General features: G+C 42.4%; 41 protein-coding genes (2 of these 41 only partly in view). 28 read left to right on the top strand and 13 right to left on the bottom strand.

The features are described 5' to 3' along the window. Together QZT69_RS08935 and QZT69_RS08930 are read left to right on the top strand one after the other, a co-directional pair. A protein-coding gene (locus QZT69_RS08935; RefSeq protein WP_294673224.1) for a hypothetical protein crosses the window boundary here: on the top strand, positions 1-520 show its 3' portion. It extends 233 nt beyond the left edge of the window; only the last 520 of its 753 coding nucleotides appear in the window; the start codon falls outside the window, past its left edge; the stop codon is at positions 518-520. Between the two features lie 155 nt (positions 521-675). Beyond that, entirely contained in the window at positions 676-2,904 is a 2,229-nt protein-coding gene (locus QZT69_RS08930) for a cation:proton antiporter (protein WP_294673222.1), read from the top strand. A 26-nt stretch (positions 2,905-2,930) separates the two neighbouring features. On the opposite strand, the gene QZT69_RS08925 is transcribed toward QZT69_RS08930, so the two are convergent. The 3 genes from QZT69_RS08925 to QZT69_RS08915 form a co-directional block, all read right to left on the bottom strand. Continuing rightward, on the bottom strand, positions 2,931-3,974 hold the full coding sequence (locus tag QZT69_RS08925; protein WP_294673220.1) for an FAD-binding oxidoreductase: 1,044 nt from the start codon (positions 3,972-3,974) through the stop codon (positions 2,931-2,933). Between the two features lie 82 nt (positions 3,975-4,056). Next, on the bottom strand, positions 4,057-4,998 hold the full coding sequence (locus tag QZT69_RS08920; protein WP_294673218.1) for a DUF1295 domain-containing protein: 942 nt from the start codon (positions 4,996-4,998) through the stop codon (positions 4,057-4,059). 112 nt (positions 4,999-5,110) lie between these two features. Further along, positions 5,111-5,830: a ComF family protein gene (locus QZT69_RS08915; RefSeq protein WP_294673216.1), complete on the bottom strand. Its 720-nt coding sequence runs from the start codon at positions 5,828-5,830 to the stop codon at positions 5,111-5,113. A gap of 495 nt (positions 5,831-6,325) precedes the next feature. On the opposite strand from QZT69_RS08915, the gene QZT69_RS08910 reads away from it, so the two are divergent. The 4 genes from QZT69_RS08910 to QZT69_RS08895 all read left to right on the top strand — a co-directional run bounded on the left by QZT69_RS08910 (position 6,326) and on the right by QZT69_RS08895 (position 14,488). Continuing rightward, positions 6,326-7,300 (top strand): ribonucleotide-diphosphate reductase subunit beta, encoded by a 975-nt coding sequence (locus QZT69_RS08910; protein WP_294673214.1) that lies wholly within the window; start codon positions 6,326-6,328, stop codon positions 7,298-7,300. A 47-nt stretch (positions 7,301-7,347) separates the two neighbouring features. Next, entirely contained in the window at positions 7,348-9,717 is a 2,370-nt protein-coding gene (locus QZT69_RS08905; protein WP_294673212.1) for a ribonucleoside-diphosphate reductase subunit alpha, read from the top strand. Positions 9,718-9,961: 244 nt separating this feature from the next. Next, positions 9,962-13,411 (top strand): hypothetical protein, encoded by a 3,450-nt coding sequence (locus QZT69_RS08900; RefSeq protein WP_294673210.1) that lies wholly within the window; start codon positions 9,962-9,964, stop codon positions 13,409-13,411. A 99-nt stretch (positions 13,412-13,510) separates the two neighbouring features. Further along, a complete protein-coding gene (locus tag QZT69_RS08895) occupies positions 13,511-14,488 on the top strand; it encodes a YCF48-related protein (RefSeq protein ID WP_294673208.1) in 978 nt (325 codons plus the stop codon). Positions 14,489-14,564: 76 nt separating this feature from the next. Here QZT69_RS08895 and QZT69_RS08890 read toward each other — a convergent pair whose 3' ends face one another. Further along, a complete protein-coding gene (locus tag QZT69_RS08890) occupies positions 14,565-17,189 on the bottom strand; it encodes a M1 family metallopeptidase (RefSeq protein ID WP_294673206.1) in 2,625 nt (874 codons plus the stop codon). Between the two features lie 122 nt (positions 17,190-17,311). Here QZT69_RS08890 and QZT69_RS08885 point away from each other — a divergent pair, with 122 nt between their 5' ends. Beyond that, positions 17,312-17,782: a biotin/lipoyl-containing protein gene (locus tag QZT69_RS08885; protein WP_294673204.1), complete on the top strand. Its 471-nt coding sequence runs from the start codon at positions 17,312-17,314 to the stop codon at positions 17,780-17,782. Positions 17,783-17,913: 131 nt separating this feature from the next. Here QZT69_RS08885 and QZT69_RS08880 read toward each other — a convergent pair whose 3' ends face one another. The 4 genes from QZT69_RS08880 to QZT69_RS08865 all read right to left on the bottom strand — a co-directional run bounded on the left by QZT69_RS08880 (position 17,914) and on the right by QZT69_RS08865 (position 21,430). Continuing rightward, a complete protein-coding gene (locus QZT69_RS08880) occupies positions 17,914-18,108 on the bottom strand; it encodes a hypothetical protein (RefSeq protein WP_294673202.1) in 195 nt (64 codons plus the stop codon). 141 nt (positions 18,109-18,249) lie between these two features. After that, positions 18,250-19,185, bottom strand: coding sequence for an Omp28-related outer membrane protein (locus QZT69_RS08875; protein WP_294673200.1), 936 nt, complete (start codon positions 19,183-19,185; stop codon positions 18,250-18,252). Between the two features lie 16 nt (positions 19,186-19,201). Continuing rightward, positions 19,202-20,896 carry a DUF6029 family protein gene (locus QZT69_RS08870; RefSeq protein ID WP_294673198.1) on the bottom strand — a complete coding sequence of 565 codons (1,695 nt, stop codon included), beginning with the start codon at positions 20,894-20,896 and terminating at the stop codon, positions 19,202-19,204. Between the two features lie 24 nt (positions 20,897-20,920). Continuing rightward, on the bottom strand, positions 20,921-21,430 hold the full coding sequence (locus tag QZT69_RS08865; protein ID WP_294673196.1) for a TlpA disulfide reductase family protein: 510 nt from the start codon (positions 21,428-21,430) through the stop codon (positions 20,921-20,923). Between the two features lie 339 nt (positions 21,431-21,769). Between QZT69_RS08865 and QZT69_RS08860 the strand changes: the two genes are divergently transcribed. Next, positions 21,770-22,528: a T9SS type A sorting domain-containing protein gene (locus QZT69_RS08860; RefSeq protein ID WP_294673194.1), complete on the top strand. Its 759-nt coding sequence runs from the start codon at positions 21,770-21,772 to the stop codon at positions 22,526-22,528. A gap of 56 nt (positions 22,529-22,584) precedes the next feature. On the opposite strand, the gene QZT69_RS08855 is transcribed toward QZT69_RS08860, so the two are convergent. Continuing rightward, positions 22,585-23,271, bottom strand: coding sequence for an NAD-dependent deacylase (locus tag QZT69_RS08855; protein ID WP_294673192.1), 687 nt, complete (start codon positions 23,269-23,271; stop codon positions 22,585-22,587). Positions 23,272-23,384: 113 nt separating this feature from the next. On the opposite strand from QZT69_RS08855, the gene QZT69_RS08850 reads away from it, so the two are divergent. From QZT69_RS08850 to QZT69_RS08805, 10 genes are all read left to right on the top strand, one after another. Continuing rightward, the gene (locus QZT69_RS08850) at positions 23,385-25,274 is read left to right on the top strand and encodes a choice-of-anchor J domain-containing protein (protein ID WP_294673190.1); all 1,890 of its coding nucleotides are present in this window, start codon (positions 23,385-23,387) and stop codon (positions 25,272-25,274) included. 124 nt (positions 25,275-25,398) lie between these two features. Beyond that, a complete protein-coding gene (locus QZT69_RS08845; RefSeq protein ID WP_294673188.1) occupies positions 25,399-27,663 on the top strand; it encodes an NADP-dependent malic enzyme in 2,265 nt (754 codons plus the stop codon). A gap of 12 nt (positions 27,664-27,675) precedes the next feature. After that, on the top strand, positions 27,676-28,254 hold the full coding sequence (ruvA, locus tag QZT69_RS08840; protein ID WP_294673186.1) for a Holliday junction branch migration protein RuvA: 579 nt from the start codon (positions 27,676-27,678) through the stop codon (positions 28,252-28,254). Positions 28,255-28,294: 40 nt separating this feature from the next. Then, entirely contained in the window at positions 28,295-35,671 is a 7,377-nt protein-coding gene (sprA, locus tag QZT69_RS08835; RefSeq protein ID WP_294673240.1) for a cell surface protein SprA, read from the top strand. A 1-nt stretch (position 35,672) separates the two neighbouring features. Continuing rightward, positions 35,673-36,116: a GNAT family N-acetyltransferase gene (locus tag QZT69_RS08830; protein ID WP_294673184.1), complete on the top strand. Its 444-nt coding sequence runs from the start codon at positions 35,673-35,675 to the stop codon at positions 36,114-36,116. A 364-nt stretch (positions 36,117-36,480) separates the two neighbouring features. Next, complete coding sequence (locus QZT69_RS08825; RefSeq protein WP_294673182.1) at positions 36,481-37,455, top strand: hypothetical protein; 975 nt, start codon at positions 36,481-36,483, stop codon at positions 37,453-37,455. Positions 37,456-37,517: 62 nt separating this feature from the next. Next, positions 37,518-38,204: a phosphoribosylformylglycinamidine synthase I gene (gene purQ / locus QZT69_RS08820; protein WP_294673180.1), complete on the top strand. Its 687-nt coding sequence runs from the start codon at positions 37,518-37,520 to the stop codon at positions 38,202-38,204. Position 38,205: 1 nt separating this feature from the next. Beyond that, positions 38,206-39,480 (top strand): phosphoribosylamine--glycine ligase, encoded by a 1,275-nt coding sequence (purD, locus tag QZT69_RS08815; protein WP_294673178.1) that lies wholly within the window; start codon positions 38,206-38,208, stop codon positions 39,478-39,480. A gap of 97 nt (positions 39,481-39,577) precedes the next feature. After that, on the top strand, positions 39,578-40,831 hold the full coding sequence (locus tag QZT69_RS08810; protein WP_294673176.1) for a hemolysin family protein: 1,254 nt from the start codon (positions 39,578-39,580) through the stop codon (positions 40,829-40,831). A gap of 103 nt (positions 40,832-40,934) precedes the next feature. Next, positions 40,935-41,489 carry a hypothetical protein gene (locus QZT69_RS08805; protein WP_294673175.1) on the top strand — a complete coding sequence of 185 codons (555 nt, stop codon included), beginning with the start codon at positions 40,935-40,937 and terminating at the stop codon, positions 41,487-41,489. A gap of 36 nt (positions 41,490-41,525) precedes the next feature. On the opposite strand, the gene QZT69_RS08800 is transcribed toward QZT69_RS08805, so the two are convergent. Further along, positions 41,526-42,389 (bottom strand): aldose 1-epimerase family protein, encoded by an 864-nt coding sequence (locus QZT69_RS08800; RefSeq protein WP_294673174.1) that lies wholly within the window; start codon positions 42,387-42,389, stop codon positions 41,526-41,528. 155 nt (positions 42,390-42,544) lie between these two features. Here QZT69_RS08800 and rimP point away from each other — a divergent pair, with 155 nt between their 5' ends. From rimP to QZT69_RS08775, 5 genes are all read left to right on the top strand, one after another. Then, positions 42,545-43,021 carry a ribosome assembly cofactor RimP gene (rimP, locus tag QZT69_RS08795; RefSeq protein ID WP_294673173.1) on the top strand — a complete coding sequence of 159 codons (477 nt, stop codon included), beginning with the start codon at positions 42,545-42,547 and terminating at the stop codon, positions 43,019-43,021. 6 nt (positions 43,022-43,027) lie between these two features. Then, positions 43,028-44,263, top strand: coding sequence for a transcription termination factor NusA (gene nusA, locus QZT69_RS08790; protein WP_294673171.1), 1,236 nt, complete (start codon positions 43,028-43,030; stop codon positions 44,261-44,263). A 247-nt stretch (positions 44,264-44,510) separates the two neighbouring features. After that, positions 44,511-47,399: a translation initiation factor IF-2 gene (infB, locus tag QZT69_RS08785; RefSeq protein ID WP_294673169.1), complete on the top strand. Its 2,889-nt coding sequence runs from the start codon at positions 44,511-44,513 to the stop codon at positions 47,397-47,399. 145 nt (positions 47,400-47,544) lie between these two features. Continuing rightward, the gene (locus tag QZT69_RS08780; RefSeq protein ID WP_294673167.1) at positions 47,545-48,813 is read left to right on the top strand and encodes an LETM1-related biofilm-associated protein; all 1,269 of its coding nucleotides are present in this window, start codon (positions 47,545-47,547) and stop codon (positions 48,811-48,813) included. 52 nt (positions 48,814-48,865) lie between these two features. Next, the gene (locus tag QZT69_RS08775) at positions 48,866-50,047 is read left to right on the top strand and encodes an acyltransferase (protein ID WP_294673165.1); all 1,182 of its coding nucleotides are present in this window, start codon (positions 48,866-48,868) and stop codon (positions 50,045-50,047) included. A gap of 108 nt (positions 50,048-50,155) precedes the next feature. Here QZT69_RS08775 and QZT69_RS08770 read toward each other — a convergent pair whose 3' ends face one another. The 3 genes from QZT69_RS08770 to QZT69_RS08760 all read right to left on the bottom strand — a co-directional run bounded on the left by QZT69_RS08770 (position 50,156) and on the right by QZT69_RS08760 (position 53,156). After that, complete coding sequence (locus tag QZT69_RS08770; RefSeq protein WP_294673163.1) at positions 50,156-51,097, bottom strand: endo alpha-1,4 polygalactosaminidase; 942 nt, start codon at positions 51,095-51,097, stop codon at positions 50,156-50,158. Beyond that, the gene (locus tag QZT69_RS08765) at positions 51,094-52,218 is read right to left on the bottom strand and encodes a glycosyltransferase family 1 protein (protein ID WP_294673160.1); all 1,125 of its coding nucleotides are present in this window, start codon (positions 52,216-52,218) and stop codon (positions 51,094-51,096) included. Before QZT69_RS08765 ends, QZT69_RS08770 begins: the two co-directional genes overlap by 4 nt. Before the next feature lie 89 nt (positions 52,219-52,307). After that, a complete protein-coding gene (locus tag QZT69_RS08760) occupies positions 52,308-53,156 on the bottom strand; it encodes a hypothetical protein (protein ID WP_294673158.1) in 849 nt (282 codons plus the stop codon). A 187-nt stretch (positions 53,157-53,343) separates the two neighbouring features. On the opposite strand from QZT69_RS08760, the gene QZT69_RS08755 reads away from it, so the two are divergent. The 5 genes from QZT69_RS08755 to QZT69_RS08735 all read left to right on the top strand — a co-directional run. Then, complete coding sequence (locus tag QZT69_RS08755; protein WP_294673156.1) at positions 53,344-53,982, top strand: lipocalin family protein; 639 nt, start codon at positions 53,344-53,346, stop codon at positions 53,980-53,982. Between the two features lie 161 nt (positions 53,983-54,143). Further along, positions 54,144-54,872: an FkbM family methyltransferase gene (locus QZT69_RS08750; protein ID WP_294673154.1), complete on the top strand. Its 729-nt coding sequence runs from the start codon at positions 54,144-54,146 to the stop codon at positions 54,870-54,872. Positions 54,873-54,881: 9 nt separating this feature from the next. Then, positions 54,882-56,345 (top strand): oligosaccharide flippase family protein, encoded by a 1,464-nt coding sequence (locus QZT69_RS08745; RefSeq protein WP_294673152.1) that lies wholly within the window; start codon positions 54,882-54,884, stop codon positions 56,343-56,345. An 86-nt stretch (positions 56,346-56,431) separates the two neighbouring features. Further along, positions 56,432-57,457: a UDP-glucose 4-epimerase GalE gene (gene galE, locus QZT69_RS08740; RefSeq protein ID WP_294673238.1), complete on the top strand. Its 1,026-nt coding sequence runs from the start codon at positions 56,432-56,434 to the stop codon at positions 57,455-57,457. Continuing rightward, positions 57,444-57,671, top strand: the beginning of a protein-coding gene (locus QZT69_RS08735) for an outer membrane beta-barrel protein (protein WP_294673150.1). It continues 510 nt past the right edge of the window; the window shows 228 of its 738 coding nt (coding positions 1-228); the start codon lies at positions 57,444-57,446; the stop codon falls past the right edge of the window. Before galE ends, QZT69_RS08735 begins: the two co-directional genes overlap by 14 nt.

Genomic DNA, 57,671 nt, shown 5'->3' with positions numbered 1-57,671 from the left:
ACATGCTTCTGCACTGTTAAGCTGGTTTCCGAACGGACAGGTGAAAAGTATTGCTTACAGTGATGCCCCTGACGGCGGGATTCAGTATTACCATTCTACCCGGCAATTTGATGAGGTGGGCAACGAGACTTCCTTTACGGAAGATAGTTATGACGATAAATTGAAAATACCTCCTGTTACGGTCCGGGATACTGCTAAGCCCGGAAGACCGCTGGTTGAGATCAACCGGGTGCTGGAGAAACCGAAAACAAAACGTGTGGACTTTCTCATAGTCAATAAGACTAAATCTACCCAAAAAGTAACACTTGATTATTCGGCTATTGCGCCTGATACTATTTTGAGAATTGGTGGAAAACAGGAAGTTTCTCTGTGCAGTTTCCAGTCAGAAAAAGATCAGGAACTAACCGGTATTTCTGCGCTGAAATTAATGGGAAACACCAAGCGCTTTGAGATCATTCGGGGAAAAGAAGAAGAACTCGAAGATCGCAAAGTGATTGTTTGGTATATTATCAAAAATTAGAATCACAAAATCAGGTTCTTAAATCGTCGTTTTTTCCGGAAAGTTTGCATTTTTTGGCTGATTTAATCCGATTTTAATCAGAAACAGGGGCGTTTTTGTTAATTTTAGGCATTATCATAAATTGATTGGTTTAGTTAAACCTTAAAACCAGTTCCATGGGACATGTTCCGGAGTTAATTATCGATCTGGCACTCATTTTAGGCGCGGCTGCCGCTATGACGATCATTTTTAAGATGCTGCGCCAACCGGTTGTTCTCGGATATATCATTGCCGGAGTATTTGTGGGTCCGTATTTCAATGTTTTTCCTACAGTAGTTGAATCGGAAGGAATCAAGACCTGGGCAGAAATCGGGGTAATTTTCCTTTTGTTCGGACTTGGGCTCGAATTCAGCTTCAAAAAACTGCTCAAGGTGGGAAATGTCGCCGTAATTACTTCCCTGATGGGGGTTGGGATGACATTCCTGATCGGTTACAACGTAGGAGTTATGCTGGGTTGGGAAATGATGGATAGTTTATTCATGGGCGGAATCCTGAGTATTGCTTCTACGACTATTATCTTCAGAGCCTTTGATGAATCCGGAGTAAAAAGCCAGAAATTTGCCGGGATCGTATTGGGCGCATTGATTATTGAAGACCTGGTAGCCGTTGTGCTCATGGTGATCTTATCCACGGTTTCTATCAGCCGGTCCTTCCAGGGAACTGAGATGATCTTTTCGATTATCAAACTCGTTTTCTTCCTGGTTTTGTGGTTTGTTTCCGGGATCTTTTTTCTTCCGACCCTTTTCAAACAGCTCAAAAAGTACCTGAACGATGAAACATTATTGGTACTGTCATTGGCTTTGTGTTTTTTGATGGTCGTACTTTCTTCTGAAGCCGGATTTTCACCTGCTTTGGGAGCTTTCATTATGGGTTCTATCCTGGCTGAAACACCCAAAGTGGAGAAAATTGAACACCTGGTGCAATCAGTGAAAGATCTGTTCGGAGCAATCTTCTTTGTTTCCGTAGGAATGCTGCTGGATCCGAATATGCTGGTGGAATATGCACTTCCGATTGCTATTTCAACGGTAGTGTTGTTGATAGGGAAACCCATTTTTGCAACTATTGGAGCTCTGATAGCCGGACAGCCGATCAAAGTGGCAGTGCAAACCGGAATGAGCTTGTCGCAGATCGGTGAATTCTCTTTCATTATTGCAACGCTCGGTGTGACGCTCAAAGTAACCAGCGACTTCCTGTACCCGGTTGCGGTGGCAGTTTCGGTGATTACGACATTCACCACTCCCTACATGATCGGTTTTTCGGGAAGGGTATCGGATTGGGTGACTTTGAAAATGCCTGTAAAATGGAAAAACCGCTTGTATAAGTACAGCCAGGGGACCCAGCAGGTTACAGAAGCAAGCGACTGGAAGAAATTGATCCGTTTTTACCTGATCAATACGATTATTTTTTCGGTGGTTATCATCAGCATTATCTTATTGGCTGACCGTTTCCTTGCTCCGTATTTCGAAGAAAGTAACTGGAAGAAACTATTGATTGTTTCCCTGACTTTATTGATGATTGCCCCGTTCCTGTATGCGCTTGCTTTCAGACGAGGACCTTCGCAAACCTATGCAAGTATCTGGACCAGGCCGCTTTACCGCGGACCACTCCTGGCATTGATCATTTCTCGGATTGCACTGGCTATTTTCTTCGTCGGATTTGTCTTCGCCAAATATTACTCTCCGCTTGCGGCTCTGCTGGGAGTACTAGCAAGCACGGCATTCTTTATTACCCAAAGACACCGGATCAAAGGATTCTACGGCCGGATTGAAACGCGATTCCTGCTTAATTTGCATGAACGCGAGCGGTCTCAAAAAGAGAAGAACTATCTGGCCCCCTGGGATTCGCATTTAACGACTTTCACCCTCGACGGGCGTTCCCCGATAATCGGACAACCCTTAAGTGCTATGAAACTGCGCGAAACATTCGGGATCAACATTGTGATCATTGAACGCGGGGACCAAACGATTAATATTCCGCGGCAAGATCATGTTTTATACCCGAATGATGTTATTTCAGTGATTGGAACCGATGAGCAGTTAACGGCATTTAAAAACCACATTACGGTTGCAGAAACCAAGATCGAATCCAAATCAGATTCTTCGCAGGTTGGATTGCACTCGTTCTCCATTCCGGAAGATTCAAACCTGGTAGGTCAAACCATGCGCCATTCCCGTATGCGTGAAATATGCCAAGGAATCGTTGTTGGATTGGAACGGAGTGATGAGCGCATCGTTAATCCGGATCCGGACATGGCGTTTGAAGCTGACGATGTAATCTGGATTGTAGGATCAAACCGAAGAATTCAAATCTATTTGCGTGATATCCTGGAAGCGAAATCAGTGTAAAGGGAAAAAGGAAATGGGTAAAGTATCTATAAAGGGACATGAGGGAATCTGCTGATGTGCGATTCTGAGTTTAATTCCGTTCCTTTCAGTAAGTGATCTACCAATTCATGCATCAAAAGCGGTGCAATCATGTAGCCTTTTGTTCCCAACCCGTTTGCGATCACCATTTTTGGAAATACCGGATGCCTGCCTATCAGAGGTCTGCGGTCGGGAACTGTTGGACGAACCCCGGCTTTGTGTTCCGTAATGGTATACGCTTCCGAAGTGATCGATTTCAGATTTTCAGTGATGGTTTGTTTTCCTTCTTCCGTCGGGATTGTATTGTCCGTATCCCATGCGTATGTTGAACCGACTTTGAACCGCCCGTCACCCAGGGGAAGCAAAAAACACTTGCGGTTCAGGGATTCCTTCGCGTACATAGTTTCAGATGCTAAAGTCAGTACTTCGCCCTTAGTCTGCTGCAGCGGAAGGTAAGCGAAAAGTGGATTGGACTTGCCATCTTTTCCTTCGGCAAAGAGGATGAAGTCATAACTTACTCCTTTGTAAGCGGCTTCCTTCGGATCCAGTTCTCTTTGAGCGAAGGTTTCTTCGGAAAGAATTCCTTTTGATTGGAAATATGCGCGGTTCACATGCATGAATACATCAGTGTCAATATAAGCGGCTTGTTTTACACGACCCGTTCCGAAGGTGTTTTGTTCCAATGGAAAGTTTAGGTCTTCTTCGATCAGGGTTTCCATATACTCTGAAAATTCGGGAAGTTCCTGTTTTGTCTTCCAGAATCCGAGCTCCTGTTCGGATGCAAACAAACGCCGGATCACAAGCGGATGATAGAATGAACTCCCGGTTAATTGTTCCATCTCAGCATATTTTTTACGGGCAAAGGGAATCAATTCGGAAACACGCCAGCTTAGGGTCATACGCCGGAAAACAAGCGGATTGATAATTCCTGCTGCTACAGCAGAAGAAGCATTTCCGCCCTTATCGATCAACTGAACATCACAACCAGCCTGAATCAACTCATGAGTCAGGCAAATTCCGGCAACACCACTTCCTACAACCAAAACTTTCATAGCACAAAGATGTTCAAAGAGTTCATAAGGTTCAAAGAAAAGGGCTCAAAAATTTGAAATTAAACCTTTGAACCTTGAACCATTATTTGAACTGATTCTGCTTTCTGAACTTGGTAAACGGAATAAACCGCGGAACCTTTCGCTGGTAATTCGTATAATCCGGGTATTTTTCCGCAGAAAGACTTTCCGAAAAATCAGAACTTCCTTTGAACAAAACAACCAGGAGCAAACAACCTGCCATCGACCAGTTAATCCATTCCCCGGTTGCAACCACGCTGAATAAGTAGAATAACAACCAAACAGTTTGTTCCATGGCGTAATTCGGATGACGAACGATTGCCCAAAGACCGGTATCTACAAACCCCTTTGCATAAGGACCGAGACTTTCTCCGGCTTTAATGCGGCGGTGTTTTTCCGTTTGAAAATTATACTGCTGCTGGTCTGCAATGAACTCAATGATTACGGCAACAATGATAGCAAAAGCAATAACCCAATCCCAAAGCTGGATAGTAGTTGGAGCAGCATCTCCCAAACCAGTTAGTACAGGAAGCGTAAACAGGAAAATCAGGGTGTTTTGATAAGAACAGATGAAGAACAGGTTAAACAACATCCACACAAAACGATTGTTGAAACCCGGTCTTTGACGTAAGACCTCCCAGCGGTAATCTTCTTCTCCTGTCCAGAATTTCCACTGATAAGCACCTCTTCTGGCAAAATTGTAGGTTAAGCGCACCCCCCAGATTGTTACAACGACAGCCATTAAAACCAGCCGCGGAGCGAAATCACCGGCATAAGCCACGTGCCATACGTAATAGATCGGAATAATACTCCAAATCTTATCGATTTGAGAATTGTTACGCGTAATTTCTCCGAGCAAAAAGCAAACGCCGGTTACAACTGCCAGAACAATGCTCATATCAGTAAGCACTTCTGCTTGAAGCACGTTCAAAGGAGTTCCGAAATAGAAAGACATGATCGGTACAACGACCAGGGTCAGTATGAGAATAAGTATAGTAATTAACATGAGCGAAAGTTAATATTTAATTCAAAATGATGAATTCAAAATTCAAAAAAACAGAGTCAAGACATATCGAATCAATGATTCGTCTTGTCTCTTGACTCAATATGTCTTGACTCTATTCCGCTACTGCCAGCACCGCAATACTGATCTTAGCCTTCGGGAACTCTTCCTGTAAGATTCTTACACAGGTTTCCAAAGTGGAACCGGTTGTGACCACATCATCAACAATCAGCAGGTGTTTTAATGCTGTATTAGTTGTGCCCTGTATCTTGAAACGGTTTTGCATATTCTCCCAGCGGGAAGACTTTCCTTTCCTGGTTTGACTTTCCGTAAATGAGATCCGTTTTAACAGATCTTTCCGGAGCCTTGTACCGCTGCTTTCTGCAATGCCCTTACAAATGACTTCTGCCTGGTTATACCCGCGGATAAATTCTTTTTTCGGATGGAGCGGAACAGGGATGAGCGCGTCTACATCCGAGAATTTAGCAATACTCTTTAGTTTTGTTCCGATCTCTTTCCCGAAGTGTTTCCCGATTTCGGGGTTGTCTTTGTACTTGAGTTCGTGAAGGATCTGCTGGGTAGAACTTTGTTGCTTAAAACGCAGAAGGGCATAAGTACCTTCCAGGTTCACCCTTCCCCAAAACAATTTATCGAGGTTGGTAGCTTCCATATAATCTTCGAAATGGGTGTATGCTAATTCACTCGCACAAATCGGGCAGATTGCCAGTTTGGATTGATTGAATTCGTGTTTGCAGATTAAACAGTTTTGAGGGTAGATTACATGGAGCAGATCACGGGTCCATTTGTTAAAATTCGACGAAAAATTTAGTGACATAGTAGTGTGTATTTGGCTTTGCTCAACTATCAACAATAAGGTGTTAATAGCCTCTTAAAAATAATAAAAAAAGAAACTCAAAATCCACCTAACTTTATAGGAAAGCCGACTGAAAGTCTTCATACACTTGAAGTTGGATGAAACTGGCTAATTCTTCGATGAATTGCATATTCTGTACTGTGAATATCTTTAGGGGGGATGTTGATAAACTCGCTAAGTGTTCATGTTAAAGGATTTCAAAGTGGGGATGTTGAAAACCTTAAACAATTGTGGATTTCTTTAATTGTGAAAGGAAAGAATTTTGACAATTTTTGTAAGCCCCTTTGAGCACAAAACTTGTTGAACACACGCAACAATATCGGAGGGGAAACTAACTTAAATTTGAATACCAACACACTTTATCTATGGTTAAGAAATTAACCATGGCATAGGATTTATTGACTTTAAAAAACAACCCTGGCGATGAATGTCAGGATTTAAAAACAAATTAAAAAAATGGCACAGGCAGAACCAATCTTATCGGAAAACAAAAACAGATTCGTATTGTTTCCAATCCAGCATGAAGATATTTGGTCTTTTTACAAGAAGGCCGAGGCAAGTTTTTGGACTGCAGAAGAAATTGATTTATCGCCGGATTTAATTGATTGGGAAACTAAACTGAATGACGATGAACGTCATTTTATCAAACACGTTTTGGCATTTTTCGCAGCGTCCGACGGAATCGTGAACGAAAACCTGGCAGAGCACTTTTTGGCTGAAGTGCAGTATACCGAGGCAAAGTTCTTTTACGGTTTCCAGGTAGCCATGGAGAACATCCATTCAGAGACATACTCGCTGTTAATTGATACCTATATCAAAGATCAAAAAGAGAAGAACCATTTATTCAATGCATTGGATACGATCGATTGTGTTCGTAAGAAGGCAGATTGGGCATTGCGCTGGATCGATAACGGTTCTTTTGCAGAGCGATTAGTTGCATTCGCTGCTGTGGAAGGAATCTTCTTCTCCGGTTCATTCTGTTCGATTTTCTGGTTGAAAAAACGCGGCTTGATGCCAGGATTATCGTTCTCCAATGAGTTGATCTCCCGCGACGAAGGTCTGCACTGTGATTTCGCTTGTTTGTTGTACACCAAGCACCTGGTAAACCAGCTTTCAAAGGATCAGGTAGAGAAAATCATTCTGGATGCTGTTGAGATTGAGAAAGAGTTTGTAACGGATGCACTGCCTGTGAAGTTAATAGGTATGAACGCAGAATTAATGGCACAGTACATCGAATTCGTTGCAGACCGATTATTGACAGAGCTTGGGAATCCAAAGGTGTTCAATACGGCAAACCCATTCGACTTCATGGATATGATCTCCATCCAGGGAAAAACCAACTTCTTCGAAAAAAGAGTAGCTGAGTACCAAAAGTCAGGCGTTATGTCGAACAAGGAAGACCAAACATTTAGTTTGGACGAAGAATTTTAATTGATTATATTATACATTACCAATAACAACAACCCAAATAGAGCGCTATGTACGTAATTAAAAGAGACGGAAGAAAAGAGGCGGTGAAATTTGACAAGATCACTGCACGCATCATCAAGATGTGCTACGGGCTGGACCCGCTGGTTTCACCGGAGGCTGTTGCCATGAAGGTCATCGAAGGAATCTACGATGGAGTGACAACAACAGTTTTAGATAATTTGGCCGCTGAGGTTGCAGCTGCTAAGACCATTGACCACCCGGACTATGCTTTGTTGGCATCCAGAATCGCGGTGTCCAATTTACACAAGGAAACGAAAAAATCGTTCTCCGATGTGATGGAAGATCTATACAAATACATCGATCCGAAGACAGGACAACGTGCTTCCCTGATTGCTGATGATGTGTATGAAGTGATCTCGAACAACAGAGAATTGCTGGATTCAAGCATCATTTACGACCGTGATTTCCGTTACGATTACTTCGGATTCAAAACCTTGACAAGAAGCTACTTGTTGAGAACAAACGGTGAGATCGCAGAAAGACCGCAGCAAATGTTGATGCGTGTTGCTGTCGGGATTCACAAAAACGACCTTCAACAGGCAATCAAGACGTACAACCTGATGTCTGAAGGATGGTTTACACATGCTACACCAACCTTGTTCAATGCAGGTACACCAAAACCTCAAATGTCTTCTTGTTTCTTATTAACAATGAAAGAAGACAGTATCGAAGGTATTTACGAGACGTTGAAATCTTGCGCTCAGATTTCACAATCGGCTGGTGGTATCGGATTGGCTATCCACGATATTCGTGCTACAGGATCATACATCAAAGGGACAAACGGTACATCCAACGGAATCGTTCCGATGTTGCGCGTATTCAACGACACTGCCCGCTATGTAGATCAGGGTGGAGGAAAACGCAAAGGATCTTTCGCAATGTATATCGAGCCCTGGCATGCTGATGTATTCGATTTCTTAGATTTGAAAAAGAATACCGGAAAAGAAGAAATGCGTGCACGCGATTTGTTCTACGCGCTTTGGATTCCGGATTTATTCATGAAACGAGTAGAAGAGAACGGAGACTGGACGTTGATGTGTCCGCATGAGTGTCCGGGACTTTCCGAAACATACGGAGCTGATTTCGAAGCATTGTATACCCAATACGAAGCAGAAGGAAAAGGCCGCAAAACAATCAAAGCACAAGATTTGTGGTTTAAAGTATTGGAATCTCAAATTGAGACCGGTACTCCATACATGTTGTACAAGGATGCTGCAAACTCGAAATCAAACCAGCAAAACTTAGGAGTGATCAAATCTTCTAACTTGTGTACGGAGATCATCGAGTATACTGCACCGGATGAGATCGCAGTTTGTAACCTGGCTTCCCTGGCATTGCCGAAATTCGTAACAGAAGAAGGAACGTTCGATCACGATAAATTATTCGAAGTAACTTACCAGGCAACTGTGAACCTGAACCGTATCATCGACGGAAACTTCTACCCGGTAGAAGAAGCGCGCAACTCAAACATGCGCCACCGTCCGATTGGTTTGGGAGTTCAGGGATTGGCTGATGCATTTATCATGATGCGTTATCCATTCGAATCCGAAGAAGCAAAAGCATTGAACCGCGAGATCTTCGAAACGATTTATTACGCAGCAATGACTGCTTCCAAAGATTTGGCTATTGCTGAAGGACCATACGAAACAATCGCGGGATCTCCTGTATCAAAAGGAATTTTCCAGTTCGATATGTGGGGAGTAACTCCTACAAACCGTTGGGAATGGGATCTATTGAAAGAAGAAGTGAAAAAACACGGTGTACGCAACTCCCTGTTGTTAGCTCCGATGCCAACAGCTTCTACTGCACAGATCCTTGGAAACAACGAATGTTTTGAGCCTTACACATCCAACATTTACACACGTCGTGTATTGTCAGGTGAGTTCATTATCGTAAACAAGCACTTGCTGAAGGATTTGGTAAAAGAAGGTTTATGGACGAAAGATATGCGTCAGAAATTGATGGCAGCAAACGGTTCTGTTCAAAACATCAACGAGATCCCTCAATACATCAAAGACCTTTACAAAACTGCCTGGGAAATTTCTCAAAAAGCAATTATCGAGCAGGCAGCAGATCGTGGAGCATACATTTGTCAGTCACAATCCTTGAATATTTTCATGGAGAATGCAAACTTCGGTAAGTTGACATCTATGCACTTCTACGGTTGGAAAAAAGGATTGAAAACAGGTATGTACTACCTGAGAACGAAAGCTGCAACAGATGCGATCAAGTTCACAGTAGATAAAGCAGTAACCGAAGAACCTGCAAAAGTATCCGCAGCGGAATTGGAAGAACAACAAGCGGCAATCGCATGTTCTTTGGATAACCCGGATAACTGTGAAATGTGCTCAGGATAGAACTTGAAAAATAAATGAAAACTGTAGGGACGCGATGCTTCGCGTCCCTACATGTTTTTTTGAAAGATTTTGTGTGATGTTAATAATTGTGCCGTTTTTATGATATCACGCATTCAAATCCTGTCCTCTTCGGGCGGGATTTTTTGGTTTTTGGACATGCGATTAATCGTATCCCTGGAAACCGGTCTGATATAAAAATCGACTTTGTATACTAGTATAGCACTTAAAACGTTAGTACTTTAGCATGATGCGCGCTGTACGGGTCGGACTTCTATTGCTAGGCAGTATTTTTTGTTGGGTTCATAGCTGGACACAAGATAACGCGTACCGTCAAAAAACGATTGCAGCAACAAGCAATCTCATCCAGCTGGATTCTTTAAGTATTGCGCCAAATTCGTTGATAGTACGCTGTGGCGGAGAAATTATCCTTCCCTACCAATACATTGTGGATTACGCAAAAGGAACGATTCAAATGTCCCGGCTTTGCTCGGATGAACTGACGGTTTCTTACCGCGTGTTACCGTTTTCTTTCGCAAAAAGTTATCAATTACGGGATACAAACATTATTTACACCCAAAATAAAGGCGATCGGGAAAAATACCTGATTACACCAACGGTAGAACCATTGGACCTCATGGGAGCAAATGGCCTTCGAAAATCGGGAAGCATCTCCAGGGGAATTACTTTCGGGAACCGGCAGGATCTTTCTGTAAACTCTTCCCTGAACCTGGAACTGTCGGGTTATATTGCTCCGAACTTACAGGTTTTGGCTTCGGTAACAGACGATAATTTGCCCATCCAGCCGGAAGGAAATACCAATAAACTGCAGGAATTCGACCAGGTATTCATCCAATTATTCAACGACCAGTTTAAGCTTACTGCAGGGGATTTCTGGATCAGTAAACCTGACGGTTATTTCCTAACCTACAAGAAGCGCGGACAAGGATTGACCGGTGAATACTTCTGGAAAAAAGACAAGACCGGAACAATCAAAACACAGGTCAGCGGAGCATTGTCCAAAGGAAAATTCAACCGGCAGATTATCCAGGGAGTAGAAGGGAACCAGGGACCGTACCGCCTGAGAGGAAATGAGAACGAGCCATATATTATCATTCTTTCCGGAACGGAGCGCGTGTTTATTGACGGGAGGCAGCTGAGCCGAGGGCAGGAATACGATTATGTGATCGATTATAACACTTCGGAATTGACATTTACTGCAAAAAACCTGATCACGAAAGACATCCGGATTGTTGTAGAATTCCAGTATTCGGACCAGAATTATGCCCGTTCACTCTTTCAATTTTCAACAGCTGCCCAAAGCAAAAAACTGGACTGGTGGATCAATGCCTATTCCGAACAAGATGCAAAGAATCAACCGTTGCAGCAAAACCTGACCAATGATCAAAAAATGCTCTTATCGGAGATTGGGGATAGTTTGGAACTGGCCCGTTATTCGGTCATTGATTCCGTTGGCTTCTCCGAAAACCTGGTGATGTACCAAATGGTCGATTCTTTGGGATACGACAGCGTTTTAGTGGCTTCTGCAGATCAGAACGTTGCTTTTTACAAAGTTCAGTTTTCATACGTCGGTCCGGGAAAGGGCGATTATGTATTTGAAAAGTTCAATGCGATTGGCCGGGTCTACAAATGGGTGCAGCCGGTTGGAGGTGTTCCGGTAGGAGATTACGCACCGGTTTCATTATTGATCACACCGAAAAGACAGCAACTATTTACAGCAGGAACGACTTACCGCTTCAATGAAAAATTGAAGATCACCACCGAATTAGGAATGAGCGGTTATGATCTGAATACCTTTTCTTCTCTGGATCGCTTTGATGACCGGGGATATTCCATGCGAACCAGGATCGAACATACGAATCCGTTCGGAAAAGACTCTGTTCCTGCCTGGAGCTGGAAAAAACAAGCCGAGATAGAAATGCTGGACCCTTATTTCAAACCCATCGAACAATACCGGACCGTGGAATTTGACCGCGACTGGAATACAAGAAGCATGGGGTATACCGGAAACCAGGTTTTGACAACATTAGGGACGAGCATTGAGAATACCAGGTACGGTAAAATTGGGATTAATGCACAGCAATATAAGATCGGTTCGGATTTCTCAGGATTACGGACCCAATTACTTACTTCCTGGAAGCAGCAGGGGTTCAATGTCACTATTGATGCGAGTTTCCTAAGCTCTAAAAACGAGAATACCAACCAGTTTTTACGCCATAAAGCAGATATCTCCAAGCAAATCAAAAAAGTGCGCGTCGGATTTAAAGATGACCAGGAATTAAACCGTTTCGTCCAGGGGGATTCGCTGCTGGGACTGCAGTCTTACAGTTTTTTTGATTACCAGGGCTATGTTGCTTTGGGAGATACTTCATCCGGCGAATTATTGCTGAGTTACCGGGAGCGTGTAGACGGAAGATCGGATAGCACCCGTTTGAGAAATGCCGCAAAAGCAAGGACGCTTCGTGCCGAGTGGACGAAAAACAACTGGAAGAACCAACGCTTATACATTGTGGCGAACTACCGTGAATTGAAGATCCTCGATACAACACTCATTACACAGGCACCGGAAAACACTACCAATGGCCGGATCGACCATGATATTAAATTCTGGAAAGGAGCTGTCAATCTCACCACCTTTTATGAAGTGGGTGCCGGACTGGAACAAAAGAAGGAGTTTATCTACATCAAAGTCAATGACGGACAGGGAGTTTATACCTGGAACGATTACAACAATGACGGGGTCAAAGATCTGAATGAGTTTGAAATTGCCGCATATGCAGATCAGGCAAGCTACATCCGTGTATTTACACCTTCCAATGATTATATCAAGACTTATTCGAATGAGTATAACCAATCCTTGACACTTCGGCCGGAACGCGTATGGGCAAATGCTACCGGTTTCCGGAAAGTACTGGCGCGGTTCTCCACGCAAACCCGTTTCAGATTGCAGCGAAAGACCAATATATTTGACGGTGCAAGAGCTTACAATCCCTTTGTCGGAAGTATAGATGATAATTCGTTGATCAGTACTGCTAACGTGATCAAAAACACCGTGTATTTTAATCGTACAAACAATGTCGGTGGCGGAGATTATAGTTATGAAAGCTCGAAGACCAAAACATTATTGGCTACCGGATTCGATGGAAGAACCAAAGAATCCCATGAATTTAACGCGCGGGTTACCATCCTGAAAAAATTCAGTATCCAATCGCAGTTCGAAACCGGGCTGAAAACTTCTTCCGTAGATTATACATCCGGTCGGAACTACCGTTTGCATTACTGGCAGTTGAAACCATCTTTGATCTATCAGCCGAATACATCGCTTCGTTTCAGTTTGGACGGACGCGTTATCGAAAAGAGGAATGAAGAAAACCTGGGTGGTGAACAGGCAGATATTTATGACATCGGTATAACCGGAAAGTACAACCAAACACAAAAAGGAAGTTTGCAGGGCCAGTTTAACGTTATCCGCATCGCATTCCGGGGAGATTCGAACACCCCTTTGGGATTTGAGTTACTGGAAGCATTGAAACCGGGAGTGAACTATGTCTGGAGCCTGGGCTATCAGCGTTCCTTGTCAAAAAGTCTGCAGATTTCGGTTCAATACAACGGGCGCAAAAGCGAAGGGAATAAAGTCATCCACGCCGGGGGGATGGAGGTGAAGGCGTTCTTTTAGCAAAGTCAAAAATTCAACGGTTTAAAAAAAAATACCGTTATTAACTGATATGCTCCCTGACTAGTGATGTGATATTTGATTGAAATGAAATCCCCTAAAATGAATAAACTGTTCTATATCTTCTTTTGTGCTCTTTTAATCACATCCTGCAAAAAAGACAAAACTCCGTTAGCTGAAACGATACCTGCTCATGCACCGGATAATTTCGAGTTGCTGACAACCGTTCCAGCTCCATATAGTCTTGGATTCCTTCGTGTTGGCCCCAATGGTCAACTAATTTGGTCTGTTGATGAAATATGGAGAAGTTCTGATTTGGGAGAGACATGGTACCAGGTAAATAGTCCTGGTGGGTCTTGGGCTGCTGCTGTAGTATCCGCGAACACTTTTTTCGTGGGTAGTCAGAATCTTTACCGTACTACGGATAATGGCGTAAATTATACCCAGGTACTTTCAGGAAGTACCTCGGGAAACACTTACGATGTAGAGTATTTGGGAGGAAACACAATCTTGGTTTCATGCGACCGCATCAAAAAGAGTACGGATTTGGGGGCAACATGGACGGATGTTTATAACCAGGACCTGGATTCAGCAACGGTGCAGGAAATGCAATTCATTAATAGTAATTGCGGTTACGTCATGACTACCCCGGATATAAACTCTTTGTTAGATGTTTTATTACTAAAAACAGTGAACGGTGGAAATTCCTGGGAACCAAGTCTGATAGTGCCAAATTCAATTTGTGTAGATTTTCATTTTGCTAGTTCGAATGTTGGTTATGCGCTAATAGTAAATTCGAATAATGTAATTACTCTATACAAAACAACAAACGGAGGGCAGAATTGGATTACCATCCCTTTCACGGGTATTTTCCCTGGTATGATCCATTTTTACAATGAAACGGAAGGTTATGTTGCAACCAATGGCAACCTTTACCTGACCAAAGATGGCGGTTATAATTGGGAGCAGCTTGCTATTACCTGGGATAATTTGGTGGATCCTTTAAATTCCATTGTTCATTACAAAGGAAAAGTGTTTTTAGCCTTTTATAGTGGTAAATTGTATCGCTCTACCTTGTAAGAGTTTGTTAGATATTTTAAGAACAAAAAAGGGCAGGAGTTGTTTGATTCCTGCCCTTTTCCATACATAATTATGATCAATGTCCTGCTTCTTCTTCCGCTTTCGGGAAGCCTGCGATCATTTTGTCATAGTCAGCCAGTAATGCTTCGGCATCCGTTACTTTTCCATGAGCAATATCCGCTGCATTGGTATTTCCGTCTTTTTTAGCTTTTTCCTCTTCTGCTTTGTATTTATCAATGGAGTTTTTCAAATTATCTCTCAAATATCCGATGTATTGAGGCATAAACATTTGAGTGTACATTCCGCCTGTTTTATACTCGTTTTCGTAGATAGGAAGTGTACGTCTCTGAATTTTCGGTTCCTGTCGCGAAGCAAAGAAAGTCATGGAGTTCAGTACCCCCAATTTATCGAACCCTTGTACCAGGTTTGATTTAAAGACTTTCTCGTAATAAGCGATCTGGTCAGCATCTCCATATTTGGCATAGATCATGGCAATACCCATTTGCATTTTGCCGGAAGATTCATTTTCCAAAGTTTTACAAGCTTCCAAAGCTGCTTTATTGTTTACTTTGGAAAGTTGAAGCAAGGCAGCGCTTATCACAGAATAAGACTGGTCTTTTTGAATGCTTTCTGTGCATAACTGCTCCAGTTCCGGACCGGAAATCATTCCTGCCAAAGCTGTTATGGCAGCGGCGCGAACGGAAGAAACGGAATCAGTACTCGCCATCTGCTTCAAACGGCTGATTGAAGCGGCCTTGTTATCAGCAGTCATTTTACCGATTTTCTCGATTGCAGTAGAGCGAATATCCCAGAACGGATCTTTCAACGCTTCCTGAGCAATTCTTGCTGCTTCAGGAGAACTGGCAGGAACTTTTTGAAGTGCATTTTTCCGGTGAATGTAATGCTTGGAGTTATTCCATTGGAAAGCATACCAGGAAGCGTCTTTTTTCTCTTCCATTTTGCATAAAAGCATCGCTTCCGCATCAAAAATGACATTTTTCACAGTTCCCTGGGTTGGGATTTTCACCGTTGTGGATTCGTCGTTGAACCACTGACGGGTAGTTGTTGCACCACGGTCGTCATAAACCGTTACATCAACCGGTAATTTGAACAATCCGAAATCCTTTTTCTGTTTTTGGTTGACCGTGATAGAAACAGCATTCGCATCTGCAGCATAAGATACATCCAGGATCGGGTGGCCTTTTCCCTGGTACCACTGATTGAAGAACCAATTCAGGTCTTCGCCGCTGACATCTTCGAAAGCCAGTCTTAGTTGGTGGAATTCTGCTGCTTTGAACTGGTTTTGCTTCAGGTAATTTTTCAATCCCAGGAAGAAAGCTTCATCACCGATGTATTTGCGAAGCATGTGCAAAATACGCCCTCCCTTGTTGTAGGAATGACCGTCAAACATGTCCTCACGTGATTTGTAATCAAACCAAACCAGGTTGTGATAACCTCCCTGATCAGCAGAAGCAAAGTAACCTGCTGCTTCCTGTAATGCCTGGAATTCTGCTTCATCCAAACCGTGACGATGCTCATCCCACAAGAATTGGGAATAGTTCGCGAAAGATTCGTTCAATGTTAGGTTCGACCAGGATTCACAGGTAACCAAATCTCCGAACCAGTGGTGGAACAATTCGTGTGCAATCGTAGAATTGTCGTTCTCATCCAAAAGCTCTCGCTGTGTTTTATAAGCGTACTCTCCGAAAACTACTGCTCCGGTATTTTCCATTGCCCCGGAAACATAATCTCTTACAACAATTTGGGAATACTTGTCCCAGGGATATTCAACACCTAATAATTGTGAGAAGAAACCGATCATTGCCGGAGTTTCCCCGAAAATTGCTTTTGCGTCTTTTTCCCATTGTGGTTCTACGTAGTAGTTCACCTCCATGTTTGTCCCGTCGGGGCGCTTGTAAGTATCTTTTACCACTTTGAATTCACCCACTCCCATCATGAATAAGTAAGGAGCATGCGGAAGGTCCTGTTTCCAGTAGTCTGTTCTGGTACCGTCAGCATTTTTGGTAGAACTCACCAATTTACCGTTGGAAAGTGTTGCATATTTATCCTGCACAGTGATATAAATCTCCTGCTTTGTTTTCGAGTTCGGGGAATCGATCGTTGGGAACCAAACCGAGTTGGATTCTGTTTCACCCTGTGTCCAGATCTGGGGCATTTTATTAGGCTCTTCTCCACGCGGATTGATGAAGTATAGACCTTTATCACTGGTAATCGCGTTTGACCCGCCTGTTTTGCGCTCATCCGGTTTAGCGATGTAGTCAATAACTACCGTATAATTCTCATCACGTGTATAGGTTCTATCCAGTTGAATGGTTAAAACGTCGTCTTTGTATTCAAATTGGAGCGTTTTTCCGGCCATGGAAACACTTTTGATCTCCATTCCTTTCGCATCAAGGACCAACTCATTGGATTTGTAATAATGTGGTTTAGCCTGAAGTGTCTCTTTACCAATCAACCAGGATTTCGTCCAATCGAATGAAACTTCCAGTTTTGTATTGATCAAGTCGGTCAATACGGTTCTGGATGCATGGTATACTTTGGGGCTATCTTGCTTTGACTCGTCAATTGCAACAGTAGTTGACTCCGAGTTGTTACTTTGACTTGCCGCGTGCTCAGTGTCAGTATGTTTTGGTTGACAAGCTACTAAGACAAGAGCAACCAAGTAGGATATTTTCTTCATTTTCGGGCGAATATGATTCGTAAATACATTGAACGGCAAATATAGGAAACTAAGTTTTTTTTACAATCTTTTTCTAGATGAATGGACAAATAGTTCGTATTATTGTCGCAAAATTCTTACAGATGGAAACAGCTAATTGGACAACGGACGGAGAAGTCCTTCATGCTAACAGAGATGGGGTTCATATTCGTTGGGAAGACCAGCAGTTTTTTACAATAACGTACAAAGGGAAAAAGTTCCGCGGCGAAGTGATGTCGAATCGCATGGAAGAAGGTTTGCTTACATTAAAATTGAACCACCGCGTATTTGAAGTGAAAAAAGGCGGTCCTTTGGATGAATTGATTGCTTCTCTTGGAATGGACAAGCCGAAACTGCGCAAATTAAAGCAGCTGAAAGCACCGATGCCTGGAAGAGTTGTCAGTGTTGCTGTTACGGTTGGACAATCCATCGAGGTAGGAGATCCTTTATTAACGCTTGAGGCAATGAAAATGGAAAACGTTTTAAAAGCCGAAGGGATCGGAGTTGTTAAAGCCATTGCAATCAATCCGCAGGATGTGGTTGATAAGGGTGGCTTATTGATTGAATTTGAGTAAGATTCATTTATTCCCCACATTTTATTAAAATTTCATAGATTGACGTAAAACGCAATATTACGCTTTCGGTTGATAGATAAACTAAAAACGGCTCCCAAAAGGAGCCGTTAGTCGTATCAATAATATGTCTTTTAACTTTTCTGCGGTGTGAAAGCTTTATTAATTATAGAAGGATAAACCGCACCGAATTCTTTCATACACCATTCCCTTAAACGTTGAATTTCTTCTGAGTCAGACATCCATCGGATTGCTTTTGACAATTCTTTCTGGAATAAAAGTGGGTCAAAACTTACCCGAACCAGGATTTTTTTCGTTAGTTCAAACATGGGGTTCTGTTTATAATTTCATCTAATATAACGATCCATTTCCGGATTTGGTATGTTAAAAATGTTAAAAGTTACGTGAACAAAAAAGCGTGTGCCCGTAACAATCAGACACACGCTACTTTATAGCTGTATGTTAAATTTTTAATGGAGGTGTTGTTCGATAACCTGGTAAATTTCTTCCGTTACTTTATCGTATACATAGATCAAATAATGCATGTTATCGACATCATATTGATCAGGGAGTTTGTACGTGTAATTGACATAATACTTGCCGTTTGGACCAAGGTCTGAAGCTTCCAAAACGCGTCCGAAAGCCCTTCCGTCGATACAATCGCGCATAATATCTTTATGGACATAAGTTGCGTTCCGGGTTAAGTTGGGCATAAGCTGCGGTGCAACCAGTGAATCTTCACAAACGTAAACCACAACTGCCAGATCATTGGTGAGGTTATTGTCTACCTTGTCAACTTCTACATGCAGGAAACTACCTCTGGTACTTGCAAAATAATTCGTATGAGATTGAATATTCACGCGAAGCGGCTTGTTCAATTCAACCGTAGTTTTCGAATTCCATGTCGGAGGCGCGCTGGTATTGTCCGTACCGTTTAATTGACGGTTAACCGTTCCGCTTGGATTACCCAAAAAGCTTGTTCCCGGTTTGGACCCGAAATGAACGCCGATTTCATAAGCCAAATCATTAAATAGGACAGTAGGATAGTCCGGAAGTAACACTTCCTGGAAACTGGAAGCTCCGACAGGGCTTGTGTGAACTCCTACTCCAAATACTCTTCCCGGATTTGCCTGCTCCAGGCTTTGTAAAAGGGTTGCTGCATTCGGACAGTTGTTGCATCGGTGTCCGGTAAAATCTTCAATCAATACATTGGTGAATGTATTGGTGTTTTCCGGGAACGCAGGCCAAAGTCCTTGCGCCACATAGTGTGCGGAATCTCCATCCGGGTACAAAGACCAATCAAGTGCAGAAGTTCCCGTACCCTTTTCCGGATAGGCATTTTTGACCTTGTCGCAGGAAACAAGCCCTGCTGCCAAAATCGCTGATAAAAAGATAAATTTCTTCATGTTCTAAATGTATTAATTAGAAACTTTGCGTTAATGAAACCGTCAAACCGTTGGACGCAGGGACGAAACGGCATACACCGCCCACACAGAACAGACCGGCACGCTGACGACCATAATTCAAAGTTACCCGAGTTGCATCTTTTATCCAACCAAAAGATCCGATTGCGTAATGAACTCTCAAATCCTTGTTTGAATTACCATAGTTATACTGGTCCATAAAACCAAGGAACCAGTTTGGAGAGATTGTATATTCCAAAACGAGTGTTACCCAATCCCCTTTGTCCTTATCCGTCTGGTAATTGAAGCCGGCCATCTTTTTATTCGTAGTGAATAAAGCCTGTAACTCTGCTCTTAAATTGTGTTTCTTATTGATTTTCCAACCTGCTTCCAAAACAGCAATGTGAGCGTTTATCATTCCATGTGCAGTTTCGGTTACTTTTGAAACATCATTATTAATCGCGATGTTGAAATAGGAACCGATCAGGTAAAAGCTTTTGTTGAATTTGTAGGTAACATTTACGTTGATATCCTGCCAAAGCAAGCTGTCAGTCATATCGAACGGATTTCCCCTGTAGGTTATGCGGGAAGAATCTCCGGGCATTGCAAACCCGCGTGTATGACGTAAAGGTTGAAATGCTGCAGAATAATTAATATTGATTGGAATTCCGTACTTCCCGCCGCCTTTTCCTTTCGGAATCGTATAAAGCACTTCTGCCTGGTAAGCAATTTCACCCAAAGGCTGAGTAGCATAGGGATAAAGCGTCGCCACCAGGTTGTAAGTATGCGTTTTGTTCATGGCAGGCAGGTAATTGATAAACAAATCCGCCAACCCTTTGGTACGGTCCGAACGATAACTCATATTGTCTACGGACTTAGCTGAGAGTGAGATCCCCAATCCTTTTCGGGAATACCCCAGATTAATCAAAGCTGCATGTCCCGGATTGTAAATGTAACCGTTGTCATCACTCGGATCATTTTCCTTATAAGTATATTCCCCGTTCAAAGTGAATTTCTTATACCGTAATCCGATTCGACCGCTGTAGGCCGCCACATTTTCCGGAAGGATGTAGGTTTCGTTGTCATCTTTTTGGTACTTGCTCATGAAAGCTCCGCCGATAGTCACGTCCAAACCACTTGAATCCATTACCGGGATCAATTCATTCAAATGTAACTGCAAATCAACACCGCGTGTTATCCCCGCTGATTTATCTACTCTTCCTCCCTGGAAGGAATAGCGCTGGTTCCCGTAAACTGCTTTTAGCTGTATTCCTTTATAAGGGCGTAAGATTACACGGGCACCATCCATAGCATTATCATATCCGAGGTTCCGGTCTTCATAAGCCCTGAAAATAGTTCCCGAACCAAATTGTTCATAGAAATTACCTAAAGTAATATCGATATAATCGTTAGACCATCCAACATAGCGCATTCCGAGCCCTGTTCCGTCAAAACGGTTCGGATATCCGTTAATACGCGGTAAATAGGACTCGAAACGACCTCCTGCTTTAAAATGTGAGCCTGAATAGAACACATTCATGTAGGAGTTAAGCAGTCCGCGTTCTACAGGCTGTAGCGCTCCGATCAGCGGATCAGCATTCAGGTATTGGAATGTTGCTTCCATATTTCCCGTAATGCTCCCTAATATATTAGATTGTCCGAATGCTGTGAGCGATCCGGACAATGCACAGATTCCTAAAATCCAGTTTTTCATCTATAGTATAAGAGTATAAGTAGCTTATTTATTTCCGAGCTTTTTGATCTCGTCGTACAATTTTTCTTCGTCTCCGGGAGAATAATTATTGTGTGAGTAAACGATATTTCCTTTTTGATCTATTAAAAAGGTATGAGGAACATTGTTTACACCCATTGCACGTTTAAAATCCCCGTTAGGGTCCATTAAAACCAGGTAATCCCATCCTTTTCCGTCTACGTATACCGGAACTTGCGCTTTTGTTTTTTCATCGTCAATGGTTACGGCAACAAGGTTCACACCAGTTTCTTCCTGCCAGTCAGGATAAAGCTCATGAATAGTGTTTAATTCGCGTTTGCACGGAGAACACCAGGTAGCCCAAAATGAAATAACTACAGGACCTTTAAAGCCCAATTCAGCAGTGTTTACTGCTTTACCATTCATGTCAACTAATTTTACAGAAGGAAGTTGTTTAACTACTAATGGTTCATGATTTTGAGCCATCGATAAGGTAGAAACAATAAGTCCCAGAAATAAGAACGTAATTTTTTTCATAGTTTTAAATTTTAGCAAGGGACAGTTCAAGTTCTGTGCCGAAATCCAAAGATACCTTTTCCTTAACACAATTTTAAACATGTGTTATCCGATACTCTTGTATTCCTAAAAAATGTTAAGTCACAGTGAAAAATTGTAATCCTAATAATTCTGATTTTCATCAAAATCAAACCGTTTAATTCCGAAAAAGCGCACTTAAATCAAAAATTAACGAATATAAGGGGATAGGAGGTTGTTTTTTCAAGTAAAAAATTGTAATCTTACTGATTGATATACGAATGTGACCTATTGTGAGAAAAATAGAACGTTCCTATATTTGTGAAAACTGAAAACGCGATTATGAAAAAAATATACTCTTTAGTTACTGTTCTTTTACTTGCTTGCTCTACAGGTTTCGGGCAGGTTGAAATTAAACTGTGGGATAACGGAACCCAGGCAGGTACAGGAAACGCCTTGAATGGTGAAGAATATACAATTATGGCTACCACAGATGGGACGCATGGAGTTACCATTAACTTTAAAAACACTTCTGCTGTTAACAAGACATGGAAGATGGAGCGTTACAGAATAACAGATATGGCAGCATGGGCAGATTACTTATGCTGGGGAGCTCCCGGAGATCCTTTCGGACAATGTTATACTCCTCAAATCATGAATACAAATCCCTGGACTAGTCCGAACCAATACAGTTTGGATGTTGCTCCCGGAGCATCTGCAAACCTGGTAGCTGACGCTGAAACACATGGTGCAGGAACTGAAAAGTACCGTTTTTATTTAATTGAAGGACAATCTACAAGAGTGGATTCTGTTGATGTGATCGTTACTTCTACACTCGGAATTGAGGATCAACAACAAGATGAGGTATCTGTTTCTGTATATCCGAACCCGGTTTCAAATGTATTGACTGTAAGCACTAAAGGATTAGAAGGTACAGTTGAATTGAAAATGGTTGACGTACTTGGAAAAGTGGTTTTGGCTGAATCAGGAGCTCCAATTAACAAAGTGGATGTAAGCAATTTCAAAAACGGAGTTTACCTGGTGTATGTTCACAATAAAGGAAATCTGGTACAAACAAAACGAATTGTTATTAAGCACTAAACTAGTATTTGATACACGATATTGAAAAGGAGTCCAAAACGGACTCCTTTTTGGTTTTATAAAATTCTTTTTAGTTCCTCTACCGCCTCAACAGCGCTTTTATTTATTTTTTGGAATTGACTTTCAACCGGGATCAGGTCGGATTTCGGATCAATCAAAATTTTCCGACAGCCCGGCTTAGTGTAGTGGATTAGTCCGGCAGCCGGGTAGACACTTAGTGAAGTCCCTACTACAATCAGGATATCGGCCTTTTCTATTATTTCGGCTGCAGTTGAAAGAAGAGGAACTTCCTCGCCGAACCAAACAACATGAGGCCTTAAAATATATCCGTCGTCGCAAAGGTCTGTCATTTTGAGTTCATGACCTTCAATGAGGTAATATTTCTTCTCTTTATCAGGCCCGGAGCTTTTTGCATACCGAATGTTGCCATGCAGGTGAAGAACATGGGTGTTCCCTGCACGCTCATGCAGGTCATCAATGTTCTGAGTAATAACCTGTACATTAAAAAGATCTTGCAACTGACTGAAATAATGATGCGCATCGTTTGGTTTTGCGCTTATAACATTGAGCCGTCTTTCATTATAGAATTTCTGCACCAGATCCGGGTTGTTTTTCCACGCTTGCGGCGTTGCAACTTCTTCAATGGAATAGTTTTCCCACAGTCCATCAGCATCCCGAAAAGTCTTGATACCACTTTCCGCACTAATCCCTGCTCCCGATAGAATAACAAGGTTATTTTTCATATCCTTCATTTAGCTTTCCAATAGTCAAAGTTAATTGAATCAAGCTTAGGTGGTTAAATAGTTGTTAAGTTATTGTCTTAATGTTAGATTTGGAATTCTAAAACGTTAAGATTATGAAAAAAAGTTTACTTGCTTTCTCGGCACTTTTTTCAGTAGGTTCTGCTTTCTCACAAGTAGTATTGTCTGAAAACTTTGATGCGGGAACAACTTTGCCTGCTGGTTGGGCACAATACAACGTAGACGGGTTGACTCCGGCTTCAAGTGTAAGTTACATGGGAACTAGCGCATGGGTAGTTCGCGCAAACAGTGCAACAGGATCTGGGAATCATTTGGTTTCAACTTCCTGGTATACTCCGGCTGGGGTGTCCAATGACTGGGTGGTTTCTCCTTCAATTGCGGTTCCTAACTCAACAGGATTTATGTGCCAGTTTGACGTAATGGCTCCGGATGCTCAGTTCCTTGACGGATATAAAGTATATGTTTCTACAACAGGAAATACGGTAGCAGATTTCACAGACCCAGCTGTTCTTACAGTTGCTGCTGCTCCGAACACATACACTACCCAGTCTTTCTCTTTGGACGCATACATGGGTTCAAACATTTACATCGCGATCCAAAATAACTCAAACGATAAGTTCTTATTGTTTGTAGATAATTTTGTGGTTCGTAAGCCTGCGAACGATGATGCAATGCTTCTTTCTTCTACTTTGAACCGTTACTCTTTGACAAACACAAACAATACTTTGTCAATGCAAGTTAAGAATGACGGAGCAAATGCAATCACTTCATTAACTATTGATTGGAATGACGGAACAGCTCACAGCAGCGTTATCTCTACAAACATTGCTCCGGGAGCTACAGCAACGGTGAACCACCCAACTGCTGTAAACTATGCAACTGTTGTTGAAGAGGATTTAAACATTACTATCACTGCAGTTAACGGAAACTCTGATGCAACTGATAATACTTCAAGTAACAAAATCAACACGGTAAGTGCGAACTCACCGAAAGTGGTATTGATCGAAGAAGGAACAGGAACATGGTGTGGATGGTGTCCAAGAGGTGCTGTTGCAATGGAATACATGGCAGACACTTACCCGAATACATTTGCTGGTGTAGCAGTTCACAACGGTGACCCGATGACAGTTACTGCTTATGACGATGCTGCTGGTATTTCTGCATTCCCTGGAGCAAATGTAGACAGAGCACTTTTAGGTGTAGATGTTTCTACTCAGGACTTTGAAAATTTCTACGATGAGCGTATTGATTTGATTTCTCCGGCTGGATTGGGAATTCAAACAGGTGGTTCAGGAAACGCAGTTACTGTTACAGTTAATGCAACTTTCCGTACTGTATTTGCTGCTTCTAACTACCGTTTGGGAGTAATTATCACTGAAGACAACGTAACAGGAACAGGATCAGGTTATAACCAGGTAAACTATTACAGTGGAGGTGCTAACCCATTGAATGGTGCCGGTCACAACTGGCAGACTGCTCCGGACCCGGTTCCTGCAGCAGATATGGAGTATGACCACGTAGGTAGAGCTTTGTTGGGCGGATACATGGGACAGGCTGGTTCAGTTCCTGCTGTAATTACAGACGGACAAGTAGCAAGCTACACATTTAACTACACAGTTCCTGGAACAAGTAACCGTGCTAACATGCATGCAGTTGCTGTTTTGGTTGACCAAAACACAGGTGAAGTAGTAAACGCAAAAGAAATTTCTTTAGCTACTTTAGGATTGGCTGAGGCATCAACAATCAATATGGAAGTATTCCCTAACCCGGCTTCTGACTTTGTAAACGTGAAGTTTGAAGGACAAGGTGGAGAATACACAGTTTCAATCATTGATTTGGCTGGACGTACAGTTGCTTCTAAAGTTGTTACAGGTGCAGGTGCTACTGCAGTTGAAGTTCCGGTTGCTGGATTGGTAGCAGGAAACTACATGATTTCAGTTGCTAACGAGACTGGTTCTTACACACAAAAATTGATGGTGAAGTAATTCACGATTAAATATCATTGATGGAACCCCGACGATAAATGTCGGGGTTTCTTTTTATCCGAACTTTTTAGTGCTCTTGTATTAAGATTTATTAACTTTATCGCCCTTTACAATCTTATTTTATATGCCAAAAGTTCGTAAACAAGATGCGCTGGATTATCATGCTTCCGGCAGACCCGGAAAAATTGAGGTTATTCCTACCAAACCTTATGCTTCTCAAAGGGATCTGTCTTTGGCATACTCTCCGGGAGTTGCCGAGCCTTGCCTAAAGATTGCGGAAAACCCAGCAGATGTTTATAAGTATACCAGTAAAGCAAACCTGGTTGCGGTAATTTCAAACGGAACAGCTGTACTAGGATTGGGTGATATCGGTCCGCTGGCTTCCAAACCGGTTATGGAGGGAAAAGGATTGCTTTTCAAAATTTTCGCTGATATCGATGTGTTTGATATTGAAATCGACGCGAAAGATCCTGAATTATTTATTCAAACAGTCAAGGCAATTGCTCCGACATTCGGGGGAATCAACCTGGAAGATATTAAAGCTCCTGAAGCTTTTGAAATAGAACGCCGATTAAAAGAAGAACTGGATATTCCATTGATGCACGATGACCAGCACGGAACTGCAATTATTTCTGCCGCTGCATTATTGAACGCTTTGGAATTAGCCAAAAAGAAAATCGGGAAGGTAAAAATCGTTGTTTCAGGTGCCGGAGCCGCCGCAATTTCCTGTGCGAAATTGTACATGGCTTTAGGAGCTTCTGTGAACAATATCTTTATGTTCGACAGTAAAGGATTGATCCACGCCGGAAGAACGGACCTCGATGAAATGAAACAACAATTTGCCCCTCACAAGAAAGATGCTACTTTATCGGAATCTTTTAAGGGAGCAGATGTATTTATAGGATTGTCAAAAGGAAACATCGTTTCAAAAGAAATGGTGGCTTCGATGGCAAAAAACCCCATCGTGTTTGCATTGGCAAATCCGGACCCGGAAATATCCTACAAGGATGCAATGGCAACACGTGATGATATCATTATGGCAACCGGCCGATCGGACCATCCTAACCAGGTAAACAATGTGCTTGGTTTCCCCTTCATTTTCAGAGGTGCTTTGGATGTAAGAGCAACAGGGATCAATGAAGAAATGAAATTAGCTGCCGTTAAAGCAATTGCAAACCTGGCTAAGGAAACGATCCCGGAAGAAGTGATTGAAGCATACGGCGAAAAACATATTTCCTTCGGAAGGGAACAAATAATTCCGAAACCACTGGACCCGCGTTTGATTTATCATGTTGCACCTGCTGTTGCACGTGCTGCTATGGAATCAGGGATTGCTCAGAATCCGATTACTGATTGGCAGGAGTATGAAATGATCCTGAAAAAACGCTTGGGATTAGACAATAAACTGGTTCGACAAATCACTACCAAAGCACAGAACAATCCGAAACGAGTTGTTTTTGCCGAGGCTGATAATGTGAAAATCCTGAAAGCGGCGCAAACGACTTGTGAGGAAGGAATTTGTTTCCCGATCCTATTGGGAAAACGAAGAGTTATCGAATCGTTGATCGCTGAGTATTCGATCGAAATTCCCAATATGGTTATTATCGATCCGAAATCGGATACTGAAAAAATGCGCCGTCAAATATACGGGAACTCGTTCTTCGAAAAGCGCAAACGAAAAGGAGTAACGGAATATGAGGCAATACAGCTGATGCGTGAACGGAACCATTTCGGTGCAATGATGGTGGAAATGGGAGATGCAGATGCAATGATCTCCGGGTTGACAAGAAATTACAGAGATGTGGTTCGTCCTGCAATCCAGGTAATCGGTCTGCAAAAAGATGTAAATACCGTTGCAGGAGTCTATATCCTGAATACGAAAAGAGGACCGATATTCCTTGCCGATACGACAATCAATAAGAATCCTACCGCCTGCGAAATAGCAGAAATAACGCATAACGTTGCGAAAACACTTCGCAAATTCAAGGTTGTTCCGAAAATTGCACTCCTGAGCTACTCCAATTTCGGTTCAGCACCGGGAGAAGATGCTGAGAAAATGGCTGAAGCAGTGCGGATTTTGCACGAAAATCACCCTACTCTCATTGTGGACGGAGAAGTTCAGGCAAACTTTGCTTTGAACAACGACCTGATGAATGAAAAATTCTCGTTTTCGCAATTAGCGAATAAGGAAGTAAACACGTTGATCTTCCCGAACCTTTCATCAGGGAATATAGCATATAAGTTACTCCAGGAAATGACTGATTCGGATGCGATCGGGCCTATCCTGGTCGGATTGAAAAAATCAATTCATGTACTGCAAATGGGCTCATCTGTTCGCGAGATCGTAAACATGGTGAAAGTTGCCGTTGTTGATGCACAAACCAAGTAGAAATAGAAAGCAATGATTGCACATCTGAACGGACGTTTAATAGAGAAGAATCCTACAAACCTGATCATCGAATGCGGTGGCGTGGGATATTTCGTTAAGATATCACTGAACACTTATTCTGCAATCGGAACATCCGAATCAGTAAAGGTTTTGACACAACAGATTATACGGGAAGATGCCCATCTGCTTTTTGGTTTTGCCACTTCCGAAGAGCGTGATGTATTCAACCTGCTGCTTTCTGTTTCCGGAATCGGGCCCAATACAGCCATCTTAATGCTTTCATCTATGTCCCCGAATGAAATTGCCAACGCAATACAAACGGAAGATGTACGTTCTATACAAGCAATCAAAGGAATTGGAGCAAAAACTGCCCAGCGTGTCATTATCGATTTGAAAGATAAGATGTTGAAGGTAGAATGGAATGATCCAACAAATATTTTTGTCGGAAACAATACAAATCGATTTGATGCGTTAACTGCTTTGGTTTCTTTAGGTTTCGATAAAAAATCAGCAGAGAAAGCAATAGAGAAAATTGCCACCGGGGAGGAAACTGTGGAGGAATTAATTAAAGGGGCACTGAAAATATTATAAACACTTGGAAAAAAAATTGAACGCTAACTACACAAGAGTGATGCAACTGTTTACAGCGGTTGTTTTCTGTTTTGTATCGCTTGTATTCTGGGGGCAGACACCACCGGATACTACTTTGCCATTTCCGATTACCAATCCGCTGGATCCAACTCAAAACAATCCGCAGACATTCGATTTGGGAGATCCTTCAGGAGTGAAGAAAAGCATCGTTTTCGATCCGATTACAGGGAAATACGTTTTCTCTGAAACAATGGGAAATACCAATCTGAATTATCGGAATCCTTCCATGATGACCCTGGAAGAGTACCTGGAATACGAACGTCAAAAATCATTGAAGGAAAACTGGAAGGATAAAATTGATGCACAAACGGAAGAAGACAGAGCGCTTGAGTTCCCGATCAAAATTCCTTCAAAGGTATTTACAAGTTTCTTTGGTTCCGATGAAATTACAATCCGTCCGCAGGGATCGATAGAATTGGCTTTCGGGGTCAATACTTCCCGTTATGACAACCCGATATTACCGGTAAAACAGCGAAAAATTACCCGTTTTGATTTCCAGCAGCAGATCCAGATGAACCTGGTTGGACAAATCGGAACAAAACTGAAATTAAGTGCAAGCTACAATACACAAGCTGCGTTCGACTTTGATAACGTAACCAAATTAGGTTATTCCGGTGATGAAGACCAGATCATCCAAAGAATTGAATTGGGGAATGTAAGTTTCCCGTCTTTCGGCGCATTGATTCCGGGTTCCCAAACCTTATTCGGAGCGTACGCCAAATTGCGCTTCGGAGACCTGACAGTAGATGCGATCGGTGCTTCGTCCAAAGGGAAAAGAACCGAGATTAACATCACCGGAAAAGCACAAATCCAGCCATTTGAAATTACGGCTGATAATTACGAGGCCAATCGCCACTACTTCCTGAACTTATTCTTCCGGGATCAGTATGACGCAGCAATGGCCCAAATGCCGAACGTTGCTTCTGAAACATACGTTACCAGAATGGAGGTTTGGGTTACCAACAGGATAAATAACACGGAAAATTCGAGAAACATCCTTGCATTCTCGGATTTAGGGGAGGCTCTGCCGGCAAACCAGGTTGGTTCACCGGGCGGTGTGTTTAATACTGAGTTGCCAAGCAATGATGCAAACGGACTTTATAATTACCTGGCGAATCCGAACAGCCCGGTGAGTAATACTATTCGTGGATTCAACGGAGCTGTTGCCGAATTGTCATCACAAAATTCCACTCCCGGCCCATTCCAGCAGGCGATTCATTACGAAAAAGTTGAGAATGCCAGAAAACTGAGCGAATCGGAATATACCTACAACGCACTTCTTGGATTTATTTCCCTGAGCCAGCCGCTGAACAACGATGAAGTTTTAGCCGTTGCATACGAGTACACACACAGAGGGAAGACTTACCAGGTTGGGGAATTCTCTACCGACGGTGTTGCCGGTCAGAATGCTTTGATGTTGAAATTATTGAAACCGACTATCACAAATCCAACTTTGAAGATTTGGGATTTGATGATGAAGAACATCTATTCTATCGGTGCCTACCAGGTTGATCCGAACGGTTTCAAACTGAATATTTATTACAACAACCCGGAAACATCCGTTTTAGCACCTATTTTACCATATTCCGGATTGGATGATAAGCAAATCATCACCCTCGTGGAAATGGACCGCTTGAATGTGAACAATCAGCAGTTCTCAGATGGATTATTTGACTTTGTACCGATCATGTATAACGGGCAAAAAGCGGAAACCGGAGGTACGATCAACACCCGGAACGGGCGCGTCATGTTCTCTACGAACGAACCTTTCGGTGGTGTGTTGAAGCAAAAGTTGATGTTGAACGGAATGCCGGATAACATTGCAAGCACCATTGCTTACACGGAACTATATGATTCAACGAAAACGGCTGCTCAGCAGATTCCAAGCAAGAACCGTTTTGTGTTTAAGGGAGAATACCAGTCTTCCGTTACCTCGGATATCTCCTTAAATGCTTTGAACGTTCCTGAAGGAGCCGTGAAAGTGACTGCGGGAGGAATCCCGATGGTGGAAGGGCAGGATTATACGGTCGATTACAACTTAGGTCGTGTGAAAATCCTCAACACAGGAGTTTTGGAATCAAATACACCGATCAAAATTTCCATTGAAAGTAATTCGGTCTTTGGTTTCCAGTCGAAATCGATGGTGGGAACACATTTGAATTACCGATTTAGTAAAGACTTCAACATTGGGGCTACCTGGCTTAGAATGATGGAACGTCCGGTGACCCAAAAAGTTGATTTTGGTAGTGAGCCTTATAAGAACAATGTGATCGGTTTTGATATCAATTACCGTACAGAATTACCGTTCTTAACGAAATTCATCGATTTATTACCGGTTCTTTCCACGAAGGAAAAATCCTTTATGACCTTTAAAGGAGAGTTTGCGCACTTGATTCCCGGAACACCAAAGGCGATTTCCAAAGCGGGAATTTCGTATGTAGACGATTTTGAAGGAAGTCAGAGTACTATCGACCTGAGAACACAAAGTGCTTGGCGTTTAGCGTCTACTCCTCAGGGACAAACAGATCTTTTCCCGGAAGGATCGTCAAAAAGTTTGAAAAACGGATTCATGAGATCAAAGATCGCATGGTATTTAATTGACCCGCTTTTCTATCAATCGAACAATTTAACACCGCAGCATATCAAGGATGACCCGGCGCAAATTTACGACAGTCGTATGCGTCAGGTACTTCAAACAGATATTTTCCCGAACCAGCAGCTGACTTATGGTGCCATCCCAACTATCCAGGTATTGGAATTGGGCTATTATCCGAAAGAGCGGGGGATGTATAACTACGATACACTTTCAACGGTAAATACGGACGGAACGTTTACGAATCCGGAAGACCATTGGGGTGGAATTATGCGCTCGCTGACAACAAATGACTTTGAACAGGCTAACGTTGAATTCATCCAGTTCTGGATTTTGGATCCGTTTAACGAAGATGCAATGCTTGCTACTCCGAATTTAACCGGTGGTGACCTGTATTTCAACTTAGGGAACGTTTCCGAAGATGTATTGGCAGATTCCAGAAAGAGTTTTGAAAATGGGATTCCGCCTTATTCAGGAGCAAACTATCCCGTTGTTATTACACCATGGGCGAAAGTATCCACGCAGCAGGTTGTTGTGAATGCTTTTGATAATGATCCGAACTCACGCTTCAACCAGGACGTTGGTATCGATGGGTATAAATCTTCAGAAGAAGTTGATTCCTACTCAGCATACGTGAATTGGGTACAAAACTCGAACATGAGTGCCGATGTAAAAGCAAGAATGATTGCCGATCCTTCGAATGACGATTATAACTTCTACAGAGATGACGTTTACGACCAACAGCAATTGAATATTCTTCAGCGCTATAAAAAATACAATGGAATGGAAGGAAACTCTGCTACCACAGAGATGTCCGACACCATGAACACTGATAAATATCCTACTCAGGCAAGAAACACACCTGATTTGGAAGATATCAACCAGGATAACAACTTATCCGAATCAGAAGCTTATTTCCAGTATAAGGTAAGTCTGCGCCCTGCTGATATGGTCGTAGGGAAAAATCACATTACGAGCGTGGTAACGTTTACTCCGCCGAATACAACGAAAACAGAAAGATGGTACCAGTTTAAGGTGCCGATCAGAGAACCGGAAAGATCAGTTAACGGTATCCGTGATTTCCGTTCTATCCGCTTCTTCCGGATGTTCATGAAGGGATTTGATGAAGAAGTAATTGTTCGTTTCGCCAAGTTGGAATTGGTTCGAGGGGAATGGAGAAAGTACTTGCTTGATCTGACTTCACCGGGAGAAGTTATCCAGGTTGACCCGAACTTAACGACTTTCAACATCGGGGCACTGAACTTTGAAGAGAACAATGAGAAAATTCCGATCGGGTACCAAATCCCTCCTGGAATCCAGCGTGAAATTGACCCGTCACAGCCTCAGCAGCGCCAAATGAATGAACAGTCATTAACATTGGATGTGTGTAACCTTCAGGATGGTGATGCAAGAGCGGCCTATAAAAATGTTCAGTTTGACGTTCGTACTTACAAGAAATTAAAAATGTATGTCCATGCAGAGGAAGTAACTGCAAATACTTTACGCGATAAGGATGCGACGTTATTTGTACGATTGGGAACTGACTTTGTAGACAACTATTACGAGTATGAACTTCCGTTGTACCTTACGCCATGGTATACAAACAATGCAGATGCTGTTTGGCCGGAAGTTAACAACATGGAAATCGTATTCGATGACCTTTTGAACCTGAAAAAACGCAGAAACGACATGTTGGGCCAGCCTAGTTCCGGAGTTGCTGCAAATGTGGAATATGTGATGATCGATCCGCAAAATCCGGATAGAAGGATCAAAGTAAAAGGAAGTCCGAACTTACAGGGAGTTAAAACGATCATGATCGGGGTTCGTAACCCGAGTAAAAATCAACCTTCTCCATGGGTAGCCACAGATGACGGACTGGCAAAATGTGTGCAGGTTTGGGTCAATGAATTGCGTTTAACAGATTTCGTTGATGACGGAGGTTCTGCAGCGATTGCCCAAATGCAGGTTCAGGCAGCTGATTTCGGTAGTTTCTCACTTTCGGGGAATTATTCAGGTGTGAACTGGGGAGCAGTAGATTCACGTGTTCAGGAAAGACAGCGAAATCAAAAGATCGGAATGGATTTCCAAACCAACCTGCAGCTGGGACAATTCTTCGGAAATCGCATTAAATTGGCTGTTCCTTTCTTCTATGGATATTCCCTGGGAATTATTAACCCGGAATACGATCCGTTCAACCCGGATATCAAACTAAGTTCATACGAGGCCGGGCAAAGAAAGAGCATTGCAAGAGTAGCTCAGGATTACACAGAACGCAAATCTTACAACTTCCAGGGAGTTCGAAAAGAACGCGCGGCAGGTAAGAAAGCTCATTTCTACGACGTTTCGAACTGGATGGCCGGTTACGGGTACAGCGAAAGCCTGCACCGTGATTTCAATACGAACTACGATCGCACAAAACAATGGAAAGGTAGTTTGGCTTATGCTTATACATTTGACAACAAACCGTTCGAACCGTTCAAGAAGAATAAGAAGATGCAAAAATCCAAGTGGTGGGGCTTGATCCGGGAAACCAGTATCGGGTATTTACCAAAAACACTTGGCTTTACAAATGACATTCAGCGAAATTACAACGAACGCCAAATCCGTAATACGATCGATACTTCGGCAAATGCATTCCAGTACAAGCCCGTTTACGTGAAGAACTTCCAATGGAACAGAGGTTATCGTTTAGGATGGGATCTTACCAAGAACCTGAAACTGACATTCAACGCGAATAACAGAGCTATTTTCGATGAACAGGACGGAGAAGTAAACCGTAAAGGAAACGATACTTTATACCGCCAGTTTAAAGATACGATCGCAAAACAAATGAGAACGTTTGGTAAAACCATGGATTACACGCATGACTATACCTTCTCGTACAATGTTCCGTTCAACCTGATTCCTGCTTTGGATTGGTTGACAGGTAATGCTAAATACACAGGAACATATAACTGGCAGCGTGCTCCGCTTGGGCAGGATGGATCAAAAATTCCTGGTACAGTTAACTCATACAACCCGGATTACGGGAATATTGTACAGAACAGCCGGACGGTGAATGCGACGCTTCAGGCCAATATGACAACCCTGTACAATAAAATACCATTCTTTAAGAAGGTAAATACGGGCGGTAGTCCGCAAAGGGGGGCAGTTTCCAGGCAAAAGGCCGGAGGTGCAGTTGATGGCGGATCTAAACCGGATGATAAAGGAAAAGAGACGGTAACCGAATTGAAACCGCCAAAGCCATTGGATGAAATGACCAAGAAGGAACGCAGACAATGGGAACGTAAGAAACGCAAGCATGAACGCCAGCAAAAACGTAAGAAGAACAATAAAGTAAATCCTGTTGCCGGTTTTGGTGCCCGTTTATTAATGAGTGTTAGAAATGTTTCCGGAACTTACAACCAAACAGACGGAACATTGCTGCCGGGATACAACCAGAAAACGTCTATATTAGGATTTAATCCGGCATTCAGTTCCGGGATGGGAGGATTTATCTTCGGTCAGCAGTCGTACTCAGTTACTGGTAGAGAAACCGGCTATAACTTTGCGCAAACAGCAGCAGATAACGATTGGTTAGTGAGAAATCCGGCATTGAACCGCCAGCATACGATTACCCACAACCAAATGTTCACCGCACGTGCAACCCTGGAACCGATGAAAGATCTTACGATCGATCTGTCGTTGAACAGAACCATGTCTGAGAATACCAATGACTTCTTCAGGTACAATGATCTTTCAGAGCAATTCGAATCTCAAAGCCGTTTCCAGACAGCTACTTTATCGTACTCAACGATCTCTATCGGAAGTGCCTTTGAGAAACTGACGGAAGGTTATGAGTCCGGAAACTTCAAACAAATGAGAGAGACAACCAAACAGGTTTCCGATCTTTTGGGTGAAACGAACAGCAACTCGGCTGGAAGTACTTCAGACGGATACCGTGATGGGTATGGTATCTCTCAGCAGGAGGTTGTAATCGGAGCATTCTTATCATCTTACACGAATGGAAAAGTGAACAAGCGCTCCACAAATCCGTTTAATTCGACTCCATTGCCAAACTGGACTGTCAACTACAACGGATTGTCGAAGTTTGAGAAAATGAAGAAATTGACTAAGAACTTTGTAATTCGCCATGCTTACTCCTCTACGGTAACATTGGGACAGGTTCAGTCAAACTTAAATGCGACATTTGATGATAACGGTGCTGCATCGGCACGCGATTTGAACCGAAATTTCATTCCTGAACAAAATATCCAGACAGTGACGATTTCAGAGCGTTTCTCTCCGTTAATCGGATTTGATGCAACCTGGAACCTGGGTGGTAAAAAGGCAGGAAGTCAGGGATTGATTACGAAGTTTGAAATTAAGAAAGACCGTTCTGCAACACTTTCATTGAACAATAACCAGGTTACTGAAGTATTAGGAAATGAGATTGTAGTCGGAGCAGGATATAAATTCCCGAAAGTGAGATTGCCATTCAGAATTGGTAAGAACAAACCGGAGAACCCATTGAATATCCGTTTTGACTTTACGTTCCGCGATAACCTGACAGTGATCCGCAAGATCGTTGAAGCTACTGAGCAGGCAACTGCAGGACAGAAGGTAATTTCAATCAAATCGTCAATCGACTATAACATCGGTGCAAACCTGATGGTTCAGTTCTATTACGACCAGGTGATTACGAATCCTAAGATCGCAACATCTTATCCGACTGGAAACATGAGCACAGGTATCCGATTCCGCTTTAATCTTGGAGGATTGTAAGATGAACATTCGAGCTGCGAGATTGGGTGACGAAGACGCAATCCATGGATTGATCTCAGAGTTGGCTTTGTATGAAAAAGCTCCGGATGAAGTCACCAATACCACCGAGAAACTGAAAGTTGACCTGTTCGTTGACAAAGTGTGTGAAGCGCTCGTGGTTGAGAACGAGTCGCTCGAGATCGTTGGATTTGCTCTCTACTATCAATCTTATTCAACCTGGAAAGGACGATGCCTTTACCTGGAAGATTTTTACATCCAACCTGAGTTTCGGCGTGGAGGAATTGGTTCGCGCTTATTTTCCGAAGTGGTGAAAACCGCTAAAAAATGGGGAGTTAAACGAATGGACTGGCAGGTACTTGACTGGAATGAGCCGGCAATTGAATTCTATAAAAAACACCAGGCTGTTCTGGACCCGGAATGGGTGAATGGTCGTTTGTTTTTTTGATCTAAAAGTTTCGGATTTTGATAATCGGTTTTCACTTCCTGGAAAAAACACCAGGGATTTCTGTTTCGTAAGAAGGATCTTTTTCTTTTATAGTTTTGATACTGCGAGCAAAGCCCCAATTACATAAAAGGGAAAACGAGACAAATACAGAAAATTGTTATCCGTCCTTTTGATTGATCGGTGAAAATAAAAGACTTTCGTTTCGGTTACTTATGCCGAAAAGTGCTTGTCATTTGGGATCCTGATCCCTTCTTTTCGTGGATAAGTCTGAAAGGGAAGTCTGCTCGAAAGTCGTAATTGGGAGAAAGGCATTTTTGCTTACTTTTTTTGCCTTGGAAAAAAGTAAGATGATTAAATTCGTAGCATGATATTGCGCCCCTTTTTGAGTAATCGTCCAATGGTGTTATTACTATTGATTCCGATCGTTGCCGGATTTCAATTGCTGAACGCACAGTATCATTTCCATGCTTTACTCGATGTCATAGATTTAGGGCTTTGGGGAAAAACAACTTTTTTGAGTTCCTGGTGGACCTCAATCATTGCTTCGGCAATTGTTATTGCAAATGCGATCCAGATCAATTTCCTGTTTAACGTGCATGAATTTTTGGACAGGAACAATTACGGACCTTCCTTGTTCTATGTGGTATTGATGAGTTTCTCTCATTCTTTTTACCAGGTAGATGCCGTTTTAATCTGTCATTTATTCTTGCTTCAATCGCTGCGTTTGCTGTTCCAGTTAAAAACCCATGAATCAAACCATGCACCTGCATTCAACAGCGCTTTTTTTGTCGGGTTATCGGCATCATTCCTTACCCCAAGTGCAGTATTAATTATTCCTTTTTGGTTCTCAGCCTGGGCATTGCACCCCTTTAGTTTCAGACAATGGCTCCTGATGATTATCGGTTTTCTGCTCCCGATCGCAAATGGATTGACCTGGTGGTGGTTCTCCGGGCACACGATCTCTGCACGCATTCTACGCCATTCTTCGCTGATCAAATACGAAGAGGTATTCTTCTATGGTACTTCCGCAACCATCGTTATTCTTTTCCTTTTAAGTATTATCGGAATTCAGATCCGGGTGCGTGTAAGTAATATCCGTTTTAAGAAATTGAACCGTGCTTTAATCTGGATACTAATCGGAACACTGCTATTGGGAGTAGCGGAAATGATTATTTATCAACAGTCGGAATGGATCAGTATGCTCTTCATACCGCTGAGTTTCTTTTTCACATTCGCCTTTATTCACCGGATTTGGCAGCGGGTTGCAAGCATCTTTTTTTACCTGACCTTAATTATAGCTGTTGCTAAATTTTTCCTCATTACATACATGGTTGTCTAAGTAGATTGACTAACTTTGTGGCCATTCATGAATTGACGGGCTTCCGTCGCAAAAATAGATCAATGAAATTTGGTGTTGTTACCTTTCCGGGTTCCAATTGTGATGAAGACATGGTATATGTACTTGAGACAATTATGGGCCAACAAGTAGAACGTTTATGGCATAAAGATACCAGCTTGAAAGGGGTGGACTTTGTCATTCTTCCGGGTGGATTCTCTTACGGGGATTATTTACGTTCCGGGGCAATTGCAAAACTTTCTCCGATTATGGGGGAGATTATGAACCACGCTGATAAAGGTGGTTATGTGATGGGTATTTGCAATGGTTTCCAGATTTTGACGGAAAGCGGTTTGCTTCAGGGCGCTTTGCTCCATAATAACAACCAAAAGTTCATTTGTAAAAACGTATACCTGAAACCGGCAACTTCAAACAGTGCAATCACAAAAGGATTGGATGCTGCTAAAGCCTATAAAATTCCGATTGCTCACGGTGAAGGAAGATTTTATGCTCCGGATGAAACGATGAAATCTATTTTGGATAATGACCAGGTATTATTTCATTATGTAAACGAAGAAGCACAGGTTTCCGAAGAAAGTAACCCGAACGGATCGTTGCACAACATCGCAGGAATTTGTAACCAGGGAAGAAATGTATTCGGAATGATGCCTCACCCTGAAAGAGCTGCAGACGGAGCTTTGGCTAATGAGGATGGAAAACGTTTCTTCGAATCAATCTTGAAATTCTGTTAATATGCGCATTTTATTGTTAGGTTCAGGAGGAAGAGAGCATGCAATTGCCTGGAAGATTGCTCAAAGTTCACATTTGGAGCAGTTGTTTATTGCGCCCGGAAATGCAGGAACGCGACTTCACGGAACAAACGTGGAAATGTCTGCAACGGATTTCCCTGCTATTAAAGCATTTGTTCTTGCTGAAAATATCAATATGGTGATTGTTGGGCCCGAAGATCCGTTGGTGAAGGGAATCCACGATTTCTTCCTGGCTGATGCACAGTTGAAAAATATTCCGGTAATTGGTCCGAACAAAGAAGCTGCCCAGTTGGAAGGAAGTAAAGACTTTGCGAAAGCATTTATGATGCGCCACAATATTCCGACAGCTAAATACGCAACTTTCACTAAAGATACCCTGGAACAAGGCTACAAATTCCTGGAAGGAATGAAAGCTCCATACGTATTAAAAGCAGATGGACTGGCTGCAGGAAAAGGGGTTTTGATACCGGAAACACTTGCTGAAGCAAAAGACGAATTGAAAAGTATGCTTGCCGATGCAAAATTCGGTGATGCATCTTCCCGTGTTGTTATCGAACAATTCTTAAAAGGAATCGAATGCTCCGTTTTTGTTCTGACTGACGGAGAATCCTATAAAATCCTTCCGGAAGCAAAAGATTATAAACGCATCGGGGAAGGTGATTCCGGGTTGAATACCGGGGGAATGGGAGCTGTCTCACCGGTTCCTTTCTGTGACAAAACGTTCATGGACAAGATTGAGAACCAAATCATTATCCCGACGGTCAAAGGATTGAAGCAAGACGGAATTACATACAAAGGATTTATCTTCTTCGGGTTGATCAATGTAAAAGGTGAGCCTTACGTAATTGAGTACAACTGCCGTATGGGAGATCCTGAAACAGAAGTGGTAATGCCGCGTTTGAAATCGGATTTGATCGACTTATTGGAAGGTGTAGCTACAAACACGCTTTCCGAATGTGATATCCAGTTTGAAGAAAGAAGTGCCTGTACCGTAATGATGGTTTCGGGCGGCTACCCGGATGCTTACGAAAAGGGAAAAGTAATCAACGGGATCAACAGTGTTACGGACAGTTTGGTGTTCCATGCCGGAACTTCAAGCGATGGGCCGGTGGTACTATCAAACGGAGGCCGGGTTCTGGCTGTTACTTCTTACGGGCGAAACCTGGAAGCGGCATTGGAACGTTCTTACGCAAGTATTGAGAAAATTTCTTTCGACAAAGCATATTTCAGAAAAGACATCGGCTTCGACGTTGTTTAATAAAATACATATTCTATTCGGTGGGCACGCGATTTATCGCGTGCCCACGTGTTTTTGTTCGTATTTTTTCATTAATTTCATTGCTTTCTGTAGCTGAATGGACCCTGCCGTCATTATAATTCTTGCATCACTGCTATTTTCTGCTTACTCTTCAGGAATGGAGATAGCCTTCGTTTCTTCCAACCGGCTGAAAGTAGAGCTGGATCGCGGAAAGAATTCCTGGTACAGTAAACTATTGAATGTTTTCTACGGAAACGATGGACATTTCCTGGCAACTCTTCTTATAGCAAACAACATTGGAATTGTCATTTTCGGGATGTACATGGCAGACAGCCTGGATCCTTTGATCAATTCCTGGGGAATTAAACAGGAATACCTGGCCATTCTGCTCCAGACCATTATTTCCACCCTGATCGTACTAACCAGTGCCGAATTTTTGCCGAAAGTTATTTTCCAGATCAATCCGAACGGGATTTTCCGCTTAGGATCTGCTCCCATGTTTTTGATTTATTGGATTTTATACATTCCGACCAAATTGATTGTTTGGATGAGCAATGGTCTGCTGCGTCTTTTTGGAATCCGGGTAGAACAATCGGAAAAAGTGCTTTCGCGGATTGACTTGCAGCATTTTGTGCAGGATGTGAATGATCGGATGGAAGATGAAGCCGATTTGGGAAATGAGATCCAGATCTTGCAAAATGCACTTGATTTTTCGAAGATTAAAGCCCGCGACTGCATGGTTCCCAGAATGGAAATCGAAGCAATTGATGTAGAAGAAAGCATCGAGAACCTGCATGCCAAGTTTGTGGAAACCCGTTTGTCAAAACTACTTTTGTACAGGGATTCTGTCGATAATATTATCGGTTATGTACACTCTTATGAGTTATTCAAAAAGCCGGCTGCTATTACACAGATTCTCCGGCCGATTTCTTTTGTTCCGGAAGCCATGCCGGGTAAAGAATTACTTGAATTATTTACTAAGAAGAGCCAGTCAATTGCAGTAGTTGTGGATGAGTATGGAGGAACTTCAGGTGTGGTAACGATCGAGGATGTGATTGAGCAGATTTTCGGTGAAATTGAAGACGAACACGATGATGAAACCTGGCTCGAAGAACAAATCGACGAAAATACCTATCGCTTTTCGGCACGTGCGGAAATCTCATACCTGAACAGAACTTATGGCCTGAAATTACCCGAATCCGATTCCTATGAAACACTCGGTGGCCTGGTCATCCACGAATTGGAAACCATTCCACAGGGCGGAGAAGAAATAGAAGTTGAAAAATGGACACTTATCGTAGAAGAAGTAACCGACAGACGGATTGAGGTTATAATGCTAAGCAGGGAGTGACAGGACAGGTGAGAGAAGAGAATCATTTTTAGATCTCTGGGAAGTGAAATTCGTCATATGACTTATTGAAACAGAAACCCTTTTCTTCTTTCTTCGCAGTAAGATGAAAATAACAAACCATTATATTTTCCCTGTTCTGCTGATTGCGCTGCTGCCATTTTCCGATGCTTTGTGTCAACAGGATTATATTATTGTGGAAACCAACGATACGATTAAGGGAAGTATTACACAGGTATTTCCCTTTTTCAGTAAGAAAATAAAGATCCGCACAGAGACTGGTAAAGCACAATTTAGTTACTCGCAGGTCCGTGAGTATCGGAAAAAGGGCGTGAAATTCATGAAGGCTAAAAGAATGAGTTTAAAGGGAAAACCGTTGACTTATCATTGTAAGGTTCTTGTGGATGGAACTATGAGATTGCTTGAGGAAACACAGCAGGAAGGCGCTGAATATTTTCTTTATTATCACGGAGAGTTCCTTCACGTCAACTGCAAATATTTTTCCGATGAAATATGGGATATGCTGACACAATGTCCGGAATTTTCAGAAAAGTATACGGATTACCGGATCGGTATCAAAGCAGAAGATTGGATGGTATTTCCCGCACAGCGAAGAATATGGGTCGAGATGATTCATTACTGGAATCAGCAATGCTCTTAAAAATTGAAAAAAGACAAGATTCAAAATCTTTCTATTTTAAAATTCTCCGTTTTCAATTGAATAGCTGAATTGTTCTGTTGTACCCGGAAGCAATTTTCTTATTCCTGCCTTTTCCTCCAATTTTCCGCTCGTATTTGCGTGATCTGCCCAGCCCCACCAGGGTTCTATGCAAATGAACGGAGCTCCTTTTTTTGTCCAGAAACCAATTGCCGTCCAGTTTTCGCAATTCATTTGTACTAGTGTTTCTCCGTTTTGATGTTTCAGGCTAACGGACTTGAAGACCGGGTTTTTCAGCACAAAAGCATCCTTTTCGAAAAGTTCTTCTCCCAGGTTTAAATGATTGGAAACCCCGTAATAACTGGTTTCTCCGGAGAAATAGCTTCCTTCCAGTTCTTCCCGTTCCATTTGGATCGCCTCATCGAATTCCAGGTAATAATTTTCCAGTGGTTCGTTCAATTGAAAAGCGGGATGCCCTCCAACCGAATAATACATCGGTTCATTTCCGGTATTTTGCGTTTCGTAAGAAATGCTAATTCCATTTTCAGTCAGGGAATAACAGACATCGAATACAAAAGAAAACGGATAGACATCCATCGATTGAGGATTTGAAATCAGGCGTAAACGAAGCGAGTTCTCCGTTTGTTCCACTACTTCAAATTCCCGGTCACGCGCAAATCCGTGCTGCGACAGTTTGTATAGTTTTCCTTCGAAATGATATGAATCACCGACTAATCTTCCCACGATAGGAAATAAGTTCGGAGCAACCCGGTTCCAGTGGTCCGTTTGTTTGGACCAGAGGATATTCCCGTTTGTTTCGTTGCCAAGGAAAGTAAGTTCTGCACCATGCAGGTTGATAGCTGCGCGCAGAAATTGGTTTTGAAGTTTGATAGATGCACCCATGTGCACTTAAAAATAGTTAATTTAAAGAACAGAACTCACGGAACGGAACAATTTCATGCCTAACTCTTGGAAATCAATAAAAAATGCGTATATTTGCATCACATTTTAGTAATTAGACCGAATGAGGGGACGCAAGTCCCCTCTTTTTATCTCGTATGATTTCAAAACAAACAGTAAGGCAATTAGCAGAAGAACGCATCAAAGACCGCGACGAACGCTTGTTTATCGTGGAACTTACGATCAGTGCTTCCAATGTGATACGCCTGGAGTTGGATAAGACAGAAGGAAATGTTTCGATCGAAGACTGTATGTCGGTTTCAAGAAACATTGAGCACAACCTGGACCGTGAAGATGCGGATTTTGAGCTGCATGTTTCCTCTGCCGGATTGGATAAGCCTTTGCGGGTTCATGCACAGTATGTGAAAAACATCGGGCGTGACCTGGATGTGAAATTGAAGTCAAAAGAAAAAACAACGGGAACACTGATTGCTGTAGATGAAGCCGGAATTGTGCTGAAGCGTGAAGAAAAACAGGCAGTTGAAGGCAAAAAGAAAAAGGAACTGGTGGTGATCGAGAACAAGATCGCTTTTTCAGATATAAACGAAGCAAAAATTGTTATTTCATTTAAATAAGAAGCTATGAACAGCTTGGAATTAGTAGAATCGTTTTCCGAGTTCAAAGAACTCAAAAGCATCGACAAACAAACGATGCAGCACGTGTTAGAAGACGTATTTCGTGCGATGTTGAAGAAAAAATTCAACACAGACGAGCACATCGATGTGATTGTAAACATTGATAAAGGAGACGTTCAGATTTTCGTGAACAAGGAAATTGTTGCGGATGGTGAGGTCGAAGATCAAAACACGGAAATCGCTTATTCGGATGCTATCAAGATCGAGCCGGATTTCGAGATCGGTGAAGAGGTGTCGGAAGAATTCCGTTTTGCGGATTTCGGACGCAGAAACATTTTATCGCTTCGTCAGAATTTGATTTCTCGTATCCTTGAACTGGAGAAAGATCATTTGTACAAGAAATACAAAGAACGTATCGGTGAGATTATCACCGGTGAAGTTTACCAGGTTTGGAAGAAAGAGATCATGGTATTGGATGATGAGAACAACGAGTTGATCCTTCCGAAATCCGAGCAGATTCCTTCTGACTACTTCAAGAAAGGTGAATCTATTCGTGCAGTTGTTTCGAAAGTGGACATGCGTAACAGTTCTCCGGTAATTATCCTTTCACGTATCGCGCCTGAATTCCTGGAGCGTTTATTCGAATTGGAAGTTCCCGAGGTATTCGACGGATTGATCACTATCAAGCGTATCGTTCGTGAACCGGGAGAAAGAGCAAAAGTAGCAGTAGAATCTTACGACGACCGTATTGACCCGGTTGGAGCATGTGTTGGTATGAAAGGTTCCCGTATCCACGGAATCGTTCGTGAGCTGCGCAATGAAAACATTGACGTGATCAATTTCACAAACAACCCGAAATTGTTCATTCAGCGTGCATTGTCTCCGGCAAAAATTACCAACATCGAAATCGATGAAGAAGAAAAGCGTGCAAGTGTATTCCTGAAGCCGGACCAGGTTTCTCTGGCAATCGGAAAGGGAGGATACAACATTCGTTTGGCAGGAAGATTATCCGGGTACGAAATTGACGTGTTCCGCGATGGTGAGTCTGACAACGAAGATGTTGACTTAGAAGAATTTGCAGATGAGATCGACAGCTGGATCCTGGATGAATTGAAAGCGGTTGGTTGTGATACAGCGAAATCTGTATTGGAATTGACAGTGGAAGATTTGGTTCAGCGTACAGATTTGGAAGAAGAAACAATACAAGAAGTATTGCGTATCCTTCGCTCGGAATTTGAGTGATAAGAACCAGCTGAGCCGGTGATATTCAACAAACATTAGCCCAGTTGCACACAGTCAAATTCTAGTGATGGAAGCGTCAATATTAAAATAATAAAATTGGTTGAAAGCCGGTCAGGAGAAAAATACCTGACCGATTTTCACCTAAATCTGATTAACACTAACTATCTTTACACAGCGAAATGGGTTCAATCCCTATCAGCTACGGCAGATGGAAGGTTGAACATTAATTAAAAGAAGCAAATAATATATGTCTGGTAAAACACAGCGTTTAGGAAAAGCAGCAGGAGAATTGAATGTAGGAATCTCTACGATCGTCGACTTTTTGGCGTCGAAGGGACAGGCTATTGACTCCAATCCAAATACGAAGTTGGATCCGGAGCAGTATGACATGTTGCGCACTCAATTTGCGGCTGACCAAAATTTAAAGGAGCAATCCAAAATGACGGCGGTCAAAAGAGAGAAGCGCGAGACAATTACTTTGCGCGATATCAAAGAAGAACCGAAGTCTCATGACGATGAGGAGCATTTTGATAACAACGCGACAGAGCAAGCAAAACCTGCACCGGCTGTTACTCCGAAAGTTGATCGCATGTCGCCGACAGCTTCAGCGATGGCACAAACTCCAAAAGCAGAGGAGAAAACAGAAACTCCTGAACCTGCTGTTGAGAAACCAGCTGAAGAACCGAAACCAAAAGCTCCCGAAGAGCCGGCTGCTCCGTCAGCTGATGGTGGTATTCAGGTTATTGGTAAGATCGACCTGGATAAGTTGAACACCAAAACAAGACCGGACAAACGCAAAAAAGAGGACGGCCCGATCGATAAAAGCGATTACCCGAAACCTCCGGCTGCACCGGCTGCACCTGAAAAAGAAGAAGTGCAAGCAAAGGAAACTCCGGCACCGGAACCTGAAGCTCCGAAAGAAATAGAAACAATCCGTGTAGAAAGACAAAAATTGTCCGGACCTACGGTACTTGGAAAAATTGAATTACCTGTTGAGAAACCGAAATCCGTTGGTTCTTCTCGTCCGGGTGATGACCGTAAGAAACGCAAGCGCATTAAGAAAGTTGATGTAGCTAAAACCCCGGGAGCAAATCCGCAGGCTGGACAGGGAACACAAGGAGGTGGAAACCGTCCGGGTGGCCAGGGTCAGGGTGGAAATCGTCCGGGTGGAGGAAACTTCAACCGCGGAGGAAACAACTTCCGAAAAGGAGGACCTATCGACAAGCCTGCAGTTTCTGAACAGGATATCCAGAAAGAAATTAAAGATACATTGGCTCGTTTATCTTCCCAGGGAGGTAAATCGAAAGCATCCAAGAACCGTCGTGCAAAACGTGATGATCGTGCACAACGTCGTGAGCTGGAGCAGATGGAAGCAGAACTTCAGGAAAAAATCTTGAAATTGACGGAGTTCGTTACCGTGTCAGAATTGGCATCGATGATGAACGTTTCCCCGACACAGGTTATCTCGGCTTGTATGTCATTGGGAATCTTTGCTTCTATCAACCAGCGATTGGATGCTGAAACGATCCAGATCGTAGCGGAAGAATTCGGATTCGAAACAGAATTCGTTTCTGCTGATGTTCAGGAAGCAATTCCTGAAGTGGAAGATAAAGAAGAAGACCTGATCGAACGTCCACCGATTATTACGGTAATGGGACACGTTGACCACGGTAAAACTTCCTTATTGGATAAGATCCGTAATGCAAACGTAACAGCCGGTGAAGCCGGAGGAATTACTCAGCATATCGGTGCTTATTCGGTTACTTTGAAAGATGGTCGTAAAATGACATTCTTAGATACACCGGGTCACGAAGCCTTTACGGCGATGCGTGCTCGTGGTGCCCAGGTAACTGACGTTGCAATTATCATTGTTGCTGCGGACGACGACGTGATGCCTCAAACAAAAGAAGCAATCTCTCACGCTCAGGCGGCCAACGTACCAATGGTATTCGCGATCAATAAAATTGATAAGCCGGGTGCAAACCCTGATAAAATCCGCGAACAGCTTTCTGCCATGAATATCCTGGTGGAAGAATGGGGTGGAAAATACCAGTGCCAGGAAATTTCAGCAAAACAGAATTTGAACATCGACGAGTTGCTGGATAAAGTATTGTTGGAAGCAGAGATCCTGCATTTGCGTGCAAATCCGAATAAGAATGCGGTCGGTACCGTGATCGAATCCTCTTTGGATAAAGGAAAAGGATATGTGACAAACATGCTGGTTCATGCCGGAACAATGAAGGTAGGAGATGTAGTATTGGTAGGACGAAACTACGGTCGTGTCCGCGCAATGCACGATGAGCATGGAATTGCTTTGAAAGAAGCTGGTCCGGCGCAGCCGGTATCCGTATTGGGGATCAATGGAGCTCCTTCTGCCGGAGATACTTTCCACGTAATGGATGACGAGCGCGAAGCGAAATCAATTGCTACGAAACGTGAGCAGTTGTACCGTGAGCAGGGTCTTCGTACGAACAAGCACATTACCCTGGATGAGATCGGTCGTCGTTTGGCAATCGGAGATTTCAAGGAATTGAACCTGATCGTGAAAGGTGACGTGGATGGTTCCATCGAAGCATTGTCCGATTCATTATTGAGACTTTCAACCGAAGAAATCCAGGTAAACATCGTTCACAAAGGAGTTGGTGCGATTACCGAAGCTGATGTGAACTTAGCGTCTGCTTCTGATGCAATCGTGATCGGATTCCAGGTAAGACCATCAGTTGCAGCACGTAAATTGGCTGAGCAGGAACAAATTGACATCCGTTTGTACTCAGTAATCTACAAAGCGATAGATGAGTTGAAAGCTGCGATGGAAGGAATGTTGTCTCCGGATATCGAAGAGAAAATTATCGGAACAGCAGAAATCCGCGAAACATTCGAGATCACGAAAGTGGGTACAATTGCAGGATGTTATGTAATGGACGGAATTATCAAACGTACTTCCAAGATTCGTGTTATCCGTGACGGAATCGTAATTCATACGGGAGTTCTCGGATCATTGAAACGTTTCAAAGATGATGTAAGAGAAGTGAAGAACAATTACGAATGTGGTTTGAACATTGACAAGTTCAACGATATTAAAATCGGTGACTTGGTTGAAGCTTACGAAGAAGTGGAAGTTGCAAGAAAATTGTAATTCAATCAGATACACATTAAACAAGTAGGGGCGGAAAATTTTCCGCCCCTACTTGTTTTGATAATTGGATAGAACTGGGCAGGTTAAATTGAAATGATAAGACAAATCAATACTCGTTGAAAATTTTAGCAGTCACTATTCAAATATGCTTAACTTTGTTTCCATGATCGCTCCCGGTTCTAAAGGATGGATTGCCAAATACTTGCAACTGATAGCCTCAGGTGAAATTTCTATTGATCTGCAAAAACCTGAAGATCTGACACGTGCAGAATTCAATCATTATACTCTTTCCCAAACGGGAATTATCTTCGGTTATCCTTCCAAATTATTGTTTGGAAAAAACCTGGATACATCCAAATGGACACACGATGAGCAACTTACGGTGCTTCTTTTTGAATCGTTGTTATTTACACATCTCAATATCCAGGGAAGGACAAAGCTGAAAGCGGATGAGTTTTTGAATGACCTGAATATCTTCTATAAAAAACACCGCGTACAATCCCTTGGATCTGTTTTGACCTTTTTTCTGAAGGAAAGTGCATCGGAGAAAATTGAGCGCATCCTGGAAAAACGAACGGATGTTCCTAAGAATTTGACAAACACCAAGTCTTGGATGAGTTATTTCAACAATTCATTCATTTATCTGGATGTCATTTTATTTGAGGATTTCCTGAAAAACAAACGGAAACAAACCCTTGATTACCAGAAACTGGCTCTTTTAGCCCTGGGAATTATTTCCATTTCTGCCTATTCGGACGGAGAGGTTCAGGAGCATGAAAAAAATCTCTTCAACACCTTCCTGCTTTCTGCCGATCTGGATTCAGATGAAAAGGAATTGGCCAAACTGCGCTTCCGGGAAGGAATTACCCTGAACGAACTAACCTGTGACCTGGTTGACTCCTGGAATTTCAAACGCTACCTGCTGGATCTTTCAGTGCTTACGATGCATATGAACCAAAGTTCACGTGAAACAGGTTTGGAAACCCTTATCACGCTAAAAAGATGGATGTCCTGCTCTGAACGTGACCTGGACGAAGCAATCTATTGTACAGATCAATTTTTGCTGGAAAATAATCAAAAGGTTTCGTACCTGAACGATTCGAATTCCATGGAACTCATGCTTGACAGTGTTTCGAGGCGCTGGATCAAAATTCTGGGAAGAAACAAAGATAAATTGGCTCAGGAGATCAAACAGAGTAAAGAATTAGTTTACCTGATCCGTAAATCTGCTTCGGAGGAATTGAGTAAGGAAGAAAAAGAGAAAGTGAAAACCCAGTTTATGGATATAGCGAAGTCTATGCCGGCACTGGCAATTTTTCTGCTGCCTGGCGGAGCATTGCTTTTGCCCATCGTTCTAAAGATTATTCCAAACCTGGTGCCTTCGGCATTCAAGGATAACGAACTGGAGGAGTGATTTTCCCGCAAACAAAAAGATGTCTGAATTATCTGGTTAATTTTGCCGTTCAATGATCCGGAACTATAAAGCAATTTCTCATTTCAAAGGTTTAAACACGCTGCGTTTTATTGCGGCTTTTTTGGTCGTGCTCCATCATGCGGAATCCTTAAGAAAAGATCATGAGCTGAAAAATCATCTGCGCGATTTCGGATTGTTCCAAAACGGTGCGCATGCGGTGAGTTTCTTTTTTGTATTGAGTGGCTTTTTGATCACATACCTGCTGTTAAAGGAACGAGAAGTAAAGAAGGATATTTCTATCAAACAATTCTACCTCAAACGGGTTTTCCGGATTTGGCCTTTGTATTTTTTGATGGTTATTATCGGTGCAATTATTCAGCCTTATTTCATTGAATGGTTCAATATTCCTTACGAAATGCCTTATACCATCGGTGAGACCTGGTATTATTTCATCTTCTTTGTTCCGGGAATGGTGAATTATTTCTTCGGGAGTAATTTACTGGAACCGCTTTGGTCTATCGGTGTGGAAGAAGTGTTCTATCTTATCTGGGCACCGCTTTTCAAATGGTTAAAGAAACACGTATTGAAACTGCTTTTGGGAGTAATTGCTTTCAAACTAATTTTAATCTCGATCAATACGTATTGGACTTTACCTGGAGTTTTGAGTTACCTGATCCGCATTCACCAGTTTGAAGCCATGGCAATCGGGGGCTTGGGAGCATACCTGGTTTTCAATTACGGAAAACAGATCAATGCTTCTTTGATTTATAGTGTTCCGGCACAAATTGGTGTGTATGCTTTAATCCTCGTCTTCATTGTTTTCGGAGCAAATATTCATTCCAATATCTGGCAGTTCTTCTTTGAACATCCGATTACTTCGGCAATTGTACCGAATGCCTTGTTCTTGTATCTGATCATTGGAGTTTCGGTGGTCGACAAAAATTTATTTACCCTCGAAAACCGCATATTTTCTTACCTGGGAGAAATTTCCTACGGAATTTACATGTTCCACTTGTTGATCCTGTCGCAAATCATTGAATTGTTGAAAGGCTTCGTTGCGGGTTCCGGAATGTTCCTGGAAACACTGTTCTATTATGGAGTTTCTATTCCATTGATCATTGGAGTATGCGCACTTTCAAAACGGACATTGGAGGCTTATTTCGAACGAAAGAAACAAAAGGTACTTGCTAAATTAACCGCAAAGAACGCGAGGGACGCAAAGTTTGATAGATAACCCCTTTGCGCTCTTTGCTCCTTCGCTGACCTTGCTTTGCCAGAGTGGCTACACAAAGGCAAGAGCTACGGCGTAAGTGTTCACTCTTTGCGGTGAAAAAATGGAGGATTAATCTTTGTGATAAAGGAAGTAGAACCCCTCGATATTATCTAAATAAGCACCATCAAATCCGGCGTTCAGTAATTTTTTGGTGTAGGAATCAGCATTCCCGTAAATAATTTCCTGCCATTCGTCTTTCCAGAATTTCACCCAGATCTCATCTTTGTAGCCGTCGTATTTCTTTTTCAGCCACAGCGGGTGATGCAGGCCCCAATTCTTCTTCCAGTAATAGCGGTACTTTTCAGCCGAACCAATGTTCATATAAGAAATGACTAATCGTTTTCCGCCATTCAGTTTTGTTTTCAAACTCGTGACATCTGCGGAAGTCAGTAGTTCGTCTCCGAAGAAAGCATCGATAATTACTACATCGAAATTCGTTTGTTGGATCGCACTTAGGAAACTTGCTTTATCGGGATAGCTTTCGGTACTGATCAGGTACAGGTAGTTTTGTGCCTGGTCCAGTGAGTGGATATCATCTGCATTTTCGTGGAATACTGTTGCAGGAATGTATTTGTAATCGTAATTCGAGTTGTAACGGGGAAATGCAATGAATTGCTCGACATCTGCCGCCTGGAAAGCATTCGCAGCATCGGCATCGTTACCCAAATAATCTGCAACCATTACTTTAATCGACGATCTGGCTTGCCGCAGCATTCCCAATCGATAATCATCCGGAGCATAGGAACCGTTGTTGTAGAATAACTCTTCAACGCCGTAGCCGTTTATTGCCTGTATCAAATCGCTTCTTAGTCCTTTTTCGGGATCAATATCGTTGAAAAGTATTTCTTCTCCGTTTTGGGGGATGAGTATAAAATCTGGGTCCTGTGCCCGTGCAAAGTTGCTGATCGAAATAATGAAATCCTGCATTTTCACACCGGCTTTCACAGTTTTCCGCTCTTTACAGGATAATCCGGATAAAACAATGAACAGGAACAAACACCCTTTTCTCATGAGCTAAGTATATCTGCTATAACGTTCCAGGTGGTTTCGGCAGTATAGTCCCACGAAAATAAAACCGAACGCTCCAGGCTTTTTTGGGACAGTTCAGCGTGCTTTTGTTCGTCAGACGCTAAGTAAATCATTGCTTTCGAAACTTCATCCGTATCAAAAGGATTGACATAGATCGCTGCTTCTCCGGCTACTTCGGGAAGACAAGTCAGGTTACCGGAAATGATGGGAATTCCGCAGCGCATGGCTTCCACCAACGGAATTCCGAATCCTTCAAAGTAAGGAATATAAGCCAGCGCAAAAGCTGCTCCCATGAGTTTATTCAATGCTTCCAGGGAAACGTGGCCCGAAAACAAAATGCGTTTTTTCAGATCTTCGGAAACTTCCGGAATGGAAGAAGCTTTGTTTGCCCACAAACTTTCGCCTACGATCATCAGGTCGATATCCGGGTTTACCAGGGCAAATTTCCCGAAAGCTTCAATCAGGCGGCCCACATTTTTCCGCGGATGTATCGCGCCTACAAAAATGAAGTAGGGCCTTCCATTCGTTTTTTCTGTGCGTATTTCTGCAATCTCTTCAGCTTTCAAAGGAACAAATGTTTCGGAAGCACCATTCCAGGCTACTGTGATTTTGGAAGTAGAAATTCCATACGACTTCACAATATCCTGTTTGGAATAATCGGAAACAGTGAGAATGTGACGTGCTTTTTTCGCAAATTTCGGAAAGTATTTGCGCAAATACCTCAATGGGCTTGCCGGGATATCTTCCGGATGGTGTTCAAAATTCAGATCGTGAATGACGCCAACCTGCGGAACAGGAGACTTTAGAGACAAATATCCATCCGGAGAATAGAACAGGTCGATGTCGTATTTTTTCAATGCTTTTTTGATCGAATATTCGAACCACCAAACAAATAAAACCGGATGACGCGCAGGCGGAAACAAAACCACCGGAGTAACATTTTCAGCAAAGACAAATTTCGGATCATAAGGCCTGTCGAAAAAGAAAATAAACTCGTGTTCCGGGTGATTTTCCACCAGGCGTTTTACCACTTCATACGTGTACCAGCCAAAACCTTCCATTTTGGAAGAAAGCAAGAAACGGGTATTGATTCCGATGCGCATGGATTCGAAGGTACGAACTAATATGAAAATCCGAGTTATTGGAAACAAAAAAGGGCACCGAAGTGCCCTCAAATAAGAATATAGAATGATTATCCTGCGATGTAGAATGTTAAATTTGCTCCAGGTTCAACTAGAGGGGATACATAACCGTAACCGCTGTTAATTGCATCTACATCGGTATAACCTGTAGGCATTTCTGGACTTGAATAATTTAGTCTTGGGCGGTAGAAAGTTGTTATACCACTAATTGTGAAGTATCCAAATCCGGAAGGAGGCGGGCCAAAAAGGATTGAAAATCCTCCTTGAAAACATCTAAGTTCAAGGTTGTCATGATAATTCAGCCCTTTTGAATAAAAGTCGTTTACGGTATTGTTGAAATACCAAGTACAAGCATTATTATATGTACTGTAGACATTAACAGCTGCTACTGTTCCAGGGACTGTTGGTCCGCCAATATCAAAAGAACTTTGATTGCTTAAACTATTGTAATAAACCAGTGATTTACTTTGACTTTTATTAAGTAAACGAAAGGCGTATAATTTTCCTTTTTCTTTATTAAAACTAAAATTTGTCCAATCGAATACTAATCCTACCGTGGCATTTGATTGTTCGTCAAAAAGTGGGTGGACATTTTCATTATTTTCTACCGTTGAAGCTACTTCTTCCATAAAGATTTTTGTCTGCTCCAACTTAGCAACATACTTCTTCAAGAACGCTTCATCATCCGAAGAAACTGTTAACGACAAGAATCCATTTTCAGGAGTTTCTCCCGGGATTTTAGCGACAGATGAAAATTTGTACTCATGCTTTGCCGGATTTTGATTTCCGGATTGAGAAACTGGTTTTTTTGAAGTGATTTCTTCTTTCTTGCAGGAAGAAAAGAATGTTAGGGACATTGCCATGATAGCAATTCCACCGATTAAGGTGATTTTTCTCATAAATGATTTATTAAATTAATTAGGACACGAAGATACGAAATATATTCAATAAATGATTAAAAAATAACCTTTTTTTGATTAAAAAAATGTTAATTTATTTTTTTAATCTGTCGCTGCTTGCTAAAATAAATTAAAGAATAACCTTGCAGAGAATAGAATACTACTTTTAGTTCCCAATCCGATTTTAATGAAAGCTCGTTGCCTGTTTATTTTTAGTTTCCTACTGACCTGTTGGGGAAATGCCCAAACGAACCTGCCCAAAAAGTTCCCGGATGATTCCCTGTGCTACAAAGTCTGGCTGGTCGACAATAAAATGGGCGGTTATGACGGTTACGAGTTCCGAAAGAACGGAGAACTGAAGTTATTGAACTACGACGGTTTTACCGGAGAAAAATGGTGGACAAAAGGAGATTATTTATACGTGGAAATCCGCTCGAAAAGAACCGGAAAAGTGCAAAGAACGGATTATCGAATCAAAAAACAGACAACAGATTCGCTGGTATTGAACTATTCTATTTGGGGAGACTCCTTTACAGATGTCTATGAGACCCTTACAGCTAATGATTTTACAGACAAACTTGTAGGGCATTGGGACGGAGAGGGAGGAAAGTACCTTCAAATCGTTCCGAAGAGTAATTTCCAGTTTCAATTAGTGATTCCCGCGGATTCGGAAGAAATGCCGTTAAGGGCAGAAGGATTCCTGGATGACAAAAACAAACGCATCATTTTTTATTTGGAACAGGAGGAAACAACCCTTTTTTTCGAGGCCGGACAGGAAACTATTTCTTTCGGGGGGAAATCTTATACCCGGAAGTGCAAAAAATGAATGAGTAATTAGAGAAAGGTGCGTTTTTGCTACTTAATCTAAAGCAGCTTGTATCTCATTCGCTTCATTTATAAGGGTAAACGGCACATTTATCCAAAATTTCCGGAATAAACAGACGCCTTCTTTCCAACTTTTCCTAACTTCGCGGCATCTTAGTGGAAATGAAGAACAGCGTTAAATATATTTTGCAGAAATTGTTGGGGTTGCACACCTATCTGTATGTCTTTGCGCTGTATAAAATCAGGACGCTTCGTTCAGACAAAAAGGAAAACGATTTTTTCACCTTTCTGTCTTTATTGAAAGATGGGAAAGGGGATGTATTGGATATCGGTGCGAACCTGGGAATCATGACTGTTCATTTGGCAAACAGCCTTCCCAATACGACGATCCATGCTTTTGAGCCCATGCCGGCAAATGTGAGTGTTCTGAAGCGTATTATCGCAAAATTCAAGCTGAAAAAAACAAAAATCCACGAAATCGCCCTGGGTGATGAATCCGGAACTGCAAAAATGGTACTTCCTGTAAACGGTCAAACGATTATGCAGGGCCTGAGCCACATCAAGCATGAAACCATTACGGAATGGAACGAAGGAAAAGAAGTGGACGTGCAATTGGATAAATTGGACAATGTTTTGAACGGTCAGGCGGTCCAGGCCATTAAAATCGATATCGAGAATTTTGAATATTTTGCACTGAAAGGTGCAAGCCGGATTATTACATCCAATAAACCGATCATTTACGCTGAACTTTGGGACAACGAGAACAGGTCGAAATGTTTTGAGTACCTGAGATCGTTCAGTTATTCCATTTTTGTGGGCGAGAACAACCAGATAGTTCCGTTTGATTCATCCAAACATCACACGCAAAACTTCATTTTCATCGCAGAATAAACACGGCTAATGCAAAAACTGTTTTTAAGAGGATTAGGCATTACGCTGTTATTGAATTTACTGGTTAAACCCGCTACGATTTTCCTGGTCGACATTAAAATGCAGAATGAACTGGGGGCAAGCTCATACGGAGTCTTCCAAACCATGCTCAACTTTACATTCCTCTTCTCCATGCTGCTGGATATGGGAATTACCAATTTCATGACACGCATGATCGCGCAGCATCCGCACATGATCCATAAATACAGCAACCGTCTGTTTACATTCCGTTTGATTCTGGTGCTTATTTATGTTCTTTGGACTGCTTGTTTATTCTTTATGCTTCGCTTTCCGGTCGAAAGACTGTGGATTCTGGGCGCGTTGATCATGCACCAGATCAGTATCATTACGGTAAATTACGTGCGTGCGTATACGGGGGGATTGTTGAAATTCGGACTGGATGCAGTGCTGTCCGTTTCTGAGCGTTCGATCTACTTTATTCTGGGAGGACTTTTGATTTACACCACTTTGGTTGAGCCTGTTTCCCTGAAATGGTTCGTTGCTGCTTTTGTTGGTTCTTCCGGGTTTTCGTTATTGGTAGCTACTTTTTTCTACCTCAAGATCGTTGCATTTCCTAGAATCCAATGGGATACGGATTTTTTCAAGGCAATTTTCCGCCAGTCCTATCCATACGCCATTTTGGTAATCATCATGATGCTTACTTCCCGTTTGGATGCTGTTTTCATTGAAAAATTACACCCGAACGGGACCAAACAGGTTTCTTATTACACCGAAAGTTTTCGATTGCTCGATGCCTGCTGGATGTTTGCAGTACTTTTCGGAAGTATTTTATTGCCGGTTTTTTCACGCGTACTGAAAGACAATACTTCCACAACCGGGATTATGACCAGTGCGCTGAACATCCTGTTTTCCGGTGGAATTCTTATGATTACACTGACTATCGGGATCAAGGAGTTTTTGTTTGATAAGTTGTACGATGACGCAAACTGGTATTCCTATAATGCCTGGATTTTCCATTCTATAACCTTCATTCCAATGTGTTTCACGGTGGTTTTCGGAACGCTTTTAACAGCCAACGGATCACTTCGCACCATGAACCAGATCGCTTTTCTTTCACTGATTATCATGTCGATCCTGAACGTTGTTCTGGTTCCTTTCTTTGGTGCGGTCGGTGCAGCAATTGCGTCTCTGGTAGCACAGTCCACCTTAGGGGTACTGCAGTACCTGGTTGTCCGTTACCGGATGAAACACCACCTGGCATCAAATACCTGGTTGAAGCTGATGATCCTCAGCACTTGCCTGATCATTGTGATGTTCCTGCAAATCAAATTCCAATGGAACCAATTGTATTATGTTCTTGGAATCGGGTTATTGTGGATGGCTTTGGTTTTCGGACTCAAAATTATTGACCTTGTTCAGGTGCTGAAAATGCTTGGAGGGAACAAAGAAGAACCGGCTACTGAGGAAAATTAAAAAATTATTCTTCCGCATGAATGCCAGCAGGACTTCAGACTTTCTCTTCGGCGGCGGAATGTTTTTTCTTCATACCTTTACATCACATGATTGGAAATAAAGAAATCCTGGTTACCGGCGGAACAGGTTTTATCGGTTCGCATACCGTTGTAGAGTTATTTGAATTGGGGTATACTCCGATTATTTTGGACAATTGTTCCAATTCGAGCAAATCCATTGTTAAGCAGATTCACTTAATCAGTGGAAAGGAATGTGTTTTTTACGAGGGAGATATGCGTGACAAAGCATTTCTTCGCTCTGTATTTGAAAAGCACCAAATTGCGGGCGTTATTCACTTTGCTGCATTCAAAGCAGTGGCAGAATCGGTTGAAAAGCCCCTTCATTACTACGATAACAACCTCATTTCGCTCATTCATTTGTTGAGCTGTATGGAAGAGTTCCGGGTAAATAAGATCGTTTTTTCTTCTTCCTGCACGGTTTATGGAGTAGAAAATGCCCTGGAGCCTTTAACTGAAACAATGCCGGTCGGGAAACCGAATTCACCTTATGGGTGGACGAAATGGATGGCTGAACAGATACTCATAGATATTGCTTCGAAAACCGAGTTAAGACCCGTTTTTCTGCGTTATTTCAATCCGATAGGAGCACACGAAAGTGGGAAACTGGGTGAAATGCCGCTTGGATCGCCCAATAACGTGCTTCCGTACATCACCCAAACTGCAGCCGGAATCAGGAAGGAACTCACCATTTTTGGAAAGGATTACAAAACACCCGACGGAACCTGTGTACGCGATTACATTCACGTAACGGATGTTGCAAAAGCGCATGTGAAAGCATTGTCACATCAGTTTGATGGATTGTATGATGTTTTCAATTTGGGAACAGGAACAGGAACGTCCGTACTTGAATTGGTCAAGTTGTTCGAGAAAGTAACCGGGAAACCGCTTAATTACCGTTTTGGTGAAAGAAGACCGGGAGATGTCGATGCGTTATTTGCAGATGTATCGAAAGCAAAGAAAATTTTGAACTGGAATACGGAAAGAACCATTGAAGATGCTATTTTAGATGCCTGGAAATGGGAACAATATCGCCTGGAAAATGAGATTTCTTAAACTATTAATCGTTTTTCTTTTAATTTCTTTTCAAGGCCTGGCGCAGCCTCAGGGGAAGGACTCTGCCTTAGTTTCCGGGCACCGGCCGGGAATTTTCTGGTACAATACAGGCTGGAGACCTGCCAAACCCGGTAAGTTGAGAAAATACGACCGTTTGATCATTGACGTGACTTACAATCAACTGATGAGGTCGGGAAGTATCAAATCCAACCCA

Source organism: uncultured Fluviicola sp. (assembly GCF_902168135.1).
GTDB lineage: Bacteria > Bacteroidota > Bacteroidia > Flavobacteriales_D > Crocinitomicaceae > Fluviicola.
Note: the sequence above shows the minus strand (reverse complement) of the source record. Positions and strands in the feature narration are given on the sequence as shown.

Coding starts and splice junctions, on each gene's coding strand:
- QZT69_RS08920 (WP_294673218.1), bottom strand. CDS start 4,998: ATGTTAATTACTATACTTATTCTCATACTGACCCTGGTCGTTGTACCG.
- purQ (WP_294673180.1), top strand. CDS start 37,518: ATGAAATTTGGTGTTGTTACCTTTCCGGGTTCCAATTGTGATGAAGAC.
- nusA (WP_294673171.1), top strand. CDS start 43,028: ATGAACAGCTTGGAATTAGTAGAATCGTTTTCCGAGTTCAAAGAACTC.
- QZT69_RS08750 (WP_294673154.1), top strand. CDS start 54,144: ATGAAGAACAGCGTTAAATATATTTTGCAGAAATTGTTGGGGTTGCAC.
- QZT69_RS08885 (WP_294673204.1), top strand. CDS start 17,312: ATGGAAACAGCTAATTGGACAACGGACGGAGAAGTCCTTCATGCTAAC.
- QZT69_RS08770 (WP_294673163.1), bottom strand. CDS start 51,097: ATGAGAAAAGGGTGTTTGTTCCTGTTCATTGTTTTATCCGGATTATCC.
- QZT69_RS08855 (WP_294673192.1), bottom strand. CDS start 23,271: ATGAAAAATAACCTTGTTATTCTATCGGGAGCAGGGATTAGTGCGGAA.
- QZT69_RS08905 (WP_294673212.1), top strand. CDS start 7,348: ATGTACGTAATTAAAAGAGACGGAAGAAAAGAGGCGGTGAAATTTGAC.
- QZT69_RS08850 (WP_294673190.1), top strand. CDS start 23,385: ATGAAAAAAAGTTTACTTGCTTTCTCGGCACTTTTTTCAGTAGGTTCT.
- QZT69_RS08925 (WP_294673220.1), bottom strand. CDS start 3,974: ATGAAAGTTTTGGTTGTAGGAAGTGGTGTTGCCGGAATTTGCCTGACT.
- QZT69_RS08755 (WP_294673156.1), top strand. CDS start 53,344: ATGAAAGCTCGTTGCCTGTTTATTTTTAGTTTCCTACTGACCTGTTGG.
- galE (WP_294673238.1), top strand. CDS start 56,432: ATGATTGGAAATAAAGAAATCCTGGTTACCGGCGGAACAGGTTTTATC.
- QZT69_RS08760 (WP_294673158.1), bottom strand. CDS start 53,156: ATGAGAAAAATCACCTTAATCGGTGGAATTGCTATCATGGCAATGTCC.
- QZT69_RS08825 (WP_294673182.1), top strand. CDS start 36,481: ATGATATTGCGCCCCTTTTTGAGTAATCGTCCAATGGTGTTATTACTA.
- QZT69_RS08900 (WP_294673210.1), top strand. CDS start 9,962: ATGATGCGCGCTGTACGGGTCGGACTTCTATTGCTAGGCAGTATTTTT.
- QZT69_RS08765 (WP_294673160.1), bottom strand. CDS start 52,218: ATGCGCATCGGAATCAATACCCGTTTCTTGCTTTCTTCCAAAATGGAA.
- QZT69_RS08810 (WP_294673176.1), top strand. CDS start 39,578: ATGGACCCTGCCGTCATTATAATTCTTGCATCACTGCTATTTTCTGCT.
- QZT69_RS08775 (WP_294673165.1), top strand. CDS start 48,866: ATGATCCGGAACTATAAAGCAATTTCTCATTTCAAAGGTTTAAACACG.
- QZT69_RS08910 (WP_294673214.1), top strand. CDS start 6,326: ATGGCACAGGCAGAACCAATCTTATCGGAAAACAAAAACAGATTCGTA.
- QZT69_RS08830 (WP_294673184.1), top strand. CDS start 35,673: ATGAACATTCGAGCTGCGAGATTGGGTGACGAAGACGCAATCCATGGA.
- QZT69_RS08865 (WP_294673196.1), bottom strand. CDS start 21,430: ATGAAAAAAATTACGTTCTTATTTCTGGGACTTATTGTTTCTACCTTA.
- QZT69_RS08745 (WP_294673152.1), top strand. CDS start 54,882: ATGCAAAAACTGTTTTTAAGAGGATTAGGCATTACGCTGTTATTGAAT.
- QZT69_RS08930 (WP_294673222.1), top strand. CDS start 676: ATGGGACATGTTCCGGAGTTAATTATCGATCTGGCACTCATTTTAGGC.
- QZT69_RS08915 (WP_294673216.1), bottom strand. CDS start 5,830: ATGTCACTAAATTTTTCGTCGAATTTTAACAAATGGACCCGTGATCTG.
- QZT69_RS08895 (WP_294673208.1), top strand. CDS start 13,511: ATGAATAAACTGTTCTATATCTTCTTTTGTGCTCTTTTAATCACATCC.
- QZT69_RS08870 (WP_294673198.1), bottom strand. CDS start 20,896: ATGAAAAACTGGATTTTAGGAATCTGTGCATTGTCCGGATCGCTCACA.
- QZT69_RS08800 (WP_294673174.1), bottom strand. CDS start 42,389: ATGGGTGCATCTATCAAACTTCAAAACCAATTTCTGCGCGCAGCTATC.
- QZT69_RS08875 (WP_294673200.1), bottom strand. CDS start 19,185: ATGAAGAAATTTATCTTTTTATCAGCGATTTTGGCAGCAGGGCTTGTT.
- rimP (WP_294673173.1), top strand. CDS start 42,545: ATGATTTCAAAACAAACAGTAAGGCAATTAGCAGAAGAACGCATCAAA.
- purD (WP_294673178.1), top strand. CDS start 38,206: ATGCGCATTTTATTGTTAGGTTCAGGAGGAAGAGAGCATGCAATTGCC.
- QZT69_RS08780 (WP_294673167.1), top strand. CDS start 47,545: ATGCTTAACTTTGTTTCCATGATCGCTCCCGGTTCTAAAGGATGGATT.
- QZT69_RS08890 (WP_294673206.1), bottom strand. CDS start 17,189: ATGAAGAAAATATCCTACTTGGTTGCTCTTGTCTTAGTAGCTTGTCAA.
- sprA (WP_294673240.1), top strand. CDS start 28,295: ATGCAACTGTTTACAGCGGTTGTTTTCTGTTTTGTATCGCTTGTATTC.
- QZT69_RS08845 (WP_294673188.1), top strand. CDS start 25,399: ATGCCAAAAGTTCGTAAACAAGATGCGCTGGATTATCATGCTTCCGGC.
- QZT69_RS08805 (WP_294673175.1), top strand. CDS start 40,935: ATGAAAATAACAAACCATTATATTTTCCCTGTTCTGCTGATTGCGCTG.
- infB (WP_294673169.1), top strand. CDS start 44,511: ATGTCTGGTAAAACACAGCGTTTAGGAAAAGCAGCAGGAGAATTGAAT.
- QZT69_RS08880 (WP_294673202.1), bottom strand. CDS start 18,108: ATGTTTGAACTAACGAAAAAAATCCTGGTTCGGGTAAGTTTTGACCCA.
- ruvA (WP_294673186.1), top strand. CDS start 27,676: ATGATTGCACATCTGAACGGACGTTTAATAGAGAAGAATCCTACAAAC.
- QZT69_RS08860 (WP_294673194.1), top strand. CDS start 21,770: ATGAAAAAAATATACTCTTTAGTTACTGTTCTTTTACTTGCTTGCTCT.